This is a genomic window from Rahnella sp. PD4, assembly GCF_049199325.1.
Taxonomy (GTDB): domain Bacteria; phylum Pseudomonadota; class Gammaproteobacteria; order Enterobacterales; family Enterobacteriaceae; genus Rahnella; species Rahnella perminowiae.
On sequence record NZ_JBLZQF010000003.1, the window covers coordinates 403,700 to 460,349 of the forward strand.

At 50.5% G+C, this 56,650-nt stretch carries 54 protein-coding genes, 1 other RNA gene and 1 pseudogene (2 of these 56 cut by a window edge); 29 read left to right on the plus strand and 27 right to left on the minus strand.

The window, feature by feature from the left end:
- The 13 genes from gcvT to ACOZIO_RS10770 form a co-directional block, all read left to right on the plus strand.
- Positions 1-506, plus strand: the final stretch of a protein-coding gene (gene gcvT / locus ACOZIO_RS10710; protein ID WP_129953006.1) for a glycine cleavage system aminomethyltransferase GcvT. Its footprint begins 592 nt before the window's first position; 506 of the gene's 1,098 nt are visible here — the last part of the coding sequence; its start codon lies beyond the left edge, outside the window; its stop codon occupies positions 504-506.
- Positions 507-566: 60 nt separating this feature from the next.
- Positions 567-953, plus strand: a complete 387-nt coding sequence (gene gcvH / locus ACOZIO_RS10715) for a glycine cleavage system protein GcvH (RefSeq protein WP_129953005.1) — start codon at positions 567-569, stop codon at positions 951-953.
- Between the two features lie 109 nt (positions 954-1,062).
- Positions 1,063-3,936: an aminomethyl-transferring glycine dehydrogenase gene (gcvP, locus tag ACOZIO_RS10720; RefSeq protein WP_129953004.1), complete on the plus strand. Its 2,874-nt coding sequence runs from the start codon at positions 1,063-1,065 to the stop codon at positions 3,934-3,936.
- Positions 3,937-4,078: 142 nt separating this feature from the next.
- On the plus strand, positions 4,079-4,822 hold the full coding sequence (locus tag ACOZIO_RS10725; protein ID WP_129953003.1) for an SDR family oxidoreductase: 744 nt from the start codon (positions 4,079-4,081) through the stop codon (positions 4,820-4,822).
- Positions 4,823-5,154: 332 nt separating this feature from the next.
- Positions 5,155-6,012 carry a DeoR/GlpR family DNA-binding transcription regulator gene (locus ACOZIO_RS10730; RefSeq protein ID WP_129953002.1) on the plus strand — a complete coding sequence of 286 codons (858 nt, stop codon included), beginning with the start codon at positions 5,155-5,157 and terminating at the stop codon, positions 6,010-6,012.
- 18 nt (positions 6,013-6,030) lie between these two features.
- A complete protein-coding gene (locus ACOZIO_RS10735; RefSeq protein WP_238483365.1) occupies positions 6,031-7,017 on the plus strand; it encodes a substrate-binding domain-containing protein in 987 nt (328 codons plus the stop codon).
- 2 nt (positions 7,018-7,019) lie between these two features.
- Positions 7,020-8,552 (plus strand): sugar ABC transporter ATP-binding protein, encoded by a 1,533-nt coding sequence (locus ACOZIO_RS10740; protein ID WP_421595258.1) that lies wholly within the window; start codon positions 7,020-7,022, stop codon positions 8,550-8,552.
- Positions 8,545-9,534 (plus strand): ABC transporter permease, encoded by a 990-nt coding sequence (locus ACOZIO_RS10745; RefSeq protein ID WP_217139405.1) that lies wholly within the window; start codon positions 8,545-8,547, stop codon positions 9,532-9,534. Before ACOZIO_RS10740 ends, ACOZIO_RS10745 begins: the two co-directional genes overlap by 8 nt.
- Before the next feature lie 11 nt (positions 9,535-9,545).
- Positions 9,546-10,631 (plus strand): ABC transporter permease, encoded by a 1,086-nt coding sequence (locus tag ACOZIO_RS10750; protein WP_129952999.1) that lies wholly within the window; start codon positions 9,546-9,548, stop codon positions 10,629-10,631.
- A gap of 38 nt (positions 10,632-10,669) precedes the next feature.
- A complete protein-coding gene (gene alsE / locus ACOZIO_RS10755; RefSeq protein WP_129991419.1) occupies positions 10,670-11,350 on the plus strand; it encodes a D-allulose 6-phosphate 3-epimerase in 681 nt (226 codons plus the stop codon).
- 15 nt (positions 11,351-11,365) lie between these two features.
- Positions 11,366-12,310 (plus strand): allose kinase, encoded by a 945-nt coding sequence (gene alsK, locus ACOZIO_RS10760; protein ID WP_129952997.1) that lies wholly within the window; start codon positions 11,366-11,368, stop codon positions 12,308-12,310.
- Positions 12,307-13,239 carry a ribokinase gene (rbsK, locus tag ACOZIO_RS10765; RefSeq protein WP_129952996.1) on the plus strand — a complete coding sequence of 311 codons (933 nt, stop codon included), beginning with the start codon at positions 12,307-12,309 and terminating at the stop codon, positions 13,237-13,239. Before alsK ends, rbsK begins: the two co-directional genes overlap by 4 nt.
- Before the next feature lie 398 nt (positions 13,240-13,637).
- Positions 13,638-13,958: a hypothetical protein gene (locus ACOZIO_RS10770; RefSeq protein WP_217139403.1), complete on the plus strand. Its 321-nt coding sequence runs from the start codon at positions 13,638-13,640 to the stop codon at positions 13,956-13,958.
- Between the two features lie 76 nt (positions 13,959-14,034).
- On the opposite strand, the gene ACOZIO_RS10775 is transcribed toward ACOZIO_RS10770, so the two are convergent.
- Both ACOZIO_RS10775 and ACOZIO_RS10780 read right to left on the minus strand, forming a co-directional pair.
- Positions 14,035-14,958 (minus strand): nucleotidyl transferase AbiEii/AbiGii toxin family protein, encoded by a 924-nt coding sequence (locus ACOZIO_RS10775; RefSeq protein ID WP_217139402.1) that lies wholly within the window; start codon positions 14,956-14,958, stop codon positions 14,035-14,037.
- Positions 14,945-15,724, minus strand: a complete 780-nt coding sequence (locus tag ACOZIO_RS10780; protein ID WP_421595259.1) for a type IV toxin-antitoxin system AbiEi family antitoxin domain-containing protein — start codon at positions 15,722-15,724, stop codon at positions 14,945-14,947. Before ACOZIO_RS10780 ends, ACOZIO_RS10775 begins: the two co-directional genes overlap by 14 nt.
- A gap of 325 nt (positions 15,725-16,049) precedes the next feature.
- On the opposite strand from ACOZIO_RS10780, the gene ACOZIO_RS10785 reads away from it, so the two are divergent.
- Genes ACOZIO_RS10785 through ACOZIO_RS10805 form a run of 5 tightly spaced genes read left to right on the plus strand, consistent with a single transcriptional unit; the run spans position 16,050 to position 21,056 of the window.
- The gene (locus ACOZIO_RS10785) at positions 16,050-16,922 is read left to right on the plus strand and encodes a carbohydrate ABC transporter permease (protein ID WP_129952993.1); all 873 of its coding nucleotides are present in this window, start codon (positions 16,050-16,052) and stop codon (positions 16,920-16,922) included.
- Positions 16,912-17,811, plus strand: coding sequence for a carbohydrate ABC transporter permease (locus ACOZIO_RS10790; RefSeq protein ID WP_129952992.1), 900 nt, complete (start codon positions 16,912-16,914; stop codon positions 17,809-17,811). Before ACOZIO_RS10785 ends, ACOZIO_RS10790 begins: the two co-directional genes overlap by 11 nt.
- Before the next feature lie 11 nt (positions 17,812-17,822).
- Entirely contained in the window at positions 17,823-18,650 is an 828-nt protein-coding gene (locus tag ACOZIO_RS10795; RefSeq protein ID WP_129952991.1) for a phosphodiesterase, read from the plus strand.
- Positions 18,650-19,756: an ABC transporter ATP-binding protein gene (locus tag ACOZIO_RS10800; protein ID WP_205952659.1), complete on the plus strand. Its 1,107-nt coding sequence runs from the start codon at positions 18,650-18,652 to the stop codon at positions 19,754-19,756. The genes ACOZIO_RS10795 and ACOZIO_RS10800 overlap by 1 nt, the downstream gene beginning before the upstream one ends.
- A complete protein-coding gene (locus ACOZIO_RS10805) occupies positions 19,749-21,056 on the plus strand; it encodes an ABC transporter substrate-binding protein (protein WP_129952989.1) in 1,308 nt (435 codons plus the stop codon). Before ACOZIO_RS10800 ends, ACOZIO_RS10805 begins: the two co-directional genes overlap by 8 nt.
- Before the next feature lie 41 nt (positions 21,057-21,097).
- Here ACOZIO_RS10805 and ACOZIO_RS10810 read toward each other — a convergent pair whose 3' ends face one another.
- Entirely contained in the window at positions 21,098-21,706 is a 609-nt protein-coding gene (locus ACOZIO_RS10810; RefSeq protein ID WP_129952988.1) for an HD domain-containing protein, read from the minus strand.
- Between the two features lie 371 nt (positions 21,707-22,077).
- On the opposite strand from ACOZIO_RS10810, the gene trhA reads away from it, so the two are divergent.
- Positions 22,078-22,728 (plus strand): PAQR family membrane homeostasis protein TrhA, encoded by a 651-nt coding sequence (gene trhA / locus ACOZIO_RS10815; protein WP_129952987.1) that lies wholly within the window; start codon positions 22,078-22,080, stop codon positions 22,726-22,728.
- Positions 22,729-22,799: 71 nt separating this feature from the next.
- Here trhA and ACOZIO_RS10820 read toward each other — a convergent pair whose 3' ends face one another.
- A complete protein-coding gene (locus ACOZIO_RS10820; protein WP_421595260.1) occupies positions 22,800-24,089 on the minus strand; it encodes a lysine N(6)-hydroxylase/L-ornithine N(5)-oxygenase family protein in 1,290 nt (429 codons plus the stop codon).
- 155 nt (positions 24,090-24,244) lie between these two features.
- Between ACOZIO_RS10820 and ACOZIO_RS10825 the strand changes: the two genes are divergently transcribed.
- On the plus strand, positions 24,245-25,126 hold the full coding sequence (locus tag ACOZIO_RS10825) for a PhzF family phenazine biosynthesis protein (protein WP_235173261.1): 882 nt from the start codon (positions 24,245-24,247) through the stop codon (positions 25,124-25,126).
- On the opposite strand, the gene ACOZIO_RS10830 is transcribed toward ACOZIO_RS10825, so the two are convergent.
- Positions 25,127-25,996 (minus strand): LysR family transcriptional regulator, encoded by an 870-nt coding sequence (locus ACOZIO_RS10830; RefSeq protein WP_129952984.1) that lies wholly within the window; start codon positions 25,994-25,996, stop codon positions 25,127-25,129.
- A 195-nt stretch (positions 25,997-26,191) separates the two neighbouring features.
- Between ACOZIO_RS10830 and ACOZIO_RS10835 the strand changes: the two genes are divergently transcribed.
- From ACOZIO_RS10835 to ACOZIO_RS10845, 3 genes are read left to right on the plus strand one after another with little or no spacing between them, the layout of a single operon-like run.
- Positions 26,192-27,394, plus strand: a complete 1,203-nt coding sequence (locus tag ACOZIO_RS10835; RefSeq protein ID WP_421595261.1) for a M20 family metallopeptidase — start codon at positions 26,192-26,194, stop codon at positions 27,392-27,394.
- A gap of 42 nt (positions 27,395-27,436) precedes the next feature.
- Complete coding sequence (locus ACOZIO_RS10840; RefSeq protein ID WP_217220059.1) at positions 27,437-28,231, plus strand: transporter substrate-binding domain-containing protein; 795 nt, start codon at positions 27,437-27,439, stop codon at positions 28,229-28,231.
- A gap of 2 nt (positions 28,232-28,233) precedes the next feature.
- The gene (locus ACOZIO_RS10845; protein WP_421595262.1) at positions 28,234-29,919 is read left to right on the plus strand and encodes a M28 family peptidase; all 1,686 of its coding nucleotides are present in this window, start codon (positions 28,234-28,236) and stop codon (positions 29,917-29,919) included.
- Here ACOZIO_RS10845 and ACOZIO_RS10850 read toward each other — a convergent pair.
- The gene (locus tag ACOZIO_RS10850; protein ID WP_129952980.1) at positions 29,903-30,457 is read right to left on the minus strand and encodes a helix-turn-helix domain-containing protein; all 555 of its coding nucleotides are present in this window, start codon (positions 30,455-30,457) and stop codon (positions 29,903-29,905) included. The genes ACOZIO_RS10845 and ACOZIO_RS10850 overlap by 17 nt on opposite strands.
- 85 nt (positions 30,458-30,542) lie before the next feature.
- Between ACOZIO_RS10850 and ACOZIO_RS10855 the strand changes: the two genes are divergently transcribed.
- From ACOZIO_RS10855 to ACOZIO_RS10865, 3 genes are all read left to right on the plus strand, one after another.
- Complete coding sequence (locus ACOZIO_RS10855; protein ID WP_129952979.1) at positions 30,543-31,064, plus strand: GNAT family N-acetyltransferase; 522 nt, start codon at positions 30,543-30,545, stop codon at positions 31,062-31,064.
- Positions 31,065-31,160: 96 nt separating this feature from the next.
- Positions 31,161-32,258: a bifunctional DNA-binding transcriptional regulator/O6-methylguanine-DNA methyltransferase Ada gene (gene ada / locus ACOZIO_RS10860; RefSeq protein ID WP_217139396.1), complete on the plus strand. Its 1,098-nt coding sequence runs from the start codon at positions 31,161-31,163 to the stop codon at positions 32,256-32,258.
- Between the two features lie 52 nt (positions 32,259-32,310).
- Complete coding sequence (locus ACOZIO_RS10865) at positions 32,311-32,844, plus strand: GNAT family N-acetyltransferase (RefSeq protein ID WP_129991431.1); 534 nt, start codon at positions 32,311-32,313, stop codon at positions 32,842-32,844.
- A 52-nt stretch (positions 32,845-32,896) separates the two neighbouring features.
- On the opposite strand, the gene ACOZIO_RS10870 is transcribed toward ACOZIO_RS10865, so the two are convergent.
- The 7 genes from ACOZIO_RS10870 to gatZ form a co-directional block, all read right to left on the minus strand.
- Positions 32,897-33,601, minus strand: coding sequence for a GNAT family N-acetyltransferase (locus ACOZIO_RS10870; protein ID WP_129952976.1), 705 nt, complete (start codon positions 33,599-33,601; stop codon positions 32,897-32,899).
- Between the two features lie 121 nt (positions 33,602-33,722).
- Entirely contained in the window at positions 33,723-34,577 is an 855-nt protein-coding gene (locus ACOZIO_RS10875) for a tagatose bisphosphate family class II aldolase (RefSeq protein WP_129952975.1), read from the minus strand.
- Position 34,578: 1 nt separating this feature from the next.
- A complete protein-coding gene (gatD, locus tag ACOZIO_RS10880) occupies positions 34,579-35,631 on the minus strand; it encodes a galactitol-1-phosphate 5-dehydrogenase (protein ID WP_217220052.1) in 1,053 nt (350 codons plus the stop codon).
- A 43-nt stretch (positions 35,632-35,674) separates the two neighbouring features.
- Positions 35,675-37,042: a galactitol-specific PTS transporter subunit IIC gene (locus ACOZIO_RS10885; RefSeq protein ID WP_129952973.1), complete on the minus strand. Its 1,368-nt coding sequence runs from the start codon at positions 37,040-37,042 to the stop codon at positions 35,675-35,677.
- A gap of 3 nt (positions 37,043-37,045) precedes the next feature.
- Positions 37,046-37,330: a PTS galactitol transporter subunit IIB gene (gene gatB / locus ACOZIO_RS10890; RefSeq protein ID WP_129991434.1), complete on the minus strand. Its 285-nt coding sequence runs from the start codon at positions 37,328-37,330 to the stop codon at positions 37,046-37,048.
- A 75-nt stretch (positions 37,331-37,405) separates the two neighbouring features.
- Positions 37,406-37,888: a PTS galactitol transporter subunit IIA gene (gatA, locus tag ACOZIO_RS10895; protein ID WP_129991435.1), complete on the minus strand. Its 483-nt coding sequence runs from the start codon at positions 37,886-37,888 to the stop codon at positions 37,406-37,408.
- Complete coding sequence (gatZ, locus tag ACOZIO_RS10900) at positions 37,881-39,176, minus strand: tagatose-bisphosphate aldolase subunit GatZ (protein ID WP_129952970.1); 1,296 nt, start codon at positions 39,174-39,176, stop codon at positions 37,881-37,883. The genes gatA and gatZ overlap by 8 nt, the downstream gene beginning before the upstream one ends.
- Positions 39,177-39,455: 279 nt before the next feature.
- Here gatZ and ACOZIO_RS10905 point away from each other — a divergent pair, with 279 nt between their 5' ends.
- Complete coding sequence (locus ACOZIO_RS10905; RefSeq protein ID WP_129952969.1) at positions 39,456-40,238, plus strand: DeoR/GlpR family DNA-binding transcription regulator; 783 nt, start codon at positions 39,456-39,458, stop codon at positions 40,236-40,238.
- A gap of 399 nt (positions 40,239-40,637) precedes the next feature.
- Here the strand turns inward: ACOZIO_RS10905 and ACOZIO_RS10910 are convergent, their stop codons facing one another.
- The 11 genes and pseudogenes from ACOZIO_RS10910 to ACOZIO_RS10960 all read right to left on the minus strand — a co-directional run bounded on the left by ACOZIO_RS10910 (position 40,638) and on the right by ACOZIO_RS10960 (position 51,116).
- Positions 40,638-41,336 carry a hypothetical protein gene (locus ACOZIO_RS10910; RefSeq protein ID WP_421595263.1) on the minus strand — a complete coding sequence of 233 codons (699 nt, stop codon included), beginning with the start codon at positions 41,334-41,336 and terminating at the stop codon, positions 40,638-40,640.
- A 578-nt stretch (positions 41,337-41,914) separates the two neighbouring features.
- Positions 41,915-42,946 (minus strand): DUF262 domain-containing protein, encoded by a 1,032-nt coding sequence (locus ACOZIO_RS10915; protein ID WP_421595264.1) that lies wholly within the window; start codon positions 42,944-42,946, stop codon positions 41,915-41,917.
- Between the two features lie 8 nt (positions 42,947-42,954).
- Complete coding sequence (locus tag ACOZIO_RS10920) at positions 42,955-43,569, minus strand: hypothetical protein (protein WP_421595265.1); 615 nt, start codon at positions 43,567-43,569, stop codon at positions 42,955-42,957.
- A 76-nt stretch (positions 43,570-43,645) separates the two neighbouring features.
- Positions 43,646-44,833 (minus strand): annotated as a pseudogene (locus ACOZIO_RS10925) (integrase domain-containing protein).
- Positions 44,834-45,054: 221 nt separating this feature from the next.
- On the minus strand, positions 45,055-46,878 hold the full coding sequence (locus ACOZIO_RS10930; protein ID WP_421595266.1) for a hypothetical protein: 1,824 nt from the start codon (positions 46,876-46,878) through the stop codon (positions 45,055-45,057).
- 272 nt (positions 46,879-47,150) lie between these two features.
- The gene (locus tag ACOZIO_RS10935; protein ID WP_421595267.1) at positions 47,151-49,481 is read right to left on the minus strand and encodes a phage/plasmid primase, P4 family; all 2,331 of its coding nucleotides are present in this window, start codon (positions 49,479-49,481) and stop codon (positions 47,151-47,153) included.
- Positions 49,482-49,492: 11 nt separating this feature from the next.
- Positions 49,493-49,834 (minus strand): DUF5375 family protein, encoded by a 342-nt coding sequence (locus tag ACOZIO_RS10940; RefSeq protein WP_421595268.1) that lies wholly within the window; start codon positions 49,832-49,834, stop codon positions 49,493-49,495.
- The gene (locus ACOZIO_RS10945; RefSeq protein WP_416122784.1) at positions 49,831-50,094 is read right to left on the minus strand and encodes a hypothetical protein; all 264 of its coding nucleotides are present in this window, start codon (positions 50,092-50,094) and stop codon (positions 49,831-49,833) included. The genes ACOZIO_RS10940 and ACOZIO_RS10945 overlap by 4 nt, the downstream gene beginning before the upstream one ends.
- Positions 50,091-50,615, minus strand: a complete 525-nt coding sequence (locus tag ACOZIO_RS10950) for a host cell division inhibitor Icd-like protein (RefSeq protein ID WP_421595269.1) — start codon at positions 50,613-50,615, stop codon at positions 50,091-50,093. Before ACOZIO_RS10950 ends, ACOZIO_RS10945 begins: the two co-directional genes overlap by 4 nt.
- 13 nt (positions 50,616-50,628) lie before the next feature.
- A complete protein-coding gene (locus ACOZIO_RS10955; RefSeq protein ID WP_421595270.1) occupies positions 50,629-50,859 on the minus strand; it encodes a hypothetical protein in 231 nt (76 codons plus the stop codon).
- Positions 50,856-51,116, minus strand: a complete 261-nt coding sequence (locus tag ACOZIO_RS10960; protein ID WP_217172780.1) for a helix-turn-helix transcriptional regulator — start codon at positions 51,114-51,116, stop codon at positions 50,856-50,858. The genes ACOZIO_RS10955 and ACOZIO_RS10960 overlap by 4 nt, the downstream gene beginning before the upstream one ends.
- Positions 51,117-51,682: 566 nt before the next feature.
- Between ACOZIO_RS10960 and ACOZIO_RS10965 the strand changes: the two genes are divergently transcribed.
- Together ACOZIO_RS10965 and ACOZIO_RS10970 are read left to right on the plus strand one after the other, a co-directional pair.
- Entirely contained in the window at positions 51,683-52,468 is a 786-nt protein-coding gene (locus ACOZIO_RS10965; RefSeq protein ID WP_421595271.1) for a capsid protein, read from the plus strand.
- 9 nt (positions 52,469-52,477) lie between these two features.
- Complete coding sequence (locus ACOZIO_RS10970) at positions 52,478-52,651, plus strand: ogr/Delta-like zinc finger family protein (RefSeq protein WP_421595294.1); 174 nt, start codon at positions 52,478-52,480, stop codon at positions 52,649-52,651.
- A gap of 405 nt (positions 52,652-53,056) precedes the next feature.
- Here ACOZIO_RS10970 and ACOZIO_RS10975 read toward each other — a convergent pair whose 3' ends face one another.
- The 3 genes from ACOZIO_RS10975 to ssrA form a co-directional block, all read right to left on the minus strand.
- Positions 53,057-55,024: an NACHT domain-containing protein gene (locus ACOZIO_RS10975; RefSeq protein ID WP_421595272.1), complete on the minus strand. Its 1,968-nt coding sequence runs from the start codon at positions 55,022-55,024 to the stop codon at positions 53,057-53,059.
- Positions 55,025-55,026: 2 nt separating this feature from the next.
- The gene (locus tag ACOZIO_RS10980) at positions 55,027-56,259 is read right to left on the minus strand and encodes an integrase domain-containing protein (RefSeq protein ID WP_421595273.1); all 1,233 of its coding nucleotides are present in this window, start codon (positions 56,257-56,259) and stop codon (positions 55,027-55,029) included.
- 192 nt (positions 56,260-56,451) lie between these two features.
- Positions 56,452-56,650, minus strand: a transfer-messenger RNA (tmRNA) gene (ssrA, locus tag ACOZIO_RS10985); it runs 165 nt beyond the window's last position.

A 56,650-nucleotide genomic window follows, 5' to 3' on the forward strand; every position in this document is an offset into this window, starting at 1 on the left:
CGCTGCCGCAAGAGCAGGTTGCTGATTTCTGGCAAAAACTGCTGGCCGCAGGCGTGAAGCCAGCCGGTCTGGGCGCGCGTGACACCTTGCGTCTGGAAGCGGGCATGAATCTCTACGGTCAGGAAATGGATGAAGGCGTATCACCGCTGGCCGCCAACATGGGCTGGACCATCGCCTGGGTACCGGAAGACCGTGATTTTATCGGCCGTGACGCACTGGAAAGACAGCGCGAGCAGGGCACTGAACAGTTGGTTGGTCTGGTGATGACGGAGAAAGGTGTATTGCGTAACGAACTGCCGGTGCGATTCACCGACAGCGCGGGCAACACGCTGGAAGGCGTGATCACCAGCGGCTCATTCTCTCCGACGCTGGGCTACAGTATTGCGCTGGCACGCGTTCCGGCGGGCATTGGCGGGCACGCGATTGTGCAAATCCGTAACCGCGAAATGCCGGTGAAAGTCACGAAGCCAGGTTTTGTCCGTAACGGCAAACCGCTGGCGCAGTAAAAATCCGACATAAAATTATCCAGTTAACGCTGAATTAAGCACTTTTTTGGAGAAAATATAATGAGCAATGTTCCAGCAGATTTGAAATACGCGTCTTCCCACGAGTGGATTCGTTCAGAAGGTAACGGAATTTACACCGTAGGTATCACCGAACACGCACAGGAATTACTGGGCGACATGGTATTTGTTGATCTGCCGGAAGTGGGCCGTGAAGTTGCCGCCGGTGAAGACTGCGCCGTGGCGGAATCCGTCAAAGCGGCTTCCGACATTTACTCTCCGATCAGCGGCGAAATCATTGCGGTAAACGCTGAACTGGAAGGTTCTCCGGAGCTGGTCAACAGCGAGCCATATGACACCGGTTTCCTGTTCCAGATTAAAGCATCAGATGAAAGCGAACTGGCTAACCTGCTTGATGCACAAGCCTATTCAGCATCCATTGAAGACTGATTAAACACTGTTTTACCCGCCCCGTAACCCGCTTGCGGGGCAGATCCAGACCCGTAGCTTTTGTCAGTATCCCAAGACACCTCCAGCAGATTTCAGGAATGCGTAGCAAATGACTCAGACTCTCAGCCAACTTGAACACAGCGAAGCTTTTATCGGCCGCCATATCGGTCCGTCTTCTCAGCAGCAGCAACAGATGCTGGAAACGGTCGGTGCGGATTCCTTAAATGCGCTGATCCAGCAGATCGTTCCGGTCGATATCCAGTTACCCGGCCCGCCGGCTGTCGGCGATGCCGTGACTGAACATCAGGCGCTGGCTGAGCTGAAAGCTATTGCCAGCCAGAACCAACGTTATAAATCCTACATTGGTATGGGTTACAGCGCGGTGCTGACGCCGCCGGTTATCCTGCGCAACATGCTGGAGAACCCGGGCTGGTATACCGCTTATACGCCGTATCAGCCGGAAGTGTCCCAGGGGCGTCTTGAGGCGTTGCTGAATTTCCAGCAACTGACGTTAGATCTGACCGGTCTGGATCTGGCTTCTGCTTCCTTGCTCGATGAAGCGACTGCCGCCGCCGAAGCGATGGCGCTGGCAAAACGCGCCAGCAAACTGAAAGACGCTAACCGCTTCTTCGTGGCTGACGATGTGCATCCGCAAACGCTGGATGTCGTACGTACCCGTGCGGAAACATTCGGTTTTGACATTATTGTCGATAAAGCCGAAAAAGTGCTTGAGCTGGAAGGTGTATTTGGCGTGCTGTTACAGCAGGTGGGCACCACCGGCGAAGTACATGATTACACCGCGCTGCTGGGCGAACTGAAATCCCGCAAAATTATCACCACCGTAGCGGCTGATATTATGGCGCTGGTGCTGCTGGCTGCACCGGGCAGGCAGGGCGCGGACGTGGTCTTCGGTTCGGCGCAACGCTTTGGTGTGCCGATGGGTTACGGCGGCCCGCACGCGGCCTTCTTCGCCTGTGTAGATGAATTCAAACGCTCCATGCCGGGCCGTATCATCGGGGTTTCCCGTGATGCTGCGGGCAAAACCGCACTGCGTATGGCGATGCAGACCCGCGAGCAACATATCCGCCGCGAAAAAGCTAACTCTAACATTTGTACCTCGCAGGTTTTACTGGCGAACATTGCCAGCCTGTATGCGGTATTCCACGGTCCTGAAGGCCTGAAACGCATTGCGTCACGCATTCACCGTCTGACCGATATTTTGGCCGCAGGCCTGAAACAGGGCGGCCTGACGCTGCGTCATAACACCTGGTTCGATACGCTGACCGTTGAAGTCAAAGATAAAGCAGCGGTGCTGGAACGCGCGCTGAGCTTCGGCCTGAACCTGCGTACTGATATCCACGGCGCGGTGGGTATCACGCTCGACGAAGCGACCTCCCGCGAAGATGTTCAGATTCTGTTTGCTGCCCTGCTGGGGGACGACAACGGTCTGGATATCGACAAGCTGGATAAAGCGGCATCGACTGACAGCAACGCCATTCCTGCCGCCATGCTGCGTGCGGATCCGATCCTGACGCATCCGGTATTCAACCAGTACCACAGCGAAACCGAGATGATGCGTTATATGCACCGTCTGGAGAAAAAGGATCTGGCGCTGAATCAGGCGATGATCCCGCTGGGTTCCTGCACCATGAAACTCAATGCGGCGGCAGAAATGATCCCTATCACCTGGCCGGAATTCGCTGAACTGCATCCGTTCTGCCCGACTGAACAGGCTGCCGGTTATCAGCAAATGATTGGTCAGCTGTCACAGTGGCTGGTTCAGCTCACCGGCTATGATGCGGTATGTATGCAACCCAACTCCGGTGCGCAGGGTGAATACGCGGGTCTGCTGGCGATTCGCCGCTACCACGAAAGCCGCAATGAAAGCAGTCGTCACATCTGTCTGATCCCAAGTTCAGCGCACGGCACTAATCCGGCATCTGCACAGATGGCGAGCATGAGCGTAGTGGTGGTTGCCTGCGATAAACAGGGCAACATCGATCTCAGCGATCTGCGTGAGAAAGCGGCGAAAGCCGGCGATGAGCTGTCTTGCATCATGGTGACTTACCCGTCAACGCACGGCGTTTACGAAGAAACCATCCGCGAAGTTTGCCAGATTGTTCACCAGTACGGCGGTCAGGTTTACCTTGACGGTGCGAACATGAACGCACAGGTTGGCATCACTACGCCGGGTTATATTGGCGCGGATGTCTCGCACCTCAACCTGCATAAAACCTTCTGTATTCCGCACGGCGGCGGCGGTCCTGGCATGGGCCCGATTGGTGTGAAAGCGCATCTGGCGCCATTCGTTCCGGGTCACAGCGTAGTGCAGATTGACGGTGTGCTGACGCAAAACGGTGCGGTGTCTGCGGCTCCGTTCGGCAGTGCTTCCATCCTGCCTATCAGCTGGATGTACATCCGCATGATGGGCGCGGAAGGCCTGAAACAAGCCAGTCAGGTCGCTATCCTGAACGCCAACTACATCGCGACCCGTCTGAAAGAGGCGTATCCGGTGCTGTATACCGGCCGTGACGGTCGTGTGGCACACGAATGCATTCTGGATATCCGTCCGCTGAAAGAAACCACCGGTATCAGTGAAATGGATATCGCCAAACGCCTGATCGACTACGGATTCCATGCCCCGACCATGTCCTTCCCGGTTGCCGGTACGCTGATGGTTGAACCAACAGAATCAGAAAGCAAAGTGGAACTGGATCGCTTTATCGATGCACTGCTGGCAATTCGCAGTGAAATCGACCGTGTGGCGAAAGGTGAATGGCCGCTGGAAGACAACCCGCTGGTGAATGCACCGCACGTGCAGAATGAGCTGGTCAGTGACTGGAACCACCCGTACAGCCGTGAAGTTGCGGTATTCCCGGCCGGTTATGATAACAAGTACTGGCCAACCGTGAAGCGTCTGGATGATGTCTACGGCGACAGAAACCTGTTCTGTTCGTGTGTCCCGATGTCAGATTACGAGTAAGACTCCGTTCCGCTCCTCGCTGAGAAGGGTGAGGCGTTAAAAACTCGATCGGCTCCTCCCCTGCGAAGGGGAGGAGCTAAGCTAAACTCCCCTTTCTTTCAGTTTCTCCTACACTTTCTTCATTTTCCCAATGGAGTCACTCATGAAAATCGCTCTCGTCACCGGTGCCAGCCGTGGCATTGGCCGGGCAACGGCTCTTCTGCTGGCACAGCAGGGTTACGCCGTCGGTGTGAATTACGTCAATAACGACACCGCAGCGCACTCCGTCATCGATGAAATCCAGCAGGCCGGTGGCAAAGCTATTGCACTCAAAGCTGATATCGCCGATGAAGCGCAGGTTGTGGCGATGTTCAAACAGCTGAGTGCCGAACTCGGCCCAATCACCGCGCTGGTGAACAACGCCGGGATTTTATTCCGGCAGACCACCCTTGAAAATCTCTCCGCTGAACGCATCAACAAAGTGCTGTCTACTAACGTGACCGGCTATTTCCTGTGCTGCCGAGAGGCGGTGAAAACCATGTCGCATCGTCATGGCGGAAAGGGCGGGGCGATTGTGAATGTGTCCTCGGCGGCTTCCCGGCTGGGCGCGCCGGGCGAATATGTGGATTACGCGGCATCGAAAGGCGCAGTGGATACACTGACCACCGGTCTGGCGCTGGAAGTGGCGGCGTACGGTATTCGTGTTAACTGTGTGCGTCCTGGTCTGATCTACACCGAAATGCACGCCAGCGGCGGTGAGCCGGGGCGCGTCGATCGCGTGAAAGCCAATCTGCCGATGCAGCGCGGTGGCCAGCCGGAAGAAGTCGCACAGGCGATTTCCTGGCTGCTGTCGGATTCTGCTTCCTACGTCACCGGCAGCTTTCTCGAGCTGGCGGGCGGAAGGTAAAACACATTTCTGCTCCCTCCTAAGCGCCTGCGGGCGCTTTTTTATGTCCAGCCGGTCAATTCCACACAAACGGTCATTAACGGGCATTCAAAGGCCCGAGGAATTGTGACCGTTTGCAGATCTGTTGCTGTTCTGTTGCAACGCAAATAACGATTTAATGCCGTTCCCGCCACAGATCCAAACTTTAACATTTCATTTCTTCTCATCTTTTCGTGACAAATATCACAGGTCGACGGTGGCAGAAAATGCGCACGGTCGCCTTTGAGGCACTGCGCATTCTGCAAACATCCGGCTGCGTATCCTATTTGACATCGGGAAAGAGGAATCAACACATGCTGCCAGTAGAGCGACATCGATATATCACCGAAATTCTCAGCCAGCGCGGACGCATTCTGGTGCAGGAAGTGGCCCAGTTATGCCGTATCTCTCTGGAGACCGCGCGGCGTGACCTGGCGTTGCTGGAAAAGCACGGCGTGTTATTACGCAGCCATGGCGGCGCGGTGTACAGAGAACATTCGACGGCGGAAAAAACCTACGTGCCGTCGCAGATTGAACAGGGTGAGTCCTTTCGTGATCGCAGTAATCAGTCACCTGACAGTAAAACGCGTATCGCCAAACGGGCATTGCAACTGATTAATCCCGGCGATTGCTTGCTGCTCGACAGCAGTTCCAGCAGTTGGTTTTTGGCGCGCCAGATGCCTGATATCCAACTGGTGGTACTGACCAACTCGGTGCACATCATTCAGACGCTGGCGGTGAAAGCTAACGTACGCGTGATCGGGCTGGGGGGGGAATACTCGGCGAAATATGAAGATTTCGTCGGTGTGCTGGCCGAACAAATGCTGAAAGAGTTCGTCATCAACAAACTGTTTTTCTCCTGTCACGGGATCAGCCACGAAGGCGGCATCCGTGAAAGCAATGAACATCATGCGCGGCTGAAACAGCAAATGCTGCTTTCCTCCGAGCATAAAATTTTGCTGGCTGACTCCAGCAAATTCGGCCGCCGCTCCTTTGCGCGGATCTGCCACTACCGGGAAATCGACACACTGATAACAGACCATCTGGAGGATGAAGAATTCCGCCAGGAACTGGCCTGGAGCAACGTTAACGTGATTGAAGTTTCTCCGTCACCCCTACAGAAAAAAACTAAAAACAGCCGCAACGATCCGTTAGCTGCGGCAAATAACTGACCTCCCAGGAGAGTAAACATGATCAAGAAATCCGTTCTTGCCTGCCTGTTCGCCACAGCCATGTTGTCCCTGTCTGCGCATGCCGCCGACAAAATTCGTATGGGCGTGGTGGTGAAAGTCGGCGGTAACGCCTGGTTCAACGCAATGGAAGCCGGGATCAAAAGCGAAGCGGCCAAACGTGGTATCGACGCGTGGCAGGTCGGGCCGACCAGTGCGGATCCGGCATTGCAGGTGCGTGCGATTGAAGATCTGATCGCCCAGAAAGTGGATGTGATCGGTGTGGTACCCAACGACGCCCGCGTGCTGGAGCCGGTACTGAAACGTGCGCGCGACGCCGGGATCAAAGTCATCGTGCATGAATCACCGGATCAAAAATATGCCGACTGGGATTTCGAAATGGTCGATGCCACACAGCACGGTATTAATCACATGATTGCCCTGGCGCAGTGCATGAAAGAAAAAGGCGATTACGCGGTGTATGTCGGCAGTCTGACCGTGCCGCTCCATCAGAAATGGGCCGATGCGGCCATTAATTACCAGAAAGCACATTATCCGGATATGCATCTGGTGGGTGACAAATTTGGTGTCGGTGAGTCTCTTGATGACAGCATCCGTACCACCAACGACCTGATGTCTAAAGACGCCAACCTGAAAGGTATTCTGGCGATTGGTTCACAGGGACCGATTGGCGCAGGCCGCGCGGTACTTAATCGTGGCAAAACTGACGACGTCTGTGTGTTCGGGCCGTTCAGCCCGGGGCAGGGTGCCAGCCTGGTGAAAGCCGGAGCCATCAAAGGCGGCTTTATCTGGAACCCGATGATCGCGGGTGAAGTCTTTGTGCGCATCGCCGAGAAGCTGGAAAAAGGCGAAAAAATCACTGACGGCATGACCATTGAAGGCATGGGCAAAGTGAAAGTGGACGAGGCAACGCACACCATTCTGGGCAATGAAACCGAAAGCCTGGATAAAGCGAACCTGCCAAAACTGGTCAAAATGGGGCTGTAATCATGGCAATCTCCGAGATCATTCAAACAGACAACACGCCGCTGATTGATGTGCAAAATCTGTCGGTAACGTTTGGCGGACAGCGTGCGCTTAATGACATTTCCCTGCGGCTGATGCAGGGCGAAGTTCACTGCCTGGCGGGCACAAATGGCTGCGGGAAAAGTACGTTGATCAAAGTGATCTCGGGGGTTTACCAGCCGGATAACGGTTGCCTGATCACGCTCAGTTCGCCGTCTGAGGGTAGCCAGAGTTTCAGCAAGCTGTCTCCGGATCAGGCGCGGCAGTTTGGCGTACAGGTGATTTATCAGGATCTGTCGCTGTTTCCGAATCTCAGCGTGTTCGAAAATATTGCTTTCGACCACAACTTACAGGGGCTGATGGGCTGGTACCGCCCGTCACGCCTGCGGGAAACGGCCCGGCGTATTCTGACCGAGTTGAATTATTCGCTCGATCTCGACAGTAAAGTCTCGTCGCTGCCAATTGCCCAGCGTCAGCAGGTGGCCATTTGCCGTGCGCTGGTGGCGGATGCGCGTTTAGTGATTATGGATGAGCCGACCGCCTCGCTGACCCGTACAGAAGTTAATCAGCTGTTGCGTACCGTGCATTATCTGAAAAGCAAAGGGATCAGCGTGGTGTTCGTCAGCCATCGTCTCGATGAAGTGCTGGAGATTTCCGACAGCGTGACGGTTATCCGTGACGGCAAAAAAGTCGGCACTTTCCCGGCGTCTGAGGTCAGCAGCGAACGCCTGACCGAACTGATGACCGGCCTGAAACTCGATTACCGCCTGAAAGCCGCCAACATGAATGACGAGCGCATCATGCTGGAAACCGACAAACTCAGCCGCGCAGGCCAGTATCACAATGTCAGTTTCAAACTGCACGCCGGTGAAGTGCTCGGTTTATGCGGCCTGCTCGGCAGCGGCCGCACCGAACTGGCACTCAGCCTGTTTGGCATGACCAAACCGGACAGCGGCAAAATCTATCTCGACAGCAAACCGGTACGTTTTCGCAGTCACGAAGACGCGATCAAATCGGGTGTCGGTTACGTGTCGGAAGATCGCCTGACGCTCGGCCTGATCCAGCAACAGTCGGTCGGGGACAATACCGTGCTGGCGATCATGGATCAGCTGCGCAGCCGTTTTCACCTGATCGACGAATACCGCAAAAACAAAATCATCCAGCAGTGGATCGAGAAACTCGGCGTCAAAGTGGCGAACCCCGAACAGGCGATCTCCACGCTTTCAGGCGGCAATCAGCAAAAAATCGTGCTCGCGAAATGGGTGCTGACACAGCCGAAAATCCTGATCCTCGATTCACCCACTGTCGGCGTCGATGTCGGTGCCAAAGCCAGCATTTATCAGCTGATCCATCAGCTGGCAGAAGAGGGTATTTCCATTCTGCTGATTTCCGACGAGGTTCCGGAGGTCTATTTCAACTGCGACCGTGTGCTGCATTTCTCTGAAGGCACGGTAATCGGAGAATATCTGCCGGGTACGATTACCCAGCAACAACTTGCGGAGGCGGTCAATGCTTAAGCTCAGCCGGTTACGTCCGTCCGGCAACGAAGGCTATTTAGCCTGGGTGCTGCTGGCGGTTATTGTCACTTTTTCCTTACTGACCCCTCAGTTTCTGACGTTACAGAACCTGCTGGATCTGACCGAAAGCTACGCTGTCAGTGGTATTTTTGCCCTCGGTCTGTTTGTGGTACTGGTGACGGGCGGTATCGATATTTCGTTTGCCGCCGTCGCCTCCGTGGTGCAGTACGCTATCGCCACGCTGGCGATCCATTACGGTCTGAGCAGCCCGGCCGGCAGCATTTTGCTGGCTATCGCCATCGGTACTGTGCTCGGGATGATCAACGCCATTCTGATCTACTGCCTGCGCATCGTGTCAATCATCGTCACCATCAGTATGCAGTCGCTGCTGTTCGGCATGCTGATGTGGCTGACCAACGGCACCAGTTTGTACGACCTGCCGGACTGGCTGACCACGCCGATCCGCGTGCTGCCGTTCAGCGTGGGTGAGCAGCATTATCAGATTGGGTTGCCCGTCGTGGTGATGCTGGCGGTTGCCGCACTGAGCTGGGTGCTGCTCAATAAAACCCATCTCGGACGCCAGTTGTTTGCCGTCGGTGGCGACCAGGAATCGGCGCGCCGTATTGGCATCCGTGTCGGTTTACTGCATTTGTTTGCCTATGGCTATCTCGGCGCCATGGCGGCGATTGGCGGGCTGGTGCAGGTCTATCGCGTCGGTGAAGTGGTACCGAATGCGCTGGTCGGCGGCGAGCTGGATGTGCTAGCGGCGGCGGTGCTCGGGGGTGCCAGTCTTAACGGCGGCAAAGGCAGCGTGGTCGGCACATTGATGGGCGTGTTCCTGATCGGCGTGCTGAAAAACGGCCTCAACCTGATTGGTGTTTCCAGTTACTTCATGAACATCGTCATCGGCGTGGTGATCGTCGCAGCCATCACCGTCACCCATTATAAGAAACGCAAAGAAACCGAAGTCGGCTTCGCCTGAGGAAAACCGCTATGTTCGCAAAAAGCAGAAATGTGAGTCTTAAAGCGAAGCCCGATGCGCGGCCTCGTCTGAAAATGGCTGCCATAAAAATCGATAACACCACGCTCGGATTATCGCTGTTATTGCTGGTGGTGATCATCGGCTTCAGCCTGGCGATGCCGGGGCGATTCTTCAGTGACGCCACCTTTATGAGTGTCGCCTTCCAGCTTCCGGAACTCGGCTTACTGACGCTGGCGATGTTTATCCCGATCCTCAGCGGCGGCCTGAACCTGTGCATTATTGCCACTGCTAACCTGACCAGTTTACTGATGGCGTGGGTGTTTCTGACCTGGCTGCCGCCTGATGCCAGTATGGCCATGCAGGCGGTCTGGCTGACCGTGGCGCTGGTTGGCGCGATGATTCTGGCGCTGGTGATTGGCATGCTGACCGGTGCGCTGGTGGCATATGTCGGTGCGCATCCGATTCTGGTGACGCTGGCGACCATGACCATGGTCAATGGTGTCGGTATCTATCTTTCACGCGGTGCGGCGATCAGTGGTATGCCGGATATCGTGCGCTTTATCGGGGCGGAAACCCTGCTCGGTGTGCCCGTTCCGCTGATTATTTTCCTGCTGACGGCGGTGTTAATCGCGGTGTTTTTAGAACGCACCCGTCTCGGCAAATACATCTACATGAGTGGCAGCAACATCAACGCCACTCATTTCAGCGGCGTGAATACGCACCGTGTGCTGATCGCCATCTATGTCATTTCCAGCATGTTATGTGTGATTGCCGGGCTGATTATGATGGCGCGTTTTAACTCGGCGCGCATGGGCTACGGCGATTCATACCTGCTGCTGACGGTGCTCGCCATTATTCTCGGCGGCACGGATCCGAACGGTGGTTTCGGTAAAGTGGCGGGCGTCGTGCTTTCGCTGATTGTCCTGCAGGTGATTTCCACCGGCCTGAACCTGATGAATGTCAGCCCGCATTTCAGCCTGGCGATGTGGGGCGCGGTATTGATTGTGGTGCTGGCGCTGAAATTCTTCCGCAGCCGTTATCTGCAAAAAAGGGCGGGGCGAATGAGCGCTGCCAAAGCGCGGGCGGCTCAACCTTAACGACTCTTTTTACATTGCCTCTGACTTAGGAAAACACCATGGAATACAAAATTTCTCCGTCGCTGATGTGCATGAGCCTGATCGACATTAAACAACAGCTTGAGGTGCTGAACCGCCGCGCTGACATGTTGCATATCGACATCATGGACGGTCATTACGTTAAAAACATCACGCTGTCGCCGTTCTTTATTGAGCAAATCCGTCCGCATACGCCGCTGATTCTGGACGTGCATATGATGGTAGAAAATCCGGCTGACTTTATCGAACCCATCGCCAAAGCCGGTGCCGATTTTATCTGTCCGCACGCCGAAACCATTAACCGCGACGCATTCCGCATCATCAGTCAGATCCGCTCGCTGGGTAAAAAAGTGGGTGTAGTACTCAACCCGGCGACGCCGGTGGAGTACATCCAGCACTACATTCATCTGCTGGATAAAATTACCGTGATGACCGTGGATCCGGGTTATGCCGGTCAGCCGTTCATCCCTGAAATGCTCGGGAAGATCGCGCAGCTGCGGGATCTCAAACAGCAAAAAGGCTACCGCTATCTGATCGAAATTGACGGCTCCTGCAACCTGCGAACCTATCAGGATCTGATGGGCGCAGGCGCGGAAGTGCTGATCGTCGGCAGTTCCGGCCTGTTCACGCTGGACAGCGATCTGGATGTTGCCTGGGACAAAATGCTCGATCAGATGCGTCAGGCGCGTCACGCAGCCTGAGGGTAGGAGAGCCGTATGCCGCATTTTCTTGGAGTTGATGTCGGGGGAACGAATACCCGTTTAATGCTGATGGACAGCCAGCAAAATTTTCGCGGCTACCACAAAACGCCGACCCAAAGCTGGGCAGGGCAGTCCGATCCGTTACAGGGGCTGGAAAGGCTGATCACAGCGTATTTGCAGGCGCAGGATCCGCACCACCAGGTGGCACAGGTAATGCTCGGGCTGCCGGGCGTATTGTCCCGCGACCGGCAAACTGTGTTGTCGCTGCCGTTCATTTCGGCGCTGGATAATCAGCCGGTGGCGACGCTGCTCTCGGAAAGGTTACATTTGCCGGTGGCGATGGACAAAGACGTTAACCATCTGATGTGGTGGGATTTAACGCAACACAACACACTGCCGGATGTTGCCGTCGGTCTGTATCTTGGCACTGGGCTTGGCAACAGTTTGTGGATCAACGGTGATTTTTATCACGGCGCACACGGCGGCGCAGGTGAACTGGGGCACATTCCTCTGGCAGAGAATTCACTAGACTGCCCGTGCGGTAAAACCGGCTGCGTTGAGACACTGACCTCCGGCAACTGGCTGACAGGCTGGGCGCAGCAACACGCGCCACAAACGCCGTTCGCCGAACTGTTTGTGCGCCATGCCGGGCATGTGGATTTAACCGAATTTGTGGCACGACTGGCACGCACGGTGGCCAGCGAAATGAACATTCTTGATCCCGAATATTTAGTGCTGGGTGGCGGTGTGCTGGCGATGAAAAAGTTTCCGCTGGCTGAACTCGAACAGCAATTACGCAGCCATTTACGCAGTCCGTTTCCGGCTAACGATCTCACCATTCATTTCAGCGCCGTCACCGATGAAACCGGTTGCCGTGGCGCGTGTTTAGCCGCACAGCGTGTTTTTCCGTCGCAGCCAGCTCTGGCCGCCGGTACATTATCTTTCAGGAGAGAGGCATGAACAAAGGCAAGGTATGCGTATTTGGTTCTTTCAACCTCGATATTGTCGCAGGCATGGCGCGTTTCCCGAAACCGGGAGAATCCCTGATCGCCCGCAACAGCATGATGGGCGCGGGCGGCAAGGGCGCGAACCAGGCCGTCGCCGCGCTGCGTGCCGGTGCGCGGGTACATTACATCGGTAAAGTCGGTCGCGATGATTTCGGCATGTTTGCCCGCCGCCACCTTGACGGTGCCGGTTTTGATGCCGTCACGTTGTTTTCCACCAGCGAATGCCCGACCGGTAACGCACTGATTTATGTCGCGGGAGCCGATGCTGAGAATATGATTGCCGTCGATCCGGGTGCAAACCTGACGGTTACCGACGAGGAGGTTGAACAGTGCCGTCCGGCTGTCGCCGCCGCCGATATCCTGCTGACGCAGCTCGAAAACAACCTGTCTGCGATTGAAAAACTGATCGGTATCGCCAGGGATAACGGCACCTACATTATCCTCAATCCTGCGCCGTTTCAGCCGGTGTCTGACCATCTGCTGTCACAGGTGGATTTACTCACGCCGAATGCCACGGAATGTACGCTGCTGACGGGGATAGACGTACATGATCTTCCTTCCGCCGGCCGCGCTGCCCAGGCGCTGCACGATAAAGGGATCCGGGCGCTGATCATCACCTTAGGCACGCAGGGCGCGCTGCTTTCTGTCAACGGCGAAACGCAGATTATCCGGGCCTGCCCGGCGACCCCGGTCGATACCACCGGTGCAGGCGACGCCTTCAACGGTGCGCTGGCCTCACAACTCGCCGCCGGCGCCACACTCCCCGACGCCGCACAATTCGCCTCCGCTTACGCCTCTGTTTGCGTGGAAAGGGCGGGCGCGGCGGCATCGATGCCGACATATGAAGAAGCGCGTGAGCGGATGGGGGTTGTGGTGGTTTGAAGCAGGGTTGCCTTTTGCCCCTGCGAAGGTTGCGAGTTTTTCTTGCTCCTCCCCTTCGCAGGGGAGGGAGCCGGACGGCGTCATTCCTGCGAGACATCTTCCAGATTTCACAGTAACTCCCTGTAAATCCATCCAGCCCGTTTCATTCAGAAAATATCAGGAATATAGTCGTTTCGCTGCGGAAGAACCGTAGCCGGACTTGGAACTCCGAACATCTGGTGCTGAAAAAACTTGTTTTTTTTCAGGGGCTACGTGCACACTCAATTCGTGGCTTAGGCAGGGCAATCTTAATGATTGGCCGGTCGCTAGATCCGGAGTTCCAAACCTGCCTGAGTCACACCTTTAGTTTGGAACCTGAAGGCGTGATGAAACTCAAATCTAGTAATGGAATAATCATCATGACTGACATGAATACCGAAACCAACCATCCCGATAATTCCCTCACCGTTTTCCGCGGCCTGATTGCTGATCTGGATCTGAGCGATTTCACCGATCCCCAGCTTTACGATCTGGGCGCTGTCGCGTCTGAATCCGCCGAAGGACTTTGCCACGGTTTGCTGTGCCTGAGTGAAGGGCTGGAGAATAGCGAACTGTTGCCGCCGGAAGGCGTATCGCAAGTGAGCGCGTATCTGAAAGCCTCGGCGCATCTGCTTCCGGCACTGTTTGAATTGTCAGAGAAGGCGGGGATTGCGCTGGTGAGAAATAAAACTCAGGCGTAAACCGGAACATTAGCTGATTTAAAAGAAATCTTTTGGCGATCGATATAAGAACCCGATCGCCTTTGCTTCGCCGGGATTAAGCAAGCCACCCGTCTACTACTCCCCTGAGTTTTTCAATCGTCCGTTCCCATTTCTCCCGATCTTGTTCTTTTAGTTTGAGAAGATTTTGTTGTTTCCAGCGTATAGCCGGAAAGGCTGAAAGATCGTGCGGGAAAAGGGACCAGTCTGGTTGACCCTGTTCGTATGACAGTAAAAAACGATGATCCTGTGCCGTGAAATGCTTCTTCAAAGCAGCCGTTAAAGCAGTGGGTACCCCATTTAATTCTTCAAGTGTTACGGGGGCAGTCGTCATCCCTTCAAATTCATTTTCAAAGGGCTGACGGAGATCTTTCCAGTTTGGATCCAGAATTTCTGCCATCGGGCGGGTATGTCCGAGCATATAAGCAAGGAACCCGTAATAGATTTCTCTGGTGATCCCGCTGTCTTCCAGAAGAAGTCTTACATCAAATAAATCTCGCGGATGCTGCCGGTCCATTGCTGCGCAAATCTTGCCGCCATACAGATCTGGCATCGAGACCACACTGATTTCTGCAAATCCGAATTGGTCAGCCACATCGTCCTGCACGTCACGTTGCTCGGGCGGATTAAGCAATCCCCGCCAGACATGGTTGACCTCAATTTTGATATTTATACCTTCTCTGTTTCTGACAAAAATGCGGGCATCCGGACCGTTGGTTTCCTGCATCTGAGCCAGGAATCCGGCGATATTCAGTCTTTGAACTATTCGTTGAAGCGCGCCCGAAATCTCTTCAAGCGTCAAATTTCTGTCCTGAACGGGCACGTACGCTAAATCGATATCAACCGATAAGCGGGGAAAGTTGCGAATAAAGAGATTTATCGCCGTTCCGCCTTTCAGAGCAAAACATTTTTCATGCTCGATTGAGGGCAGGCATTCAACGAGTAATCTGACCTGATTTCTGTAGTACTCAGAATTGTTCATCTTCCCTGATATTCCTTATCAGACTGGCCGGAACGGTTATTTGATAGTCGGTATCCAGCCTGCCACCGGCTTCAATCTGCCGTGCGCCGTTGCCCATTTTGATCCGGGTAACGTCAAGGCGTTCAAACCACTTATGCTGATTTCTCTGTGCAAGAAACATAAATACGCGATTGGTTTTAACCGCATCACTTGCTGAAAGGATCAACTGCAACTTTTTCGGATTAAGGCTGATCAGCCCCTGAAACAATTCGTTCGCATGCGTAAACTCGATAAGTTTTGGAACATTATTGGCGACTTCATAGGCCGCCAGTTCGGCAGAGCTGCATGTGATCTTCAGTGAGGAGACCGTGACCTCTTTCAGGAATGCGTTGTCGGCGCTTTCCAGACGATTATTAGCAGCGGAATACCACTTAACGCCTGGCACATGCTGCAACCATTTCGGCAAATAGACTCGCGGTGGAAGGTTGAGCCACATACGTGCTGTGCTCAGTTCAAGATAATGAGAGCTGCCCTGCAGGTTCAGACTGGTTAATCCTGCAATGTGAACCGGTTTATTCCATTGTGTCTGCAGGCAATGTACGGCATCAACCCAGCCAGGTTCTTTGCCGGCGCGGCAATAGACGCCTGTATCCAGCCGTTTGAGTAAGCCTTCTTTTACGTATTTCGACGAACTGCTTCGTTCAATGCCCTGAGACGTCAGCCATGTCTGGAGCATGATCTGGCCGGGATAAGTATTCAGAAACAGCCAGTTTATATTTTTTCTCATATGTCGCCTTAAGGATGACAGATTAAGAATAATTTAAAGCAGCATAGCGGCATAAGTGAAAAAAGGGTAGAGAGTAGTCGTTTAAAAATATCGGTATGTGTAGCTTATTAGTTGACATATCATGATTTTTTAAAGTGGTAATTTACCGTTATTTCTAAGGGAGGTTGTTCACTGGGTTAAATCAGTGCGGGTTCAGAAACCCAAATCTCTATTTGTTCAGTAACATTGCTCATATTTCATTCAAATAACCATCACATTCCCGCCATGTGGCTGACACAAATGCAGGACAGGATAGGCACCTTATTTCGCTGACCGGTACCCTGTAATGCGCCGCACGTTGTTCCCTTATCTGATTTTGCTGCCGACGCTGATTTTTCTGTTTTTATTTACCTATTACCCCTTATTTCAGTCAGCGATGGACAGTCTGTTTGACAGCCGTCTGTCGTCAGACGCGCCGCCGTTTGTTGGCCTGCAAAACTATCTGCGCCTGATCCAGGATTCAGTCTTCTGGCGTGCGCTGCTCAATAATCTGGCGTACATCCTGATGACCGTGGTCCCCGGCATTATTCTGGCGCTGCTGCTGGCGGTCGCGCTGTGGGAAAACACCTCGCTGAACCGCTGGCTGCGTACCGCGTTTTTCTTCCCGATGATTATCCCGCTGGTCAGTGCTGCTACCTTGTGGTTGTTCATTTTCATGCCCGGTATGGGGCTGCTGGATTACTACCTGGCCAAAGTATTCGGGCCGATGAATAACAATTACCTCGGCATGAGCAACAGCGCACTGATTGCGCTGAGCGTGATCGGCGTGTGGAAATTTGCCGGCTATTACATGCTGTTTTTCCTTGCCGGATTGCAGTCAATCCCCGCCTCAGCACGCGAAGCGGCGCTGATGGAAGGCGCGTCGCGCCCGCAGGTTTTCTTCTATATCACATTGCCGCTTTTGCGCCCGACCATCAGTTTTGTGGTCACTATCGCGCTGATTTATTCGATTACCCAGATAGATCATGTCGCGGTGATGACGCAGGGCGGACCGAATAACGCCACCACCGTATTGTTGTATTACATCCAGAGTCTGGCGAATGACACCCACGATTTAGGCAAAGCCTCGGCGGCGACATTCCTGACGCTGGTGCTGCTGTTTGGTTTTTCGATGCTGAACCTGCGTGTGCTGGAAAGAGGAGCTCACTATGAGCGTTGAAACGTCTGAAGTGCCGGTGATGACCGGCAAAAAATCCCGTCAGGGCGCGCGTTCACCGTCGATGTTATTGCGCGGTGCGCGTCGTTCGACGCTGCCGGTTTTATTGTTGTGCGCCGCGTTTTTATGGATGGCGCCTTTCCTGTGGATGCTGTCGTCGGCTTTCAGTGAAAGCAGTTTTGCGCCGGATATGGCCTCGCTGTTACCGCGTTTCCCGCTGACGTTGCAAAACTTCCGCGATGCGTGGGACAGCGCCGACTGGCTGCGGCTTTACGCCAATACCCTCTTTTTCTCCTTCGGCACCTTTCTGGTTCAGCTGGTGACCATCACCACTGCCGGTTACGTGTTCGCGTATCACGAATTTCGCGGCAAACAGACGCTGTTCTATCTGTTGCTGATTCAACTGATGATCATGCCCGTCATCATGATGGTACCGAACATGATGATCCTCAAACAGTTCGGACTGCTCAATACCCTGACCGGCGTGATGATGCCGTACTTTGCCTCGGCGTTTGGTGTGTTCCTGATGCGTCAGGCGTTTCTCAGCATTCCCCGTGAAATCGAAGAGGCTGCGCTGATGGAAGGCTGCCGCTGGTGGCAGGTGGTGTTCCGCGTACTGATCCCCATGTCGTGGCCCGCCATCCTGGCCTTTGCCACCGTCAGCATTACCTATCACTGGAATGAATACCTGTGGCCGCTGATGGTACTTAATGACCCGGATAAACAGGTGCTGACCGTCGGGCTGGTGTCTTTCGCGATGGGCGCAGAGTCAGGCGGACAATGGGGGTTAATTACCGCCGGCACGCTGATGGTGTGCCTGCCGCTGATGCTGGCGTTCATTATTTTTCAGAAACAATTCCTGAAAAGCTTCGGTTTTTCCGGGATCAAATAAAGGAGTCATCCATGTTTTTAGCTCAGATTTCTGACATGCACTTTCGCAGCGATGGCCGCAAACTGTATGACTTTATCGATGTGAACGGCTGCAACGCCGAAGTGGTCAGCCAGCTGAATGCGCTGGAAGAACAACCGGATGCGGTAGTGATCACCGGTGATATCGTTAACTGCGGTCTGCCGCAGGAATATGAGGTGGCGCGTCGCACGCTGGGCAATCTGCGTTATCCGCTGTACATCATTCCCGGCAACCACGACGACAAAGCACAGTTTCTGGAAGCGTTGCATTCGCTGTGTCCGCAGCTCGGCACCGATCCGCAAAACATGCATTACGCCATTGATGATTTCCCGATGCGTCTGCTGTTTATCGATTCGAGCCTGGCCGGAGAATCGAAGGGGTTCCTGACGCTGGAAACGCTGGCGTGGCTGGAAGGTCAGCTGGAGCAGGGGGGCGATAAGCCGACGGCGGTGTTTATGCACCACCCGCCGGTGAAAGTCGGCTCGGCACAGATGGACGCCATTTCGTGTGAAAACGGTGACCAGCTGCTGGCGCTGATTGATCGCTTTCCGTCGCTGGTTCGCGTGTTCTGCGGCCACACGCACCGTCTGATTTTTACGCAGTACAAACAGACGATCATCACCACCATTCCCGGCACGGTACATCAGGTGCCGTATTATCATCATAATCCGGCACCGTTTTATAACCTCGAGCCGGCGGCCTGCGTGATGCATCGTCTGGTGGATCACACCGGGCTGGTCAGTTATCTGCATCCGTTGTCACAATATCCCGGCCCCTATCTTTATGATGCGCAAATCAGTTGCCCGGTGGACTTTCAATGATGTCTGGCATTCGTCTGGAAAATATTACCAAACAGTTTGAAGGCAGCACGGCAGTGAATCAGCTGTCGCTGGAAATCACCGACGGTGAATTTCTGGTGCTGGTCGGGCCATCGGGTTGCGGCAAAAGTACCTTGCTGCGCCTGCTGGCCGGTCTGGAAGAGGTCAGCGACGGGCGCATTATACTCGACGGTAAGGATATCGCCGGGCTGTCGCCGCGCGAGCGCAATTTCTCGATGATCTTCCAGAACTACGCGCTGTTCCCGCACATGACCGTTGAACAAAACATCACGTTCGGCATGCGGATGCGCAATGAGCCGAAACATCTGCATCAGGCACGGGTAGATCGCGTCGCCGGATTATTACAGCTCGGGCCCTTGCTCAAACGCAAACCCGGCAAGTTATCCGGCGGTCAGCGGCAGCGGGTGGCGATGGCGCGCGCTATTGTGCGCGATCCTAAGTTGTTTCTGATGGATGAGCCGCTGTCGAATCTTGATGCACGCCTGCGCACGGAAGTGCGTGACGGTATCATGCAACTGCATAAACAACTGAAAACCAGCACTGTTTACGTCACACATGATCAGATGGAAGCCATGACCATGGCGGACAGGATCGCCGTGCTGGATAAAGGCCACCTGCAACAAATTGGCGCACCGGAAAGGTTGTATGCGCATCCGGCCAACCTGTTTGTCGCCGGGTTTATCGGCACACCATCGATGAATCTGTTTTTACTGCCGTGTGCTGATGGCATGCTGACGGTCGAAAATCAGCCGGTTCATCTGCCGCAAACTGAGCATGCGCAGGCACTCAATGAGGTGTATCTGGGCATCAGACCCGAACACATCAGCGACCAGCCTGCGGAAGGTGAAAGCCTGCAATTGCAGGCGACACTGACCTACCGCGAGTTGCTCGGCGCGGAGTATTTATGTCACGCCGACACGGCGATCGGGAAAATCCGCTACGTCCGTAAAAATCTGTTGCGGGAAAACAGCGGGAATATTCCACAACCCGGCGACCGCATCACATTGCATTTTTCTTTGCACGATCTTCATCTTTTTTCAGGCCAAAACCAGCAAAACCTGCACCGGGAGAATCACCATTATGCGTAACGTTCATGCGCTGGCGCTCGCCATCGGCTTGATTGCCGCGGGCACCGCCTCCGCCAAAGAAAATATCGATTTCATGTTCCCGGCGCCGGTTGACGGCAAACTGACCCTGGAAATGACCCGCGTTATCAAAGAGTTCAACCAGTCACAAAATGATATCGAAGTGCGCGGGATTTTTACCGGTAACTACGACACCACCAAAGTCAAAGCCGAAGCGGCGGCTAAATCAGGCCAGCCACCGGCGCTGGTGATTATGTCTGCTAACTTCACGGCGGATCTGGCGATTAAAAATGAAATTTTGCCGATGGATGAGCTGTTCAAATTCGGCGATCAGAAAGCCACGCCATTTCTGACGCAAAATTTCTGGCCTGCCCTGCGTCAGAACGCACAGGTTAACGGCGTGACCTATGCCATCCCGTTCCATAACTCGACGCCTATTCTTTATTACAACAAAGACATGTTCGCCAAAGCGGGCATTACCGCACCGCCGAAAGACTGGGATGAATTGCTGGCAGATTCGAAAAAGCTGACGGACTCGGCGAAAGGCCAGTGGGGCATCATGCTGCCGTCAACCAATGATGATTACGGCGGCTGGATTTTATCGGCACTGACCCGCGCCAACGGCGGCCAGTACTACAATGCCGATTATCCGGGCGAAGTCTATTACGACAAACCGTCCACACTGGGGGCACTGCGCTTCTGGCAGAATCTGGTATATCGCGACAAAGTGATGCCGCCGGGGGTGCTGAACTCGAAACAAATCAGCGCGGCATTTTTCTCCGGTAAACTCGGCATGGCGATGCTCAGTACCGGCGCGCTGGGCTTTATGCGTGAAAACACCAAAGATTTCGAGCTGGGCGTAGCCATGATGCCTGCCCAGGTGCGTAACGGTGTCACCATCGGCGGGGCGAGTCTGGTAAGTTTTAAAGGCATTTCCGACGACCAGAAAAAAGCCGCCTACACTTTCCTGCAATATCTGGTCAGCCCGAAAGTTAACGGTGCCTGGAGCCGCTTTACCGGCTATTTTTCACCGCGTATGGCGTCCTATGACACACCGGAAATGAAAGATTACCTGGCAAAGGATCCGCGTGCAGCGATTGCGCTGGAGCAGCTGAAATACGCCTATCCGTGGTATGCGACGTATGAAACCGTAGCCGTACGTCAGGCGATGGAAAATCAGCTGGCGGCACTGGTCAATAATGAGAAAGTCACGCCGGAAGCGGCGGCGGCACAGGCACAGAAAGACGCCGATACCCTCCTGAAACCTTACGTGGATTCCACGACACTGAATGTTCCTAAGTAGTTGATCTTGCGCCTTCCCCTCTCACGAGGGGAAGGTTTTTATTATTTCAGCCAGCCCTGTTGATGAGCATTATCCAGATGACTGCGGATATGCAGCCACAGTTCAGGATGGATATCGGCGATAAAGGCATTGCGGGCTAACACCTGCTCCAGACGGATATTATTTTCCACCCAGCTCTGACCCTGATTATTCAGGTTCATGACCATCGGCATCACACGGTCGATCACCAGCGCAAAGCGTGCTTCCGGCGTTTCACCCGCTTCGTATTCATCCCACAAATCCAGGAACTGGCGGTCGAGCGGCGCGGGCAAAAGGCCGAACAGACGTTTCGCTGCGATGATTTCCTGATCCTGAACTGCCGCGCGGGCAGCGAGATCGTAAACCAGCACGTCACCGGCATCAATTTCCACGATGTCATGGATCAACGCCATGCGGATGACTTTATTAATATCAATACCTGCCGGCGCAAAAGGTGCCAGAGACATCGCTGCCACGGCGAAATGCCAGCTATGTTCCGCGGAATTTTCCTGACGCTCAGTGCCTAAAACTTTTGTGCGGCGTTGCACGCTTTTCAGCTTGTCGATTTCCATCAGGAACTGAAAAACTTCAGTCATGGCACCGAAATCCAGCGGGGAAGTTGCTACAGACATAGTCAAACCTTAGTCATATTGACAGCATTGTTAATGGCGTTATCAGAGATTTCCGGTACACCTTAGTCCCTTGATGACAAAAAATCATGTTTTTGGGTGCGGTCAGCATCGTTCTTTTCTGAATGCCATGAGGAGAAATTATAAGCAAAGTGAATGAATTGAAGGGATTCCAGACGGTGTCACTCTGAAATGATGATCCTGATAAGGGACTGTAACATCGGGAAATACTCGTTTTAAGCTTACAGGTGTACACTGGAATAATTCTCAGCTACTCTGTCTGCGGTATGATTTATAATCAGCCGTTATAAGCAACCGGATTTGAAGCGCTTTTATATTCTTTTAACGTATTTTGCCTGGAGGGTTCTCAACGTATGGGTAAGTTGTCTCCATCACCACAGGGATATCCGTGGGCTGAAGAGATTGCCAACAGCCTCAGTCACGGCGTGGGTCTGATTTTCGGGATTGTCGGATTGGTGCTGTTGCTGGTTCAGGCAGTAGGCGATAACGCCAGCGCCATGGCGATCACCAGCTACAGTTTGTACGGCGGCAGCATGATTCTGCTGTATCTGGCCTCCACGCTGTATCATGCGATACCGCATCAGAAAGCCAAATACTGGCTGAAAAAACTTGATCACTGCGCGATTTATTTACTGATCGCCGGTACCTACACGCCGTTCCTGCTGGTCGGGCTCAATTCTCCTCTGGCGAAAGGATTAATGGCGGTGATCTGGGGGCTGGCGCTGTTCGGCGTGATTTTTAAACTGGCGTTTGCGCACCGTTTTGAGGTGCTTTCCCTGGTCACGTATCTGACAATGGGCTGGCTGTCACTGATTGTGATTTATCAGCTGGCGACCAAACTTTCCCCTGGCGGTGTGATATTGCTGGCGCTGGGTGGCTTGATATACACGCTGGGCGTTATTTTTTACGCTTCAAAACGTTATCGGTTCGGTCACGCCATCTGGCACGGATTCGTGCTTGGCGGCAGTGCCTGCCACTTTTTAGCCATCTATTTTTACGTCTGACGTGTTTTCAGTCACGAAGGCGCTTTAAGAAAAGGAAACGCGGAGCCTGATGCTCCGCTTTTTTGTGCTCGCTATTTATGGGGCGTATCTGACCACCACTGGACCAGCGAGGGCACCGGCCGCAGATCGTAATGTGCCTCGCCCAGCAAATGATTAAGGATTTTTGCCGAGCGCCACGCGGTCAGCGTCAGTTGCCCTTCGGCACTGCCGTGGCTGTGGATCCCGGAATTCACTGCGTAAATGCGGTTCTGCTCCGGACCATCCCAGCGCAGATTGAAATTCGGCTGCAGCGGCAAATGTTGCTCGCGGTCATAAGGAATACGTGCCAGCAGCGGTTCAAGATAATCCGGTAAACCGGGGCGGTACCCGGTCGCCAGGATCACCATATCGGCACTGAAATGTTCCTCGCATTTTTCCAGCCCGTGCTTTGCCTGCAAACTGAAATCGCCAGCCGCATTACGCACGATATGATCCAATGCGCGGTGGGGCAACAAACGCACGTTACGCGGCTGATGCAGCACGTCGAAACGGTGGTAAAGCTGCTTATAGATGTCTTCCAGCGTGTGATAACTGATGCCGTCAGAAGGCAGTTTTTGCGTTTCTATTTCCTGCTCGCGCACCTCTTCCGGCAGCGTATAAAAGTAGTTCACATACTCTGGGGTAAAATATTCATTGGTGAAAATTGATTCATCCAGTGGCTGAAAATTAGGGCGCCGGGATATCCAGCTCAGTTCGGTGAATTCGCCCCAGTGGCCGCTCAGTGCGTTAAGAACGATGTCGGCACCGCTCTGTCCGCCGCCGACTACTACCACCCGTTTACCGGTGAAATCAGGCTCACGCAGTTCTATTTCTGCAGCATGAAAACAGTTATCCCCCAGTGCTGCCCGTGCCGGTTTAGGGATCCACGGTGCATGACCGGTGCCGAGGCAAATATTGCGCGCGCGGTGCTTGCCTTTTTCACTCTGCACGATAAATTCCTGCCGCTTATCGTCGAAATCAATCCGCTCAACCGGTTCGGAAAAATGCAAACCCGTAATGCGGTCGCACGCCCAGCGCAGATAATCGGAAAACTCATCGCGGCTGATGATCAGCTGTTCCGTGGCCAGAAAACGGTAAATTTTCTTCTGCTCAACCAGATAATTAATAAACGAGAATTCGCTGCGCGGCGCAACGGTAGTGACCAGATCCTGCAGGACGTAGGTCTGCATGGTCGCCGTGGGTAATAACATACCGGGATGCCAGCTGAATTCCGGGTTAGCGTCGAAGAAAGCAGCGTTGAGTTTTTCCGTGTCTTTTGCCATGGCGGCGAGACTGAGATTAAAGGGACCGATACCAATACCAACCAAATCCTTCACGGGCATCTTTCTATTCCTTATGTTTTTAGGATACTTTGGAAACAATGTTATTAAGCATAGGTCAGCCGACAGCGACTGGCCTTTTTCCCGATAGCTTATTGAAATATTGCTCTATGCATTCACTTTGCCTTTTCTTACTCAACGATTAAAAAGGATTTGCTATGACCCGCTTGCGTCGTTTTAAACAAGTTGATGTGTTCACCGCTGAGCCGCTCAAAGGCAATGCACTGGCCGTAATACTAGATTCGGAAGGGCTGACGGATGCCGAAATGTTTGCCATGGCCCGCTGGACCAATCTTGCGGAAACGGCGTTTGTGATCAAACCGACGTCACCCGAAGCGGATTACGGCGTGCGGATTTTCACTACTGACAAAGAGCTGCCGTTCGCCGGACATCCGACGCTGGGTACGGCATATGCGCTGTTGCAAAGCGGGCTGAAGCCTAAAAATTCTGGCTATCTGGTGCAGGAATGCGGTGTCGGGTTGGTGCAGGTAAAACAGCTGGCAGAAGGCGGTCAGGCATTTTCCGCTCCGCCTGCACAACTGAAACCGCTGGAGACTGAACATCATGCGTTGCTGGAAACCGCGCTGCGCGGCGGCAACATTCAGGCTGACGTCATGCCGGTATCGGTCGATATGGGCATCATCTGGCTGGTCGTGCGAATGGAAAGTGCGCAGGACTGTCTGAATATCACGGCCGATGCCGCCGCGGTCAGTCAGTTGCAAACACAGCTGGGGATTAACGGTATCGCAGTCTATGGTTTACACGATAAAAACGGCCCGGCGGATTATGAAGTGCGGGCGATTATCGACGAAAACGGTGTGCTGAAAGAAGATCCGGTCACCGGCAGCGCCAATGCCTGTCTGGCGCGGGTGCTGAAAGCGGCGAATTTCCCGGATGGTGCGCATATGGCACAAACCTACCGCGTGCGTCAGGGAACGAAGCTCCAGCGCGATGGCCGCGTGACTGTCACCTTTGTGGATGGCGAACCGTGGATCGGCGGCGATAGCTGTACGCTGATCGACGGCACGTTAGATCTCTGATCAGCGGGGCATCAGCCCGTGTTGCGCCGTTTGTAACAGATGTATAAACGCCTGCATGTACGGTGTGGCATGCAGGTTATGGCGGTGCAGCAACCAGGTGCGGTTTTTTACCGTCGCGCCGTCCACTGTGATCGGGCGGCGGTAAAAATGCTCCGGCAGCGGTAAATAAGGAGCGACAATCGCGTAACCCAGTCCGTGTTCCACCATCGCCATGCACACTTCCAGTTTGTCGACTTCCATTGTGACAGTCGGTGCATGCGAAAAGTTGGCATTCCACCAGCGTTCAATCAGTTGCGTCACGTGCGCACCGTGGTGAATTTTTATCTGCGGCATGTGCGGCAACAGGGCGAAATCAAAATCCTGACTGTTGACCAGCACGTAATCATCTTCTTCAATCAGATGCTTGCTTTCCTTCCAGTTAAAATCGTCCTTCACCAGCGCGATATCAATTTCCCCGCGCAACAGCTTCTGAATGATCTCCTCGCTAAAACCGCTCATCAGATTCACACGGATCCCCGGATGTGTCTGCCGGAACTGGCTGAGCAATGGCGGAAGACGGTACGCCGCGTAGTTGCTCGACACGCCCAGTGAAATCTCTCCCTGCTGCTCCTGATCCAGACTGTGCAGATTGAGTTTCAGTTGCTGTAAATCATTGAGCACGGTGACGGCGTGTTGCGCGAGATATTCGCCCTGTGCGCTGAAGGTCAGCCCTTTTTGTCCTTCTTCAAACAGACGGATCGCCAGCTTGCGTTCAATCTGGCGTAAACGGTAACTGAGCGCGGGTTGTGAGGTATAAAGCTGTTCCGCTGCACGGGTGATATTTTTATGCTGATATACCGCCCGCAATATCAGCCAGTCTTTCTCGTTCATCGTTTTTCCGCCACCCGTAAAATCCTTCCTCCATAAAATATTTTTTGCGTAAAAAGCGCAACAGATAAAAAGGCTCAATTTGACCGAAAACAGTAAAAGCCCTATTTCTGTTGGTGTAGCGGCGCGTCATCGTCGCACCAAGTTGCATTTACCCGAAAATAATTTTTGGTCTTGCACCATCGCAGGGAATAAAACATGTCTGGTTGCACTACATCGGTTCATCACGCCAAAGAACAGAAAGCTGAGATTATCGCAGCTGTGGATTCTCTCGCAGCACAGGCCAGTGCGCTGGCGCTGAGCATTCATGCCAACCCTGAACTCAGCTTTGAGGAAGCCGAATCGGCAGCGGCACTGATTGCGCCACTGCGGGCGGCAGGATTTGAGATTGAGGTTCAGTCGGGCGGCTTGCCGACGGCATTCCGCGCGACGTTTGACAGCGGTAAGCCGGGCCCTGTGATCGCGTTGCTGGCGGAATACGATGCGCTGAAGGAACTGGGGCACGCCTGCGGACATAACCTGATTGGCACGGCGTCCGTGACGGCCGCGCTGGCGCTGAAACAACAATCGCATCTGCTGACCGGCAAGCTGGAAGTGATCGGTACACCGGCAGAGGAAGAGGGCGGCGGGAAAATTATTCTCAGCGAGAAAGGCATTTTCGACCATGTCGACGCGGTGATGATGTTCCATCCGCGCGATAAAACCATGGTGGTACGCGGCGGGCTGGCATGTGTGGATGCGATATTTAAATTCTATGGCAAAGCGGCGCATGCGGCATCAGCTCCCCAGAACGGGATCAGCGCGCTCGATGCGGTGATCCACACCTTCAACGGCATTAATGCCCTGCGTCAGTTGTTCACCGACGATGTGCGCGTGCACGGCATTATTTCCGATGGTGGCAGTGCGACCAATATTGTTCCGGCTTATGCGGAAGCGAAATTCCTGATGCGCGCTGAAACGGTCAGGGGTCTCAGTACCGTCAAACAAAAAGTGTTTGATGCGGCGCGGGGTGCGGCGCTGATGGCCGGTGCGCGGCTGGAAATTGAAGAAGGGCTGACCTACGCCGAGCGCAATAACAACCTGACGCTGGCGGAATACTTTAAACAAAATCTGGACATCCTCGGCGTAGAAGTGGTTCCGCCGCCGCTCAGTGGCGGGATCGGTTCTTCTGATATCGGCAACGTCAGCCAGGTAACGGCGGCGATCCACCCGTATATCCGTATTGGTGATGTGCTGCCACATACACCGGAATTTGCCGAAGCTGCCGGTTCCGAAGCCGGTCTGCAGGCTATGTTGCAGGCGGCAAAAGCGCTGGCGATGACGACAGTTGATCTGTGTCAGGACGGTGCAAAACTTCAGGCCGTTCGGGAAGAGTTTTTAAACTGGAAGTCCCGTTTTTAAGTTCACAATCAAAATAATAACCTTGGGTATGAGGACAGGATAATGATGAAAAAAATACAAGTGGCTGCCCTTATGGCAATGATCTTGGGCAGCGCACTGGCGCATGCCGAAGGCGAAACGCTGCGTGTCGGCGCTGATTTAAGTTATCCGCCGTTCCAGTTCCGTGATGCTGCGGGGACGCCGACCGGCTTTGAAATTGATGTCACCAACGCCATCTGCAAAGAGATGAAAGTCAAATGTGACTATGTGGTCAGCAGCTTTGACGCGGAAATCCCTTCGCTGATTGCCAAAAAAGTGGATTTCATTTCGCCGCAGGGGGCGACCGAAAAACGCCGCAAAGTGATCGACTTCAGCGATTTTGTGTATCACATCCCGACCAAACTGGTGGTGCAAAAAGGCAGCCCGCTGTTGCCGACGCCGGAATCGTTGCAGGGTAAGCGTATCGCGGTTCAGCAGGGTTCGATTCAGGAAATGTATGCCAATACTTTCTGGCAGCCGAAAGGAGTGGATGTGGTGGCGTATGCCGATCAGGACACCATTTATCAGGATCTGGTGGCCGGACGCCTGGACGGTGCGCTCAGCCCGGCGGTGGCGGTGACTTTTGGCTTCCTCAACAAACCGGAAGGCAGGAATTTTACCCTGACCGGCCCGGAAGTGCGTGACGATAAACTGTTCAGCATCGGTTCGTCGTACGGCCTGCGTAAAGGCGATGATCACATCAAAAAACTGCTCAATGACGGCCTGGCAAAAATCATGGCTGACGGTACCTGGGAAAAGATTAAGACCCATTACTTCGGTCCGCTGGACATATCGGTTCATCAGGAAAAGGTTAAATAATCATGGGATTGCGCCAGCCGGTTCGTGAGTTTTTATTACCCCTGATGGATGGGCTGCTGCGTGAATTTTCCACGTTGCACCGGCTTTCCGGCTGCGATGATGCGGAGCGGGCGGCGCAGCACATGGTGTCTGTGTTGCAGGAGCAAGGTCTGGATGCGCGGCTGTTGCATTGCCCGCTGTATCTCAGCGATCCGCTGGCCGGAAGGTTGCGTCTGCCTGAGTTTCCGCAATGGCAGTGCAATGCCAAAACCCGTTCATTCTCGGCACATTGCCCGCAGGGCGTGGAGGGGCACGGCTATTATGATGCCGGTGCCTGTAAATCACGTACAGATCATGAATGGCAACGTTGGGCGCAGGAGGTAAAAGGCAAAATCGTGATTGCTGGCCAGGGTTTTGAAGATTATGTACAACGCCTGTGTGCCGCAGGTGCCGCCGGACTTATTCATATTTGGGGCTCGGCTGAAACAGCGTTGCATGAAGAAACTGTCGGACCGGTCTGGGGAACGCCCGAACCGGATGATTTTCTGCGTTATCCGCGCCTGCCGGTGATTTCCGTTAATCACCAGGACGGTCAGCATTTGTTAAAGAAGTTACAGCAACATCCGCTGATGAGGCTGGAAATTGCCACGGAACTGAATTTTCACGTCGCCGGATGCAGCATGCCGGTGGTGGATATTCCCGGCAGTACGCCGGAATTCGTACTCCTCTCCTCACATTACGATTCCTGGCATGAGGGGGTTACGGACAACGCGACCGGTAATGCGCTTTGTCTGGCGATGGCCATCCATTTTCATCAGCAGCCGCAAAGGTTGCTGCGCGGGTTGCGGATTATCTGGTGGCCCGGGCATTCTAACGCCCGCTATGGAGGCTCCACCTGGTATGCCGATAACTACCGCCAGTCACTGAAACAGCATTGTGTGGCGCACATTAACGTCGATTCACCGGGGTGTCAGGATGCGGTGAATATTGTGCTCAATGCCAGCGGTGCGGAATCACAGTCTTTTTTAAATGCGGCGGTGGAAGCCGTGACCGGCGACCCGCCGCAGTGCATTATCCCTCCGGGCAAAGGCGGTGATCAGTCATTCTGGGGCTGTGGTGTGCCGCTGCATTTTGCCTTTCGCGAAATCCCGCTGGAAAAAACCAGTCAGTCGCCAGGCAGTGGCGGTGGCTGGTGGTGGCACACACAAGACGACACTTACGATAAAGTGGATTTGAATATTCTGTGGCGCGATACACAAATCCACGCGCACTGGCTGGAAGGTCTGCTGACACAGACCGCGCTACCGCTGGATCCGCTGACGTATCTGAACGGTTTACAGCAATCACTGGCAGAACTGGCCACCAGCGTTTCACCTGAATTTGATCTCTCCGCCGTGGCTGAAAAATTACAGCAATTACAGCCTGTTTTGAGTGAACTGACCACCAACTGGCAGACGGAGCCACAGATCTGGCAGCCTCAGATGAAGCAGGCGATTGCCGGTTTGCATCGTCTGCGTTACAGCTCCGTAGACGATTTCCATTACGACCTGAGTTATCGCGGCGGTGCCTTCCCCGGTTTTCAGGAACTGGCTGCACGGCGGGAAGATACCTCGCCGGAAATGTGGCTGATGATGACGACGCGTTTTCGCCGTCAGCACGACCGTGCGCTGGCGCTGCTGGAAAATGTGGAAGCTATTTGTCGCTCATGACCAGCAGATACCGGCAAGGCTCAGCGCCGGGATTACTGAATGTGATGGGCAAATCCACGCCAAACGTCAGTGCATCACCCGCCGATAAGGCATATTTTTCAGCACCATAATCTATGGTCAGCGTCCCTTCCACCAGCCATAAACGTTGTTTATAGGCCTGATGATTCCAGCCAGGATAACTGATGCGGGCGGCGGCGGGCAGCGTGATTTCAACCAGTTCCGGGCCGCCGTTTTCCTGATGTGCGGTTACCTGACGTCGCAGATAACCGATATCCGGATCCTGCCAGATTTCCTGTTGCGCCAGCGGACGCAAGGGGGCGGGCTGTTCGTTATCTTCTGAAAGTAGCTGCGCCAGCGAAACGCCCAGACTGGCCGCGAGGCGGCCTAACAGACTGGCACTCGGGCTGCTGTCCTGCCGTTCAATTTTCGAAATCATTGCCTTACTGACGCCCGAACTGCCGGAGAGTTGTTCGAGACTTAAACCCTGCGCTTTTCGCAAAGCCTGCAGGCGTGTGGCGATCAATTGGTCGATTGACATAAGGTCAGTTCCGTTGTTTACTTTTGTAGAATTAATTCTACTATAGTGGAATTTACCGCATAACGGAAGCCAACGGGAATGACTGATGAAAATGATTACCTGCACTGAACGCCAGCATGCTGTGGCAATTTTGGATATTTTTAATGAGGCGATCCTGACATCCACCGCGCTTTATGATTATAAACCGCGCCACATCGACAGTATGACAGCCTGGTTTGCGACTAAACTGACCCATAATTTTCCGGTGATCGGACTGCAGGACGAACAGGGTGCGTTGCTGGGTTTTGCCAGTTACGGCACGTTCCGCGCCTGGCCTGCGTATAAATATTCGGTCGAGCATTCGATTTATATTCATAAAGATCACCGTGGCAAAGGATTGGGCAAAATCCTGCTGAACGCGCTGGTTGATGTCGCGCGTGAGAGGGGCGTACACACCCTGATTGGTGCCATTGATGCGGCTAACAGTGGCAGCATTGCCCTGCACGAAAAAAATGGATTCAGTCATGCCGGCACGATTAAACAGGCGGCTTTCAAATTTGATCGCTGGCTGGATCTGGCCTTTTATCAGATGATCCTCGAGACGCCCTTAAAACCGGTTGCAGGCTGAATGCTTGGTGCAGAATGAGAAAGCAAGAGCCGGAGGGTACGGGTGTTAACGGCGGCTTATGCTGACCGTTATCCAGTCGGTAATGTGAGGCAGAAAATGTCAGATAAAACAGGCGTTGTTAAAAATAAGACAGGGGAAAACTCCACCCGTGTGCAGAGCCAGGATCCGCGCTGGCAGGCAGTAGTCAGTTGTGATGCAAAGGCTGATGGCAGGTTTGTTTATGCAGTCAAAACCACGGGGATTTACTGCGCACCTTCGTGCCCGTCCCGCCAGCCGAATCCGGAAAATATTCTTTATTTTGATGATGCCGAAGCCGCAGAACAGGCAGGATTTCGTCCCTGCAAGCGCTGCCGTCAGGGGCTGATTTCACTGGCGCAGTTTCATGCTCAGCGCGTGGCTCAGGCCTGCCGGTTGCTGGAACAATCAGCCGACATGCTGACGCTGAATCAGTTGGCTGCCGGGGTGGGCATCAGCGCCTATCATTTTCATCGCCTGTTTAAAGCGCAAACCGGCCTGACGCCTAAAGAATACCAACAGGCGCAGCGGGCACGACGCGTACGTGAAAACCTGACACATTCCGCGACGGTCACCGAGGCGATCCATGCGGCGGGCTATCCTTCCGATGGCCGGTTTTATGAAACCTCTGCAGCGACGCTGGGCATGACGCCACAAAATTTCCGATCAGGTGGTCGCGATGTCCGCGTCTGGTTTGCCATCGGCAAATCTTCTCTGGGCGATATACTGGTCGCCGAAAGTCAGCGGGGGATTTGCGCTATTTTGCTGGGGGATGATCCTGAGAAGCTGATTAACGAACTGCAAAACAGTTTTCCACAGGCAGAATTATTGGGTGGCGATCCGGATTTCGAGCGGCGAATTGCCTCGGTCATCGGCTTTGTGGAAGCGCCACATATCGGTCTGGATTTGCCGCTGGATATTCGCGGTACGGCTTTCCAGCAGCGTGTCTGGCAGGCACTCCGTGATATCCCGCCGGGAAGCACCGCCAGTTATGCCGAAATTGCCCATAAAATCGGTTCGCCGAAATCAGTCCGCGCGGTGGCCGGAGCCTGTGCCGCGAACCTGCTGGCAGTTGCAATCCCCTGCCATCGGGTGGTGAAAACCGGCGGCAATATTTCTGGTTATCGCTGGGGCGTGGAACGAAAACGAAGTTTGCTGGCGCGGGAAGAGAAGGGCTGACTATACTGAGCAGACTTAATGATTTCGTGGATTTTTTATAATGAGGGATGCCGTGCCAGCCTGCACTTTACGGATTGCTGAACCCAAAGATATCGACGCGCTTGCCCAATTACATGTTGCCATCTGGCGTGATACTTATCGTGAACTTGCTCCTGCGGAGGCCTTTGCGGCGCTTGATGTCCCGCGCCGTCAGGCTTTCTGGCAGGATAAATTTGCACATCCCGTAGCCGGTCAGGGTATTTTCATTGCAGAAACTGATGGCGTTTTCGCCGGATTTTGTCTGGCGTCGGCTTCCTCAAACCCGGAATTTGGCAACATGGCTGAAATCAAATTCCTGTATGTTTCCCCGCTGTTCAAACGTCAGGGAATCGGCAAGCGGTTAATCGCTGAGGCTGCAAGACATCTGGCCGGTGAGGGTTTCCGGGGCGCAGGGCTTGGTGTGGTGGAAGGTAACGAACCCGCCATCCTCTTTTACCGTGCCCTGGGAGGCAGGGAGGCCGGGCGCTATACCGATGCCGGGCCTCTCTGGCGCTCACCGAATATAATTTATGCGTGGCCTGATATCAGCGTGCTGACTGCACTGTAAATCCCCTTCGCGGCGAAATACTGCCTGCGTCAGTGAATAACGCAGGCGATCTTCACTGACGCAGTGCTTCCAGCCGCTGCTTTTGCTGACCTTCGGCAGTGAAATTCTCTGCACTTAACCAGCGTTCAAACGCGGTTTTTGAGGCTGGCCATTCAGAGTCGAGAACGGAATACCAGCAGGTGTCACGGTTATGCCCTTTATTGACGATGGCCTGACGGAACATCCCTTCATATTGAAACCCGAAACGCTGCGCGGCCAGTTTTGACGGCTCATTCAGGCTGTGGCATTTCCATTCGCAGCGGCGATATTTCAGCGTATCGAACAGATAACGTTGCAGCAGGTAAATCGCTTCAGTGCCAAAACGTGTTCGTTTCATCAGCGGAGACCAATTCACCCAGCCAATTTCGGCCACGCCATTCACGGCATCAATACGCATCAGGGAAACGCTGCCGACTGCGCGTTGTGTCTGTATATCGACAACTGCGAAAAACAGCGGATCCTCACTTCTGGCCTGTTGGGAAATGAACAGATCGCAATCAGCCTGGGTCGCAGGGCGATCGACGGAGAGATACGTCCAGTCGCGGTTATCATCAATGCTGTGCCAGGCCTTAAACAGATCCTGACTATGGCGTTCAGTATTCAGCGGTTCCAGGCGGCACCAGTGACCATCAAGCTGAACATGAGAAGGTCGTTCGCGGGGTTGCCAGTCGGGAAGGGCATCACCAATGGGTTGGCCAAAGTGGTTAAGGGTGGTCATAGCAGTTTCCATTTTACTATCAATGAACTTCCATAAAATCAGAATGGAATGGTGGCTGCAACCGGCGCTTTAATAAAAATCTGTAAAGCGGGTGTTTGACCCGCTTATTAATAAAGGCCCGTTATAAGCACCCGGCACTGCCACAGATCCTGATTTTTTCCTCAACCACTTTTTGCATCGCCAGTTTGCCGGGCACGATGTATTTGCGGGGATCATTCGCATCCGGATGTCGTGCAAAATACTCTTTTACCGCACCGGCAAAGGCTATTTTCAGCTCGGTGGCAACATTGACTTTGCAAATGCCCAGTTCAATCGCCTGGCGTATCATGTTTTCAGGAATACCGGACGCACCATGAAGCACCAGCGGAATATCGACCTGCTGGCGGATTTGCCCAAGGCGGCTGAAATCCAGCTTCGGTTCCCCCTGATACAGGCCATGCGCAGAGCCAATGGCAACGGCCAGTGAATCAATGCGTGTGGATTCAACAAAATGCTTAGCCACAACGGGATCGGTGAAAATACCGTCACCTTCCTCTACCACCAGATCATCTTCTTGTCCGCCAAGTCGGCCGAGTTCTGCTTCGACACTGGCATCAAAGGCATGACACAGCCGGACAGTTTCACGCACATGTTGGATGTTTTGTGCCAGCGGGAAATGCGATGCATCGATCATTACGGAGCGGATGCCTGCCCGGACTTTACTTTCGATATCGCCCTGATCCTCATGATGGTCCAGATGCAGTGCCAGTGGAATGCGATACTTCCGCGCAGCCTCATGGCATATCGAGATCAGGTAATCTGTGCCCGCATAACTGAATGTCCCCGGCGTTCCGGCAAGGATCACCGGGGAACTCATGGCTGCCGCCGTTTCTGCAACAACTTGTACCGTCTCGAGATTATGTACGTTAAAAGCAGGAACGGCATAACACCCGCGCTGAGCCGCGAGCAGCATTTCTCTGTTAGAAATCAGATACATTTTATCGGCCTCCTGTCATATCCAGCAGAATCTTTCCTGTCATCGGCTTGCCAGCCAGCGCGGCGACCTCCCGGATAAACTCTTGCGGACGGGCAACACTGGCGATCAGGGGTTCAAGGCTGAGTTTATTCTCAGTAAAAAGCTGAATGGCCTGCCGCCACTCACTGCCCGGCCATGGAGAGGAATAATTCATCCAGCTGCCGAGTAAAGTCAGCTCTTTGCGCAGGATATGGCCGAAAGTGGCGACGTCTAACGTCAGCTCTTTGTGTAAGGTGCCGACCAGCGCGATTTGCGCTTTGGGGCCGGCAATATTGAGAGACAGAGCCACGGTTTGTGCCGTACCTGCCGTTTCAACAATCAGCTGATTAAAGCGCCTTTCGTGAGTTTGCTGGCGGATGTCATCAGCATTGCACGTTGCGCTGTTATAAACGTGGCTTGCGCCTGTTTCCTCTGCCAGGGCAAGGCGCTGCGGATTGATGTCGATGGCTGTCACCGATTTCGCGCCCAGCGCGCTGGCGGCCTGAATGACTAATTGCCCGATGGTGCCCGCGCCAATCACTATTACCTCTTTACCCTGACAACCTCCTGCCAGTTTCAGTGCATGCAAACCAACGGTGAGCGGTTCCAGAAAAGCACCTTGCAGGAGGGAAAAATTTTCCGGCAATTTGAATAAATTTTTCCGCGAAACCACAATGAATTCAGCATGGCCGCCACTGCGTCGGGAGCCGATGAACTGATAGTGCTTACACTGGGAATACGCTGTTTGACGGCATTCTTCGCACTGAAAACAGGGTAATAAAGGTACGCAGGCCACGGCATCCCCCTCGTGTAAATCGGTCACATCTTCTCCGGTGCTGATGACGTGGCCACTAAATTCGTGGCCCAATGTGATGGGGTAAAAATGTGAGCTGCTGGCGAAAATACGCGGAATATCGGACCCGCACAGCCCGGAGTAGGCAATGCGAACCAGAACTTCATCGGGAGCACTCAGCGTGGGAGCAGGTTGCTCTTCAACAGTTAGTCTGCTGTCAGCATGTACAACGACAGATTTCATAGTCAGATTCCTTAGGCGGGGAATACCCCCGCCGGGATGAAAGTTAAGAGTTAGCCAGTGCAGCGGCTGCCCGTTTTTCTGTTTGTGTGAATTGACGGGCGCGACGCCATGTCAGGAATACGCCGATAGCGTAAATAACGCCGATGATAGTCAGCCCTGCGATGTTTTTAAGTGTGCAAAGTTGGATGAGTAAATACGTGATCGGCGAGCCACCCTGATCGAGTGAAGCCACTCTTCCGCCAGCCGTGAGTGCACCTGCATTCGCGGCCAACTGGGTGTGCAAATCAATGGTCTGTGTGGCTATCCACAGCGTGATACTCATGATGATGCAGCCCGAAATCAGCGTGCGGAACAGGTTGCCCTGATGCACGGCAACCGCGATGGCAACGAAGAAACCGATAGTGGCGAGGTCACCAAACGGCAAGACCTGATTTCCGGGGACAAGCACAGCGATAAGAATTGTCAGAGGGATAAAAATCAGGCTGGCGGAAACCACGGCGGTATGACCCAGTAATAACGCCGGATCCAGACCAATCAGGAACTCCTGTCCGCCAAAGCGGGCCTGCAGACGCGTACGGGCATGACGGGCGATAGGCGTTAAACCGTCCATTATCGGTTTGATAACCCGTGGCATCAGAAGCATGACTGCAGCGGTTTTAACGGCCAGCTGCAATATGCCTTTGACGTCGTACCCGGCGAGATAACCAATAATCAGCCCCATCACTAAACCGACGGTGACCGGTTCACCAAACGGACCGAAACGCTTTTGCACGTCATCAGCACTGAAGTGAATTTTGTTCAGCCCCGGGATCTTCTCAATGACGGTATCAACCAGGACTGCGATCGGCCCGAGATAGGCTGAGGAACCATGTGGGATAGCAATGCCTTCCAGATTAAAGAAATCACGCGTGTCCTTTGCAAACCAGTCGCCCAGCTTGTAGATGAATGCGGCATGTAAAATCACCCCCATGATCCCCAGCCAGTAAGAGCCTGTAGCAAGGTGCAACATGGCGCCTGTGAATGTCATGTGCCAGATATTCCAGATGTCCACATTGACGACACGGGTCATACGCGTCAGCAACATCACAATGTTCACACCGATTGCAATCGGAATAGCAACCAGCGCAATTTGTGATGCCCAGGTCATTGGCGACGAGCCTGGCCAGCCAATATCGACGACCTGCAGGTTAATTTCGAAATGCTCTGCCATGGCTTTTGCCGCAGGCCCGATGGAATCGAGCATCAGGCCGATGACCAGACCGATTCCGACAAAACCAATACCAATGTGAATGGCAGATTTAAATGAATCCCCAAGTTTCATCCCTAATATCAGCGAGAAAACGATGATCACCCCAGGCAGCATGACTGTCGGGCCGAGATCGAGGATGTAGCGCATGATGTCGGTAAACATGACTTACTCCTGTAACAGGGTCAGTATTTGCTGGCGCAATGTATCCATGCCCACGCCGGAGATAAACGGCATGCCATGTACAACCGGAATACTGCCAAATGTCCGGTCCACTTTGGCGGTGGTACAAATCAGATGAGCACCGTCCATATAGGTTTCGATTTCTGTTACCCGGCACTGCACCAGATCCACATGTATGCCATGTGCCTCACACAATTCTTTGATTTCCTCCGCTGCCAGCGTAGAGGTGGCAACAGCTCCGCCACAGGCGACTATAATTTTTCGCTTCACGGTAAGGCTCCTTAACAAATTGTTTTAAATGTTATTTTTGTAGGTAAGACATCGGGGTTATTGCTTATGGTATTTTCAGGTACACACAGCGGATCGCTTCTCAGGAGCAGGCAGAAAAATGTGCTGTTCAAAAAGCGCGGCTAATTGTTCTTCCGGAACTGTCAGTAGACGTTCAAAAAAAACAGGTTCCTGTAACTGGCTGAATAACTGACGCAATAGCTTCAGCTGTTCGGACGGATGAGTGACAATCAGGGCAATGATGAGTCTGGCGGGAATCGTTCCTTCGTCATCAGCCTGAAAAAATTCCACTGTGGTATCTGGCCTGATCAGATAAATGGCCGGGCTGCGGGCATGAATGGCTTCGCAATGCGGAATGGCGACAGCATGATGTTCAAGCTGGATGCCGGTTGGATATTCAGCCTCGCGATGTATCAGCGCCTGCGGATACGTCGTTTCCACCACGCCCTCCTGCACCATACGTTCACCGATATGTGCGAGTGCCTCGTGATAATCCGCAAAACTGATACCGGTTTTGACGAAGATTGCGCAGTTATGCATGGCAGACTCCTTCACATACTGTCTGCGACGGCGTGCAACCGAAGTGATACGCGCGCAGAACGTCCTGAATTTTATCGATGATAAGTTCATGCGGATCGCTGGTAAGTGCACCGGTCATCACCCGTTCAAACTGAGCAGGCAGGTATTGGCTCAGCAGACCAAGCGGGATATCTACTGAACGCAGGTTAGCCATTAAAACGTCCATCGCCCGGTTGATACGGACATGAGGCCAGTAGTAGCGAATACGATCGGATAAGCTGAAATGCAGATCGATAAGTGACAGGCTGAATGTCGGGTTGTAATACTTTTTCCAGTAACCGGGCTCATCCAGCATGACGCCATCAATAACCGTCAGGATCTGGCTGCGGCACTCTGGCGCAATCAATACCTGTTCAATGTTGGCCAGGGAAAAAACGGCTTCCCGCAAAGCGAAAGTCAGTGCAGGACCCACTTTCAGGATAGCGAAGTGATCTTTCACCAGACTGCGGTAAGAATCGCGGGTCTGGTAATCGGTAGAATGGGCTTCATAAACCAGAGGTGTGGCAGCAATATAAGCTGACAGCTCCTGGGCAAGATCGGGCTGATAATGAATCACGCGGCTGTGATCGAATTCAACGCCGGGCTGGACCACGATGGCAATGATCCGATCCAGGGCATCATTCAGCCCGAGTTCGCGAAATGCCTGATGGTGCATTTCCAGAGTCGCTTTTGCATCTCTGGTTTCGGTGATATGAACATGCTGGATCGCCGATGACTCACCGCCTGGGACGGGGACTTCAGTGCCAATGACATAGGTCAGCAATGCTTTCTGCTGTGGCGTTGCCACTTCTTCAGCGACCTGACATAAACGCGCTGCACGCTGAGCTACGACGAAAGGATCCAAAGGAACAGGATCGTCTGCACAGGACATGGACGCATCCAGATGAATTTTGCTGAATCCGGCTTCGACATAGCGCGCAATAAGGTCTTGTGCTTTTGCCATCGCTGTTTCAGCGTTTTCATGCTGCCAGCAGTTTGGCCCCAGATGATCGCCCCCTAAAATCAGACGCGGTAACGGGAATCCAATTCTCTCGGCAATGGCGAGAACGAAATCTCGGAAATCAATGGGTTGCATGCCTGTATAGCCGCCAAACTGATTGACCTGGTTGGACGTTGCCTCGATCAGCACTTTGCGGTCAGTGTGCAAATCTTCCCGTAATGCAGCTTCAATCACCAGCGGATGCGCAGAGCATACTGAGCAGATGCCGATCCTTTCGCCTGTCTTGTGTTTAGCAATAATGTCTTTCATTTTAGGCCTCCGTTTGTTTCCGAAGAGGATCATACCTTTCCGAAAGGCAAACAATAGCGTTTTGCAGATTTCGTGATGATGATCGGAATAATTCGTAAGTTTATTTCATTCGATTGCTTTCGTTTATGAAGGCATCTCGTGAAACGAAAAGATAAAATCGCCGTGCGCAGCGTCAACCTGTCGGGAGTTGCTGTGATTCACATCGTGCGGAATTTTTACTCCTCATTCAGGTGCCTTTTGTTTACACTGGGAGGTATATGACCTTTCGGATTACCCATAATGAATACTTATGAACGTCGCAATAGAATCATTGATTTAGTGAATGAGAATGGCAGTGTTCTGGTTGCTGAGCTTTCGAGTGCTTTCGAAGTTTCAGAGGTTACGATTCGTTCTGACCTGAGTTTGCTGGAACAAAAAGGTGCGCTCAGTCGTTTTCATGGCGGTGCGGCAAAGCGGACTGCCAGAGAAACGGCAGGTCACGACAAACCGCTGGATGAAATGGTTCTGGAAGAGCGTTACCTTCACGCCAGCGATCCGAAAAAACGCATCGCTCAGACTGCCGCAGGGTTGGTTAAGTCGGGTGACACCGTGATCCTCGACAGCGGCAGCACCACCATGCTGCTGGCTGAAGAGTTGGTGAAAGCGGGTGATATCACTGTCATTACTAATAACTTACCTGCTGCCTTTGTGTTATCCGAAAACCCGGATATCACGCTGGTTGTCTGCGGGGGAACACTGCGTCACAAAACGCGCTCACTGCATGGCAACATTACGGAATATGCATTGCAGGGTATCGTCGCAAACCTCATGTTTGTCGGCGCTGATGGCCTGGATGCGGCAACAGGGATCACCACATTTAATGAAGGCTATAGCATCAGCGGTATCATGGCCGATGCTGCTCAGCGGGTCGTGGTGGTCACAGATTCCACCAAATTTGGACGACGCGGCTATAACCTGGTGCTCCCTATGGAAAAAATCGACACCATCATTACTGACACCGGTATCAGCGATGATGTGCAACGGGCGCTTAAACAAACCTCTACAGAGATTATTGTCGTCTGATTTTTAGCCGCTTCCGCCATCAACCGTGCAGACTTTACGACTGCTGACGAATCAATAAAACAGGCAGATCTGAGGGTTGCGCAGATGTGCGGGGAAAAACATAGGCGTTTCAGTAACAGCTATTCATAAGTGGAAGCTGTATCCAAAAACTGCCGCAGAGAAAGGTTCCTGCGACAGCGGGGGAGTGAAGGCGACTGAACGTTGAGAAGCAATAATAAAGCCGCAAATCCTTTCGGGGGGCGGCTTTATTTGCGTTAACGGGCTTATCTGGTGATAACGGGCTTCGGGAAGTTAAGATAAATAGTTGGCTTTTTTCAAATAATAAAAAAGCGTAGTGGTGTATGCCTGAATATAAATCGATTCCGAAAATAAGGTGCGTAAACCTGAGACTTTTATTAATTATAATTGTTGGAGTTCCCAGGCTTTACGGATGAGCTGTAGGTCAGGTTTGAAGCGTGACATATGCCGTATACCGATGACAGGAACATCTGATAGTTTGAAACGAGCCATAAAACTGAACGTAGCGTAGTAGCTACTTTGATTTACATATTGAGGTTTACACCCCTTCCCAAAATGATCGCTCATTAACCTTGCTGCTGAATGTGAGTTCATTCCGTTACTATACGCAATAATCAGTTCGGGCTGGCATAAGGGTAACGTAACTTCTTCAAAGAACCGCATTGATTTCTCGATAAGATTATTAAGGCTCCCAATCGGACTGCTGAGCGCTGCTTTTTTAACAGAGTTTGCATCCTTGGAGCACATAAGTAATGCATTGGTATAAACGGTCTCATACCATCGAAACCCAAGTTCTTCCGGAATGTTATATAAACGGTTCGCAAGATGTTTTATCCCCCAGGCTCCCTCCATGCCGGCTTTAATATTTGAGAAGTCGGGGGAGTGAAACCCTTCAATTATGACTTGTTTGTTCGTAAAGCATTCGTCTGCTTGAGAACCGTTGAATCCCATGATTATTAGACGTTTTCTTTCTGGAGGAGCAGATAGCAACTCGAATGAGCAATCGTAAGGGCGACCCTTTAGGTCGCATAAATCAAGTCGTTCAAGCCCTTCCAGGATAAATTTTTTGGTAATTTCCATGGCGTTTGACTTATGTAGTGAGTTTAATCTTAATAGAACCATTAATTTGATGAATAGGAAACTGGTCCAAAAAAATATTTATGAATAAACTCTTTGTAATGTTTGTTTGTTTTTATTTATCAGTGGGTTATTGCATTTTTGGTGATTATTGACTGTTTTGTAGATAAGCAGCGGTTATTTTATGTATGCGAAAACAGGCCTTAAAATCAACGCATCAGGCTGTAATGCCGCTTTCGAATAAGGCGGATTTTTCATTAATACGGTGCAAAACCGTCCCTCCGGACAGCCTTTTCTCTGGCTAGCCTGTCCTTGCGAGCTCTGCATGCATAGGGTGCATGGTTTTGCATGCAATCGGGAGTGCTCAAAATGGCTCAAAACCCATGCTACACTGGCTTTCAGGGGCTTTTCTTGATGCATTAAAACCAGCGAGCTAAGTCAGCAGCGGGCAGGCGGGGAGAATTGCGCGCGAACCATACTTTAGAAGGTTAGGTCTTAAGAGCGGTCTGAGAATGATATAAAAATTTTGTTTTGGCTGGTAAACAACCAGCCCTATTAAAAGGCTGGCTAGAGAAAAAACTTTAAATTTCTGAGAGTATTTTGTGGCGAAATGTTTCTGAGCGAACTACTCGGGATTTACGATTATTCGTCCCTTGATACATGCATGGGTAATATTCTTTATAAGGAGATGCACTATCTTTATATAGATAAAGGTCTTTAGAGAATGAGTTTAATAGTTCACGAAGTGAGTCGATAGGAGGTATATGTTTTTCGAGTTCCTCAATTCCAGTTCGTTCGGCACTGTCAAGGATGAATTTTGATATTTCAACTAACATGGTAAAGAAGTTTGATTTTCGAAACCATACGGAATCAATTGGTAACTTCATTTCGTCTACCAATGCAAAAACCATTATTAAAAGTTTTTTCATGTCTTCCTTTCTTGGATATTTTTCGTTGTATCTCTCAATGATGTCTTCTAATTCGGAGTCTTGGGAGAAATAACCATTATTTTCAATTGTGGACATTATTAGTAATATGTAATGTAAGTCTGCCATTCTATCTAGCTCTGAGGATTTAAGTACTCCATAATCTTCTATTTTGATAGAGTCTAATATTTCTTTGGCAGTTCTTATAAACTCACCGTCATAGATCGCATTTTGAATTTCAATAGCATCAAGGCTAAACTTGGTGAGGTTTATGCGTCTAAATACCTCTCTAATAGTTGTTTCTTCTACTTTACCTATATTACGAACTACAACTTTATAACCTAGGAAAGATTCCTTTTGTTCTTTTGATAAATCTTTATACTCAGGGGTTTTATTAAAATTCTCGGTATCTACACCCTCAATATAACGTTTGATTGTTGTTAATCTTTGCTGCCCATCAATGACAAGCGTGGTTGAATTAAAAGTCACAGTATCTATATCACCATCACATATATATACTTCGGGGAAAGGGAATCCCTTCAAAATGGTATCGATAAACTCTTCTTGATGCCTCATAGTCCATACAAAATTTCTTTGGAAAGGGGGCTTGAGGATAAGTGACCCATCTCTAATTTGTTTATAAAGATCAGACACGCGAGGAGTTATGCTATTGGTCTCAATTTTCATAGGTGAGCTCATGGTAGTTTTATGGTTAGCTTGTCTAAGCCAATAAGAGAGTATTTCTCGAAACATTCATACGATTTAAAAACGCCAGCTGTAACTTTGTAATTACCCGCAATACAGTTATCATAAGAGATGCTTCTAAAAAAATCGAACCATTCCTTTCTGAATTCTGAAGGGTAAGATTTTTTTGGTAATAAATCAGGTCTAATCCACCCCATGGCTGAATATTTTAAAAAATCGAAATACTTAGTCTGTTGTGATTCCGTAAGATATATACTGCTTTGCCTAAGGCTAATCTGAAAATCGCCGACCATATCCATTATTTTATCAAAAAGGTTAGCAGATATAATAGTGACATCTATATCAGAATTGAGGCTGAAATCAGTTTTTTTGATAAAGGAGAATCCGAGCTTTCCTGAACCTGATATATGTATGCTATTGAATGGAATTTCATATTTTACTGCTATTTGCTTAAGGAAATAGTAGTAGTCATCCTCTCTTTGCATAAAAATATATGGGGTACCATGAATGATTTTCCGTCTGCAAAAGTCTTTCAAAGAGTCCTCTTCATCGGGGAGCGAGCGTATTTCTTTTAGAAATTCTGCGTATTTTTCACTTTTTAGCATTTCTGTGCCTTAGTTCGTGGTTTTTATCGAGGATAAACACTAGTGAAGATAGTATTACACTTCAAATAAGTACCATTTACGGGGTATGATTTTTTATAACATTTCCCCACCACGTCATCAATTCAATTCTCTTATTAAGATAAGTTGAACGGTTATACGCACGTCTAACTTCATTTTTGTCAGTATGTGCTAGTGCGGATTCAATTATATCAGAGTTAAAACCTGCCTCATTTATAGCTGTACTTGCAATAGAACGTAGGCCATGAGCAACGAGCTTTCCCCCATAACCAATACGTTTCAAAGCTGCATTTGCCGTTTGGCTGTTCATTGGCTTACGTGGATCATTTCGGCTAGGGAAAACGTACTCACGATTACCACTAATTGGGCGCATGATTTCAAGCAGTTCCAAGGCCTGTTCTGACAGAGGGACAATATGGTCTCGCTTTGCCTCCATGCGTTCTGCCGGTATACACCACTGCTTATTCTCAATATCGATCTATGACCAGGCTGCTGCGGAAGCTTCTGCAGGGCGTATAAGCGTCAGTAACTGCCATTCAAGCAGGCAGCGCGTTGGTATCGATAAGTTACTCATAGAAATGGTGCGCATTAGCTTGGGCAACTCTTCGGGGCGTATTGTGGGCATGTGCTGCTTCTTCGGGCGTTCGAAAGCGTTACCGATTCCTGAAACAGGATTTGCCTCAATCAGTCCAACATTCACCGCATAAATCATTATCTCGTTGATGCGCTGAACCAACCGCCTGACCGTCTCTAATGCTCCGCGTGCTTTGATTGGTTCCAACACTTGGATCAAAGTGCGTGCTTTCAGTTCCTGAACAGGAACATTTTCAATACTGGGCAGGATGTCTTTCTCAATAGAACGCCAGATATCTTTAGCGTGGTCAGCGCTGACGTGACTTTGTTTCAGCTCGAACCATTTGCGTGCAACATTGACGAAAATGCTTTCCTGAGCGATTTGGAGCTTCTCAGCTTCTTCGCCAGCTCTTGCTTGTGGGTCTATTCCTTTGACTAACATCGCAAGCTTCTCTGCACGCACTTCTCTGGCATCAGCCAGTGAAAGAGCAGGATAAGCGCCGAGGCTAATCATGGTGCGTTTTGATGTGCCAGGCACCTGGTAGCGAAAGCGCCAAATTTTCTTGCCGGTGCTTTTGACCAGGAGAAAGAGCCCGTCGCCGTCATGCAAAGTGAGGTCTTTATCTGTGGCTTTGGCTTTTTGTACTTCAACAGACGCCGGTTTTAGACAGATCTTCCCGGACTTCTACAGACACAAAAAAGCCCGCAAACCTAGAAGGGATGCGGGCTTTCAGGACTTCTCCGGACTTATCTGGTAATAACCGGATCATTATTTGGTGGGCTGGGGGAGGTTGAAATAAATAGCTAACTTTATGTTTTAAATGGTTAATTATGAATTTATATTTTTGGCGTATACCTAAACGTATACCAATCTTATCATTCAGCTTTGTTTCATTAGGTTATCTTAACCGATTTGCGACTAGTATCATCATGACCGATTATATAAAATTCTGCCCCAGATGCTCTTATTGCTGATTCAGCGCTTACTAAGAGGACGTCTAATTGTTTTTTGATGTTTGATTGGGCGTTTTTTGTGTAGTAACTTTTCATTGTGTGAGGTTGTACAATTATCACTCTAAATTGAATCTTGCTTTCTCGCTCAATTGATTCTATCGCATCTATAAATAAACTATGCTCACAAGTTATATTATCTTTCCAGCAATACTTGGATTCTGCTTTATCGGCACGTTCTTTTAAGTCTGTAGCTAATTTTTTTCTATTAATATATCTAAGGTTTTTAATAGCTTGGTTTAGTACAATGTCGTGCGCTCCGACTGAAATTCTTCTGTCAGTGCTGTTAGTATTGGCGGCTTTTATGTGAATTAGAGAAATGTAAGTTTTATCATTGTGTTGATCAATATGTATAAAATCTGCTTTTTCCCCTGCACCATCGTCACAAAAAAGCCAACCAGTTGGCCTGTCTGTTGTCAGAAAATTTTCACCAGCATCCCAAAGTCCACTCCAATGATGCTTAATCCAGCAAAAGAGTGATTTTTGACAACCTATTTTATCAAGTGCAACGTTACCATCAAGTTCAGGTTTTTCTTTTAATATGTCAAAATCCTCAAAATCCGCCCAGATGAATTTATTATATGTAACATCTCGATATTCTGTTTTGAATGCTCTACTGTTAACGATAGCATGGCCAGACTCATACCAGCATTTTATTAGTTCTGGATACTTAAAAACATTGTAGAAATACTCCAGCTCTTTACTCGCGCCTCGTTTAGGGTGTGCCTCTATTAATTCAAATTGGATTTCATAATCGTTGACTTTGGGAAGTATGATTATATCTCCAATATTTTCTTTGTATTTGGATACTTCTAGTTTTATTAGTGGGGAGTTAAGAGTGTCCATTATTTTATAAGTGAAATCACTATGAATTTTACGTAGCCTGTCAATTTTGCTCTCGCTCAACCCATGGCTATAAAATTCTGGCTCTAAGAATGACAAGTCATAAATTCCTTGTATTCCTTTCATATCAGCAACAGGTGTGGCTAGAATGCTTATTGGATTTTCTACCTCGTCTTTGTTTTTGTCTATTTTATCTATTATCTCAAGCACTCTGTTTTCAAATGTCTCCCAATCTTTACATGGTCCTCTCCACAAAGACGATTTGTATGGATTTAGGCCAATTGTTGTCTCTGTCCCTTCAAGTGACGTACGAACTGCTGACATAGTGAAAGATTGGTCTTCAAGAGGGTTTAAAGTCTCGGCGACACTTTCTCCACCTAAAACTTTTGAATCAGCTTTAAAACTTTCTCTGCCATGTATTCCCAGAAGCCATAGCATTTTTATTTTATCTTCATTAATAAAAAGATAATTTAGATGGCTAATATTAATTACTTTTAAATCTGGTAGTCGCGAAGTGAAAAAATATGTTCTTACCTCATCTTTCATACCTTTTTCAGACATGTAAAAAGCAAATGTATTGTTAAGATTGAAAGTTATGAATATGTGATTCTCAACATCAGTTAAGTTATTCCCTGCGAACCAGCTAGGATTTTTTAAAACTTCATAATGAGAATAATAGATTAAAGATTCACCCGCATCGTCGTGTTTTGTGGGGTGCATTTCTACAATTTCGTCTTTACGGCCCTCTTTCTCAATGATTTCTGCTATGGCTGCATGAATTTCTCCAGCATCAGTAGCTGCTTGGCTTGAACCTAAAAGGATTGAAAGAAAGGGCTTTATTTGCAGCTTATCAATTCCGTCCATAAGAATCTTCCTGCTTTGTTCGTTGATTTTTTTTAATGTAACCTACATAAGGTTAAGTGATCAAACAATGATCAGAATCTAAATCTAGAAATAAAAAAATGATTCTTTGAAAAAGTGTTCACACTGTTCACTTTTTTGATTTAAATGTTATTTTTCAGGTTTTTAGAGGGTGATTGGGTTGTCCTTAACTGTCCATAACTAATCACTTTTAAGTGTTCAGTAGTTATTTCCTATATGAAAAAACCGGCCGGAGCCGGTTTTCATGTCAACGTTTAAGGTTTTTCGCACTTAGGCAGCCAATCCACTTCGCAGTCTTCACTTAAGATCAGATTGGTTTGCACACCCTGATTGGTCTTTTTCTTAAAGAATTCAATTTCATACTCTTTCAGCGTTTGCGGTACAGCCCGACCAAAGGCTGTCAGATTCATTGTTCGTTGATGTCCCCGTGCCTCCATAAATGATAAATAGGCATGGTAAAGATACCTACGCGGATTCGACGGATGAATATTCGCATTACCGATAAAGAGGCCGTTAGGTGAACTGACTGCCAGCAGGTATCCGCAGAAATCCACCAACGGATCAGCACTGCGTTTTATCTCCAGTGCTTCATCGGAATTCTGCTGTGCCTGTAACAGCTCGCGTGCGTCACTGGGAACGGCAAAGCGTTGCATCAGGCGGCGAACAATGACGGCCAGCTCCTGACCTATTTTCTCTATCAGCTGTGGGTCTCGTTCATTGGCCTGTATCACCTCGGGGAACGTGATGATCACTCGCCTGCGCGATACACCGCCGCTTCGGTCACTGAACTGCATCGGGTTGTTGTTCACCGCCAAGATCACCGCCGGAATATGTGCTGAATAAGCATCACGATATTTCGGGTCAATCGCTACCGCATCGCCGCCAGTGATCGCTTTAATTCCTGCGCCGTCACCGCTCCATTTCTCCTGGTCTGGTAAGATAATCAGCGAATATCCCACCAGGGAAGCCCGTTCGCGGGAAGACTCCAGCGTTTCGATGCTGGCGGAGGTAGTATTGTCATTCCCTGCAAGCATGCGCGCTATGGCTGCCATGACGCTTTTACCACTGCCGCCTGGTCCTGTCACCTCAAGGAACAATTGCCAGTCATACCGGTTTGCCAGAACCATGAAAAGCGCCGCGAGAATGCGCTCTTGCTTTTCTCTTTGCTGGTTTGCCGCCCGCGTCAGCCATTGCCAGAAGTGAGGAGCATGCTCGGCAAGATTTTCCCCTGGCTTGGCCTGCGAATAATCCACGCTGTTGACTGTACGCAACCAGTTATCTTTGCGGTGAGAGCTAAAACTTCCGGTGCGGGTGTCAAAAACGCCATTGCGAAAACCAATTAAGTGACGCGCGGGCTTGCTCATTTCAGGCACCATGAGCTTTAGGGTTTCGATCATGCCGCTAATCAGTGGCGCTGAAAAAGGCGCTTGTGCTTTCTGAAACAGGGCGGCAATTTCTCGGCTGAGCATCCTGTGCGGCAATACCTGCCAAGCTCCTTCCTCATAGCGGCAAAGATCTTCCCCCACCGGAGGCATAGCCAGACGGTGTTCATAATGGACCATCAGCAGTTCACACTTCTCACTCTGGCTCATGGCCTTGAGATCGGCATCACTGACCGTTTCAAAGGGACTTTTCTGAGATTGCAGAGTAAAAGCGCGGAGCTGTTCTAGCGCTTTGTCACGACCTTCCAGTATATATACATCGTTCCAGTCACCGGCGATGAAGGGGATCGCAACTTTCCCGCTGACCAGATTTGCGGCTTCTTTCGCTTTCTTCTGTCCTGTGCCGTTCTCATCATTATCTGCTGCCATTAGCAGCACGGCGTCAGGATATTTCTCTCGCAGGCACTCAGCCAGATGAGGGAAGTTATTGGCACTCAGTGCCACACACACGGTTTCACCCGTCAGCGCATGTATTGTCAGGCCGGTTGCATAGCCTTCTGCCATCCAGATAACAGTGTTGTCGTTCCCTTCAAAATGATAAGCAGCGCCGGTAACCTGTCCACCCGCAAGCATGCGTTTTTCCCCCGACCCGTTAATCAGCTGGGCGTTGACCAGGTTGCCTGATAAATCATAAAGCGGAATGACCAGGTCACCCGCCGCGAAATCTACGCCGCCCACGCGCAGGCCGTTACCCTGTAAGGTCAGCGCTTCCTTATCAACCCAGCCTTTTTTCTCCAGATAGGCATTGCCTGCCGCTTTGCGGGCGGCATTCACCAGCGCTCTCGCCTGACCGGCTGCCTTCTGGCGGGCATCGTCTTTTTGCTGTTGTACAGCGGCCTCGTCGTGATGAACCTCAAGAGGCTGAGCCTCCCCCAGAATTTCAGCCACCTTCACGGCAGCCTCTTTCGTGGTGATATCCAGCGTTTTCGCAACCAGATTTAGCCCGTCACCGGCACCGCAGTGGTTACATATCCAGGTGCCTCTTCCTGCCTGATTATCGAAGCGAAAGCGGTCTTTCCCCCCGCAAACGGGGCAGGCGGAATGATGCCCGCTAGGGGAAACTGTTATACCTAACGCGGGCAAAAGCTGAGGCCAGCGCCCTGTCGCGGCGCTCACGGTGTTTTGAACAATCATTTGTGTCATGTGCGCCTCTGTCAGTGCAGCGTGGTTTCAGGAGTGGTGTGAAGACAAGGCCGGAACAGCTCGTCCATCATGGATTCTCCGAGCGGTGTCAGGCGGGGTTTTGCCACCAAAATATCGGGCTGCACCATGTCGCGCAGCATGGCGCAGGCGATGTCCATACCCAGCTTTGCGCCGTGCTGACGGACGTAATAGCTTTCGACTTCTTTTGCGATGGTCATTTGCAGTTCATCGAGCGTGTAGCCGGTTTCAACGCCGTAGGCGGTACAGGCGTCGAGATAAGCCTGTGCCAGGGCGCGCCGGTAGAGAGCTGTGAGCACTTCAACCGGCAGGCAGGACTGCTGAGTCATATTCATTCGTAAACATCCCCCATTTGCGTTTTGATGGCGGTTTCGCAGGTGTCTACCACTTTGCCGAGCTGGTCAGTCAGCAGCGCAACCATTGAGGCCATGGAGTTCAGCTGATCTCCGCTGGGCACGTGCCCGAAGGTGTCCTGCGTATCAAGCATGTCGAGGAACATCACGCCGACGTTGTGCGCGTGTTGCAGGCGCAGGAAATCAGCATGCGGAATAGGGTAATGGGTGTTGGGGAAATAGAAGGAAGCGAGCTTGTTCATGCGGCCTCCTGAGCGGGCAGGCGACCGGCAAAGCACAGCACATAGTCACGGGCAAACTGGCGACGGGCAGAATGTTCATTGTCGGCGGCGGAGCGCAGCATACAAACCGGCGCTTTAGGTTCAGCACGGCGAACGGCGGCGAACAGGAACGTAAATTTAGGGTGTGGCGTGGTGAGGGTTGTAGCCATGGCGGCAGCCTCCATTGAGTAATGGTTATTGCTACCACCGAAGTTTCCACGCTTATGGGTGGTAGCCCAGACGGGGGTGGAAATACCGGCCTCAATGAATACCGGCCAGCCCGAAGGCTGCCCCGCCTGAGCCACCATTGTTTGATAAGCACAGCGGTTAAGAAACCATTGTGCAAAAAACAGGTGCGCTGAGGCATCGACATAAAAAAACACGCCAGGCGCGTGTTGTGTCGCCATTGAGTTGCTCGGGTTTCCACGCCCGGCTGCCGATTTTGCGGCAGCACAAAAACTATAGAGCAGGGGCTCGCCAGAGAAAAGCCTTTTTTGAAGCATTGGCCGTTTCTCCTTAGCAATCGGTCAGGACTTGATCGGACTGCTGCGGATTTGATCGGAAGTGTGAATCATCCCCTGAAATAACGCTTTCGGCTTTTACGGACAACACGCCCAGGGTATTGCTGGTAAACGCAGGCAAAGGGTTCTTTCTACCGCAGGCGGCAGCCATCAGGCCTTCAGCCAGATAGGCCGCCTCTTGTGTATTGAGCTGAATATTATGATGACCGACAGACAGAGAAATCATTGCATGGTTTCCTGAGTGCGTGCGGCGATGCGGTCATTCATCCAGCCCTCAATCTCCGAGGCCAGCCAAGCCACGTTCTTACCGCCGAGAGAAATCTGGGCAGGAAATTGCTGACGGCTGATTAAGTCGTAAAGGGTGGAGCGGGACAGGCCGGTGGTGTGGATCACTTCCGGCAGTCGCATAAAGCGATCGCGCGGGTAAGCCGGTGGCATAACAAGGGCAGAAGAAGGGGGCGTATTTTGAGCTGTGGAGAGCATGGTGCTACCTCATATTTGTATCCGGCTGGACGCGACCAGTACCGGCTGTTTCGTTAAGGAGCCCCCTATTTTGATAATATTTTTTCTTTTAGCAACAAGCTCTTGCGTTAAAAAACTTTGAAAAAAAAGGCTTGTTTTTTTAAACAATATCAGGTCACAAAAGACCAGATGCCTACAGTTGCCTACAAATGCCTACAGTGACATGCAGGTTGTTTACTGAACAATGATTAAGTGGTTTTGGTTATTAATGAACTCAATTTTAATAGAAAAAAATATTAAATTATTTTGGGCTAGCCAGAAAAAGGCTTTTTAAGACAGTGAATAGTAGTGAACGGTGAGTGAATACCTTCAGATAAAGTGTTCACTGCTTAACTTGATGATTTAATACGATTTTATTTTAGAGTGAACAGTAGTGAATAGTATTTATAGAAATATAAACTCTCTCCACTTTCATGGATTACGTCCCAGCCCGTTGTACCAGCGCTGAGCGAACGCCATCAGATAGAAATGTTGTGTCAGCCTCCCCACAATATCCTCACATTGACAACATATTGCTGAGGTATGCCATGAAACCCGATTCAACCAAAACCGTCGAAGCCGTTATCCAGGACTTTCTTCAGGTCAAAGCCGGTCACAACGAAAAGCCATCATCAGGAAATGCTGAAGGCGCTATCCAACACTTTGAGCAGGCTAAAGCGGCGTTTGCTGAGAAAAAGCGTGCACTTGATGAAATTGAAAGTTCGATTTCCCGATGCACCCAGGAAAAGGAAACAGCGAACAGCGAAATCAAAGAGAACGAAGAGAACTGGCGTTCGCGTTTTCGCAAGTCACGCGGGGTTATGACTGACGAACTCAAGAATGCGCACAGTCAGCGGGCTGTTCAGCAAGGATTAGTTAAAGAGTTCGATGACCTGATTGAGGAATTGAATGTCGAAAAACAGTCGGCAATGTTGGGGTGTGCTAGTGCGGGCCAAAAGTTGATTAGTGCACACCGCAGCGCACTGAATGCCTATGCTGACCATCAGTGGCGACTGGCGATCAATAATCTCAGTCCGGCGCTGGTTCGTGCTGTAAAGCTGAAAGTGCTGGCGTTATCCAACGTCAGTTATCAGGAAACACAAACGGGTCATTATGTTGAGCCCGCTAAAATTATCAGCAGTGAAATTGGGAGCGCGCTTGTCGGTGCGGCTCGCATAGGGCAGTTCAACATGGATGCAGAACCCGTGCTGGAGAAAATAGGGATGTATTCCCCTGCGTTGCCTGGCGTCGATGAGGCGCTATTACAAAGCCCTATAAAAAGGGAGTTACTTGCACGTAAGCTGGCAGAGTGTGCTGCTTCAAGTAAGGAGTAACAGCAAATGATGCGCTGCCCGCTTTGCAGCTCTGTTGCTCATATTCGCACAAGCCGTTATATCACCGAACAGACAAAGGAGTCTTATTATCAGTGCACCAGGCTTGAATGCTCATGCGCATTTAAAACGAATGAAAGCATCAGTAAAATCGTTAAAAGAGAAAATCTGAAGCAGAAAATATAAATTTCGGCTTGTCTCAATCCCCAAAAAATAATCTCAAATGCCGCTTTTGAATAAGGCGGCATTTTTCATGAATGCGGTGCAAAACCGACCCTCCTGACAGCCTTTTCTCTGGCTAGCCTGTCCCTAGCGAGCTCTGCATGCATAGGGTGCATGGTTTTGCATGCAATTGGGAGTGCTCAAAATGGCTCAAAACCCATGCTACACTGGCTTTCAGGGGCTTTCTTCATGCATTAAAACCAGCGAGCTAAGTCAGCAGCGGGCAGGCGGGGAGAATTGCGCGCGCCGAGGTAAATCAGCTCCAACTTTCACCATCGTATCAACCTGTAGTTAGCTGAAAACAAGTTGCATAAGATAAATAAGAGAACAGACTATTGTATAACTTTTTAAATTGAAACTAGTCAACATTTAAAATCCGTCAATGAGCATGTTAATGCCATTACTCTCATCAAGCTTTATCTCTTTAAGTTCTATCATTGCGCTTTCATATTTTAATCTTGGGCTTGTATCAAACTCTATAATTGAGTTGATAAGTTCTAAAGTACAGACCGATCTACAAGGTGTAGAATAGCGTTTAGACATATAAAGAGTTACCTCAGGTTTGTCTTGAGTTATTTTCCTCATCGATCTTCTTATTTTTGGGTCATCACTAGTGTGTGTTAATGAATTTCTAAAGTATCCAGGGTTGCGATATTTAACAATGTTAAGTATATGTGTTTTAATATTAACGCTTCTAGCAATCACCACCCAAAGATTAGACAGTTCTAAAAACATATTTTTGATGTAAGCATTTTCTTTTTGCAACTCTTTGAACAAACTAATGTCACCTTCGATTAGATTAGTTAGCTTTTGTGATTCGAAGCGTTTATCGAATATATATACAATAACATCACCAGTGAAAATAGTTTCAACGAATTTAGCATTATGCTCATTTCGATTGCAGCCTTTCAATTCTATAGTTGATATTCTACTCTCTGTCTCTTCAACAAATTCGCAAAATATTTCCTTAACTATGCTAGCTCTAAATGTTGTGTAATCAATATCTGCGCATAACTCAAAAAGATTGGTGTAATTTATAGAGTTATTACTGTGGTAAAGTTTTTTAAGGATGTCAGCCTGTTTGTTTTTAGTATCTCTACATATGAACATTGCAGCAAAGTACTCCATTAATGATTTATGAGACCAACGAAGTATTGCACCTTCTTTAACAAACAATGGGACTGTCTCAATTAAATCTTTGATAAACATTGGAGTGTCTACATTTATCCCAGATATATTTGAAGTTATATCTTTTATTATTATAGATAGTTCTACTTTAGTAAATTCAACTCGCCCATCATTTTTTAAGCACCAAAAGCCTAATCTTCTCAATATGTAGTGAAAATCAGTCGAATCTAATTTTGAGTGTTTTTCCCGTACATAACCAAGTTCCTTAGTCAAATCATGTGATTCATATAAAGCTTCATAAACCTGACTATAGAATAATTCTTTTTTTCTAGGGATTATAGGTTTGAACTTGTAAGCACAATAAAGCAGTGATACATACAATGGTGTTGACAAAAACTCATCAAGAATTTTACCCTCTTCGCGTTGAAGTCCTTTTATTAAGGTGGCGGAAATTGTCCTGGAGTTATCATATTTTCTTAATAGATTATATGATTGGTATGATTCAAGTGGTATTATTTTGAATCTTGAGAAAGTATAAAGTTCAGATAAAAATCCATCATGGCGAGAAGTTACTATTATTTTTTTATTTTTGAAGTTTTCAGAGAATTCCTTTAAAAATTGTATAGTCTCGGATTTTATATTCTGGGGGATTTCATCAATACCATCAAATAAATATATAAAAGGTAGTTCCTTGAGTGTGTCATCTGGAAAGTCAGAGCTTAGGCCTAACCTGTTTTTTATTTGATTGGAGATGCTAGAGTTTCTAATGCTTCTAAGTTCAATGTAAATTGGTATATGTTTATCATTGTCGATACAAAAAAGTGCAATCCTTTTTAATATGGTTGACTTACCCATGCCAGCTGAATCAGTAATTAAAACATGATTGAAGCTGTTAATTATATCGCAGTTGTTGTGTATTATACATTCATAGGGGTCATTTTCGTTATCAATTGATATACTAAGCGGTTCGTATATTTTTAATAATTCAACAGGCGTATTTTGAAAGGCTAGGGTATTTATTAAAGAACATTGCCCTTTGACTCTAGATAAAAATGATTCCATGTTTTCATCTATGAATCGTCTATCTCTGAAATTTCGTATGGACTTTTTAATTTTTGTGTATATTATTGGGCCGATTTTATCCGCGACTATTTTCTTTGCCCAAGGAAGTGCATCTGTAATTAATGAATCTAAAGATACTGGCTGCATAATTATTCCTTTTCTAAATTACGAATCATTTTAGCGGTATCAGTGAAACTCGAGTAAACCTGTGAACCCCACCACTCCATTAATATTTTACGCTGCTTCAGATAAGTAGAGCGATTATAAGCTTTTCTTACCTCATTTTTATCACTGTGCGCAAGTGCTGCTTCAATTACGTCAGCGTTAAAGCCACCTTCATTCATTGCTGTGCTGGCAATTGACCGTAGACCGTGAGCAACTAGTTTCCCGCCATAGCCAATACGTTTCAATGCTGCATTAGCAGTTTGGCTGTTCATGGGCTTACGTGGATCATTTCGGCTAGGGAAAACGTACTGACGATTACCACTAATGGGGCGCATGATTTCTAACAGTTCTAATGCTTGCTCTGACAGCGGAACAATATGATCTCGCTTTGCCTTCATGCGTTCAGCTGGGATACACCATTGCTTATTTTCTATATCGATCTCTGACCAAGCTGTTGCGGATGCTTCGGCAGGGCGTATTAGCGTCAGTAACTGCCATTCAAGCAGGCAGCGGGTTGGGATTGATAAATTGCTCATCGAAATCGTGCGCATTAGCTTAGGCAGTTCTTCGGGGCGAATTGTAGGCATGTGCTGCTTCTTTGGGCGCTCGAAAGCGTTACCAATACCTGAAGCTGGATTTGCCTCAATCAACCCAACATTGACGGCATAAATCATTATCTCGTTTATGCGTTGTACTAAACGCCGAACAGTCTCTAATGCTCCCCGCGCTTTGATTGGTTCTAACACCTGGATCAGGGTGCGAGCCTTCAGCTCCTGAACAGGAACATTTTCAATACTGGGCAGGATGTCTTTCTCAATAGAACGCCAGATATCTTTAGCGTGGTCTTCGCTGACGTGACTTTGTTTTAGCTCGAACCATTTACGTGCCACATTTACGAAAATGCTTTCCTGAGCGATTTGGAGCTTCTCAGCTTCTTCGTCAGCTCTTGCTTGTGGATCTATCCCTCTGACTAGCATCGCCAGTTTCTCTGCGCGTACTTCCCTAGCATCAGCCAGTGAAAGTGCAGGATAAGCGCCAAGGCTAATCATGGTGCGTTTTGATGTGTTAGGTACCTGATAGCGGAAACGCCAAATTTTCTTGCCGGTGGTTTTGACCAGGAGAAAGAGTCCGTCACCGTCATGCAAGGTGAGGTCTTTATCGGTGGCTTTGGCTTTTTGTACTTCGGTGTGGGTGAGGGGGCGTGTAGTCCGCGCCATGCAAGGATCTTCCCTAATTGGTATACGTTTATTGGTATATATCTTAGCGTATACCAATTCGTATACCAATAGACGCCGGTTTCAGGCGGATCTTCTCGGACTTCTACAGACACAAAAAAGCCCGCAAACCTAGAAGGGATGCGGGCTTTCAGGACTTCTCCGGACTTATCTGGTAATAACCGGATCATTATTTGGTGGAGCTGGGGGGATTTGAACCCCCGTCCGAAATTACTACACCGTCGGCACTACATGCTTAGTCCAATCTTTACATTCGCCGGTTAGCTGCGGATGGACACGCCACTAACAAACTATCCTGATTGGGTTTAACGCTTTCACCCCAGGCAAGGTGTCCACGCGATCTCTTTTAGGTTTGACCTCTCTTGATCCCCGT

Excerpts from the sequence above, each read along its gene's own strand:
- gcvH (WP_129953005.1), top strand. The coding sequence starts at position 567 with ATGAGCAATGTTCCAGCAGATTTGAAATACGCGTCTTCCCACGAGTGG.
- gcvP (WP_129953004.1), top strand. The coding sequence starts at position 1,063 with ATGACTCAGACTCTCAGCCAACTTGAACACAGCGAAGCTTTTATCGGC.
- ACOZIO_RS10725 (WP_129953003.1), top strand. The coding sequence starts at position 4,079 with ATGAAAATCGCTCTCGTCACCGGTGCCAGCCGTGGCATTGGCCGGGCA.
- ACOZIO_RS10730 (WP_129953002.1), top strand. The coding sequence starts at position 5,155 with ATGCTGCCAGTAGAGCGACATCGATATATCACCGAAATTCTCAGCCAG.
- ACOZIO_RS10735 (WP_238483365.1), top strand. The coding sequence starts at position 6,031 with ATGATCAAGAAATCCGTTCTTGCCTGCCTGTTCGCCACAGCCATGTTG.
- ACOZIO_RS10740 (WP_421595258.1), top strand. The coding sequence starts at position 7,020 with ATGGCAATCTCCGAGATCATTCAAACAGACAACACGCCGCTGATTGAT.
- ACOZIO_RS10745 (WP_217139405.1), top strand. The coding sequence starts at position 8,545 with ATGCTTAAGCTCAGCCGGTTACGTCCGTCCGGCAACGAAGGCTATTTA.
- ACOZIO_RS10750 (WP_129952999.1), top strand. The coding sequence starts at position 9,546 with ATGTTCGCAAAAAGCAGAAATGTGAGTCTTAAAGCGAAGCCCGATGCG.
- alsE (WP_129991419.1), top strand. The coding sequence starts at position 10,670 with ATGGAATACAAAATTTCTCCGTCGCTGATGTGCATGAGCCTGATCGAC.
- alsK (WP_129952997.1), top strand. The coding sequence starts at position 11,366 with ATGCCGCATTTTCTTGGAGTTGATGTCGGGGGAACGAATACCCGTTTA.
- rbsK (WP_129952996.1), top strand. The coding sequence starts at position 12,307 with ATGAACAAAGGCAAGGTATGCGTATTTGGTTCTTTCAACCTCGATATT.
- ACOZIO_RS10770 (WP_217139403.1), top strand. The coding sequence starts at position 13,638 with ATGACTGACATGAATACCGAAACCAACCATCCCGATAATTCCCTCACC.
- ACOZIO_RS10775 (WP_217139402.1), bottom strand. The coding sequence starts at position 14,958 with ATGAACAATTCTGAGTACTACAGAAATCAGGTCAGATTACTCGTTGAA.
- ACOZIO_RS10780 (WP_421595259.1), bottom strand. The coding sequence starts at position 15,724 with ATGAGAAAAAATATAAACTGGCTGTTTCTGAATACTTATCCCGGCCAG.
- ACOZIO_RS10785 (WP_129952993.1), top strand. The coding sequence starts at position 16,050 with ATGCGCCGCACGTTGTTCCCTTATCTGATTTTGCTGCCGACGCTGATT.
- ACOZIO_RS10790 (WP_129952992.1), top strand. The coding sequence starts at position 16,912 with ATGAGCGTTGAAACGTCTGAAGTGCCGGTGATGACCGGCAAAAAATCC.
- ACOZIO_RS10795 (WP_129952991.1), top strand. The coding sequence starts at position 17,823 with ATGTTTTTAGCTCAGATTTCTGACATGCACTTTCGCAGCGATGGCCGC.
- ACOZIO_RS10800 (WP_205952659.1), top strand. The coding sequence starts at position 18,650 with ATGTCTGGCATTCGTCTGGAAAATATTACCAAACAGTTTGAAGGCAGC.
- ACOZIO_RS10805 (WP_129952989.1), top strand. The coding sequence starts at position 19,749 with ATGCGTAACGTTCATGCGCTGGCGCTCGCCATCGGCTTGATTGCCGCG.
- ACOZIO_RS10810 (WP_129952988.1), bottom strand. The coding sequence starts at position 21,706 with ATGTCTGTAGCAACTTCCCCGCTGGATTTCGGTGCCATGACTGAAGTT.
- trhA (WP_129952987.1), top strand. The coding sequence starts at position 22,078 with ATGGGTAAGTTGTCTCCATCACCACAGGGATATCCGTGGGCTGAAGAG.
- ACOZIO_RS10820 (WP_421595260.1), bottom strand. The coding sequence starts at position 24,089 with ATGCCCGTGAAGGATTTGGTTGGTATTGGTATCGGTCCCTTTAATCTC.
- ACOZIO_RS10825 (WP_235173261.1), top strand. The coding sequence starts at position 24,245 with ATGACCCGCTTGCGTCGTTTTAAACAAGTTGATGTGTTCACCGCTGAG.
- ACOZIO_RS10830 (WP_129952984.1), bottom strand. The coding sequence starts at position 25,996 with ATGAACGAGAAAGACTGGCTGATATTGCGGGCGGTATATCAGCATAAA.
- ACOZIO_RS10835 (WP_421595261.1), top strand. The coding sequence starts at position 26,192 with ATGTCTGGTTGCACTACATCGGTTCATCACGCCAAAGAACAGAAAGCT.
- ACOZIO_RS10840 (WP_217220059.1), top strand. The coding sequence starts at position 27,437 with ATGATGAAAAAAATACAAGTGGCTGCCCTTATGGCAATGATCTTGGGC.
- ACOZIO_RS10845 (WP_421595262.1), top strand. The coding sequence starts at position 28,234 with ATGGGATTGCGCCAGCCGGTTCGTGAGTTTTTATTACCCCTGATGGAT.
- ACOZIO_RS10850 (WP_129952980.1), bottom strand. The coding sequence starts at position 30,457 with ATGTCAATCGACCAATTGATCGCCACACGCCTGCAGGCTTTGCGAAAA.
- ACOZIO_RS10855 (WP_129952979.1), top strand. The coding sequence starts at position 30,543 with ATGAAAATGATTACCTGCACTGAACGCCAGCATGCTGTGGCAATTTTG.
- ada (WP_217139396.1), top strand. The coding sequence starts at position 31,161 with ATGTCAGATAAAACAGGCGTTGTTAAAAATAAGACAGGGGAAAACTCC.
- ACOZIO_RS10870 (WP_129952976.1), bottom strand. The coding sequence starts at position 33,601 with ATGACCACCCTTAACCACTTTGGCCAACCCATTGGTGATGCCCTTCCC.
- ACOZIO_RS10875 (WP_129952975.1), bottom strand. The coding sequence starts at position 34,577 with ATGTATCTGATTTCTAACAGAGAAATGCTGCTCGCGGCTCAGCGCGGG.
- gatD (WP_217220052.1), bottom strand. The coding sequence starts at position 35,631 with ATGAAATCTGTCGTTGTACATGCTGACAGCAGACTAACTGTTGAAGAG.
- ACOZIO_RS10885 (WP_129952973.1), bottom strand. The coding sequence starts at position 37,042 with ATGTTTACCGACATCATGCGCTACATCCTCGATCTCGGCCCGACAGTC.
- gatA (WP_129991435.1), bottom strand. The coding sequence starts at position 37,888 with ATGCATAACTGCGCAATCTTCGTCAAAACCGGTATCAGTTTTGCGGAT.
- gatZ (WP_129952970.1), bottom strand. The coding sequence starts at position 39,176 with ATGAAAGACATTATTGCTAAACACAAGACAGGCGAAAGGATCGGCATC.
- ACOZIO_RS10905 (WP_129952969.1), top strand. The coding sequence starts at position 39,456 with ATGAATACTTATGAACGTCGCAATAGAATCATTGATTTAGTGAATGAG.
- ACOZIO_RS10910 (WP_421595263.1), bottom strand. The coding sequence starts at position 41,336 with ATGGAAATTACCAAAAAATTTATCCTGGAAGGGCTTGAACGACTTGAT.
- ACOZIO_RS10915 (WP_421595264.1), bottom strand. The coding sequence starts at position 42,946 with ATGAAAATTGAGACCAATAGCATAACTCCTCGCGTGTCTGATCTTTAT.
- ACOZIO_RS10920 (WP_421595265.1), bottom strand. The coding sequence starts at position 43,569 with ATGCTAAAAAGTGAAAAATACGCAGAATTTCTAAAAGAAATACGCTCG.
- ACOZIO_RS10930 (WP_421595266.1), bottom strand. The coding sequence starts at position 46,878 with ATGGACGGAATTGATAAGCTGCAAATAAAGCCCTTTCTTTCAATCCTT.
- ACOZIO_RS10935 (WP_421595267.1), bottom strand. The coding sequence starts at position 49,481 with ATGACACAAATGATTGTTCAAAACACCGTGAGCGCCGCGACAGGGCGC.
- ACOZIO_RS10940 (WP_421595268.1), bottom strand. The coding sequence starts at position 49,834 with ATGAATATGACTCAGCAGTCCTGCCTGCCGGTTGAAGTGCTCACAGCT.
- ACOZIO_RS10945 (WP_416122784.1), bottom strand. The coding sequence starts at position 50,094 with ATGAACAAGCTCGCTTCCTTCTATTTCCCCAACACCCATTACCCTATT.
- ACOZIO_RS10950 (WP_421595269.1), bottom strand. The coding sequence starts at position 50,615 with ATGCTTCAAAAAAGGCTTTTCTCTGGCGAGCCCCTGCTCTATAGTTTT.
- ACOZIO_RS10955 (WP_421595270.1), bottom strand. The coding sequence starts at position 50,859 with ATGATTTCTCTGTCTGTCGGTCATCATAATATTCAGCTCAATACACAA.
- ACOZIO_RS10960 (WP_217172780.1), bottom strand. The coding sequence starts at position 51,116 with ATGCTCTCCACAGCTCAAAATACGCCCCCTTCTTCTGCCCTTGTTATG.
- ACOZIO_RS10965 (WP_421595271.1), top strand. The coding sequence starts at position 51,683 with ATGAAACCCGATTCAACCAAAACCGTCGAAGCCGTTATCCAGGACTTT.
- ACOZIO_RS10970 (WP_421595294.1), top strand. The coding sequence starts at position 52,478 with ATGCGCTGCCCGCTTTGCAGCTCTGTTGCTCATATTCGCACAAGCCGT.
- ACOZIO_RS10975 (WP_421595272.1), bottom strand. The coding sequence starts at position 55,024 with ATGCAGCCAGTATCTTTAGATTCATTAATTACAGATGCACTTCCTTGG.
- ACOZIO_RS10980 (WP_421595273.1), bottom strand. The coding sequence starts at position 56,259 with ATGGCGCGGACTACACGCCCCCTCACCCACACCGAAGTACAAAAAGCC.